Raw genomic sequence first — 49,441 nt, 5'->3', positions numbered from 1 at the left:
TAAATACAATGTCTTATAGAACCATAAAACGGAGAAGCCTCAGCCAGAGCCCACTGTAGGACGACTCTAATCAACAGTTAATTCGCAATATGCAAAGCAGAGTGATAGCGCCTTTGCGAAAGAGCTTGATAGGCTCGGCTAGCGGCATCGACGCCGCTGTTTTTACACGCACAAAAAAGGCCGTGGGCTTACACCACACGGCCAAACGGAGATCAAAAGCGTCAGGAAAAATCAGTTAACCATTGTCTGACAAGCCGTATATTCATTCAGTCCTGCAAGCCGGGCTACCGCTTGCTGGAAATCAGGTTTCTGCGTCACCGCGCTCAGATAAGCCTGGCAGGCCCCAGCCCAATCCTTTTGAGCCTCACGCAACAAACCGCTGTGATAGGCCACACGCCATCCGGAAGCGCCTAGCCGGCCAGCTATTGAGAGCGTTCGCCGTGCATCGTCATATTTGCCCTCCAGGTAATAAGCTGCAGCCAGCGTTTCGCGCAACTCAGCATAATCAGGACGAAGCAGAATTTGTTGCTTTAACAATGCTTTTGCGCGCGCGGTATTACCATCATTCATCGCCAACTGGCTGCGCAGAATAGCCGCTTCGGGATGAGCGCCTGGTCGCGCCAGCAACTGATCCAGCAGATATTGAGCCCGTTCAGTACGCCCTGCCCGAGTTTGCATTACGGCGTTCGTCATCATAATGCGTTCATGCGTCGGGAATTCTACCTGCAAGCGTTCGACTTCCCGCTGTATCCGCATGCAATCTTCTATTGAACTATAAGCTCGCTGAATTTCATGGCAGGAATCACCCTGGGTGTTTACCTCCTGGTATAGCGCCAGTAGTTGATCCAGGCGCTTGTCAGGATCGACCTGACTGGCACGATGTTCTGTCATTGACGCGCATCCAGTCATAAAAATTGCCAGGAATACAAAGGTAAATCTTTTCATTGTTAAGTTTTTCATTGGATCGCTCCTTGTACACCAGTTTTAACCGGGTATTCACGTGTCGGGGTGGAGACAGCCCAATCCAAGAGCTCAGAGCTGTGCGGGAATTGCCACAACGCCATTTCGTGGCGCGGTTTACGAATAATGGTTGGGGTGACGATGATAATGAGTTCACGGTCGCTATCGGCATCACTGGTTGATTTCGCCATATTACCGATCAGCGGGATGCTGCTAAGGCCGGGAGTATGACTATTGTTTTGAGACAAATCCCTGCTTACCAAGCCACCAATCACCAAGGCCTGTCCGTCTTCCAGACGGGCTGATGTTTTTATGGTGCGCACATTAAAAGCTGCGGAGTTAAGCGCGCTGCCCGTACTTCCCGCAATATCCTGGGTCAACTGCGTATCGGGCAGTGAAATGGTTGGCCGCATATCCAGGGTAATACTGTCGTTTTCGCCCACCATAGCCCGTACCTCAAGCTCAACACCAAAGGACTTGAATTCGGTGCCGCTGAATACACCTGATGTATTTGCACCGATACTATCGTCACCGGACAGTCCTGAGGGCGCGAATGCTTTCGGCACGGGCACTTCTCCACCGGCACGAAACACCGCAGATTCACCTGCAAGAACAGTCAGTGTTGGTCGCGAGACGGTACGGGAAATGCCTTCCTCTTCAAGCAAGGCGAACAACAGATCCAGCGCGGCATCGCCACCGCCAATTTGCAAGTTGTTCAGAAGGCTACCGCCCAGCAATTGCAAAGCATTCTCCAATTGAGACTGGCTGCCTGCCTGTTGTGAGCGACCGCTCAGTCCAAAGGTCGCGGAGTTATCATAACCATTGGTTACCAGCGTCATATCAGGGCGCCAGCTCTTCAACCGGCGTCGGCTGACTTCATGCATCTGCACAGAAACACGCACCTGGGGCAAGTCGCGCACTTCAATGGTTGAAAGAATTCGGCCACCGGCGACGGACAGCATTTTCGAGCGGCCGATATTGGTCTTGATATTATTCCCTAAACCGCTGCTGGCCCCAGACGAGATACCACCCAGGCTGCCCAGCGCGCCGGAATTCACTGAGCGGCCGCTCGAACCGATCAGGCCTCCCGCTTCATTCGCGATAACTTCGATGTTACCCCCGTCGCCAAGCTGGGCATTGCTGCCAACAAACATACGTGCGGCAATATTCAGAACCCTGATAAGCTCAACCTGGCTTTCAACTTCACCTGAGAGGAGCAGGGTGTCGCTCTGATCGTCCATAACGTCACCTCCCTGAATCCGCTGAATTGTCACCTGTTCGCCGCCAACACTTTGAATAGCCTTTTCCAGCTTTTCAGCCACCGTTTCGGGCAGCGTCTCGACCTGTATCAGGTTAATAATCGTAGCTCGCTTGGCGTTTCGGCGTGTTGGCGCTGAGGCTTGATCCAATGCTGATTTGACGCGAAAGGCGGTATCCTTCAAAACCGAGTTCATGGTAGGAGCCTGCATCACCACATCCTTGCTACCGCCGCCACTTGCCACGTCTAGGTAATTTCTAGCTGCAGTTTCCGCCGCAATGCGGAAGTTAATCGTAGGTACCTTGCCTCGCAGAACCAAAGCAGCGCGATCGGGCGCGAGCTCGATTCGAATATTGCGGTGAATATCGTTCAGGGCTTTGCGCAAGACGCTCAGATCTTCAATGACAGTAAAGAGGAAGTTTTCTGTTGTTCCATCTTCGTACCAAACCATAATGCTTGTGCGACCGACATTTTTGGCCAGCGCCAGCACCTCATTTGAGTCCAAAATCTCGACCTGAATGGTCGTATCCTGTCCCACCGCGACTCGCGTTAGACTTTTGCGGAACACCAAGCGGGTATGGGTCCACTGCACCAGCTCTCTCGTTTTCGCTGACTGTTTACCATCAGCGGTCTCTACGAGGCGAAGTCCTTTAGTGTCGTTACCTAGCGCAGGTGCTGCACCAACAGAAAGTATCCAAAGTGCAATTATGTACATAAACCATTTCATGGCTGTGCTCTCCGTATGCCTTGCTTTATCACGGCGTAGCCGATGCAGCAGGCTTGATGACAGTGCTGGACGCCAGAGGCATTGCACTGTTCTGTTCTGCGTAGCAGTTCAAGTCGTCCCGGACTTGGCTGGCAACGCTGGGTTCACAACCGTAAACAGTCACTGATCGACCAGGTTGTGTACGAGGGCAGAGATCTCCGAAGTCCATCACACCATCGCCATCGGTATCTCGATAACCGGTTGCGGGGGCACCATAGGCAGGATCAAGGGCATTGACGTAGTGCACCGTTGCCAATTCGCTACAGGCGGTCAGACAAACGATGCTCAGCGCTACGATAGTTCTCATGATCACTCCTCGGATTTCTGCTTCAGTTCGTTGATGCCAAAACATTTGGCGTCGGACTGACTACAGCAGGAACCAGACCAACCTTGAAATATAAAGAAAAATATATGTTATTCAGTTAGTTACTTGCGAGGCAGGGAATATTTGGAAACAGCCTAAAGGCATTGTGATTTGCAATATGCAAACCGTTTTACGAGGATCTCGCGTAGCTAGACGCCCCTGCGGGCAGCGGGACACTGCAATCAAAGTGGCTGATTGCCATGAGCCCGAAGTGGGCAGTGGTTAGACAGGCTGTTATAAGGAGGGAGTTAAGTGGCGCGCTGACTTTTGATTAGTGCCGCCCGAAGCCCTGCACCTGCGACTTTCGCCGCAAGTGTTCTGGGTAAAGCTTTAAGAAATCGCGTCATCAGTCTGTTCTGCCAGCCTGGCGTCCAGTAATTGCGCTTGCCAAGCTGGGCTAGCGCTTCTGTGACCACCCGCTCAGGCGTCATCAAACCAGAGAGGTCTTCATTGCGAAAACCCTGCTTCCGCGGCGCCTCTGTATCCGTGGGGCCCGGAGCGATCACCAGTACATCAACACCGCTGCCGCGACATTCATCGTGCAGTGCAATACCCAGCGAATGGACAAAGGCCTTACTGGCTGCGTAGGTAGCTGACCAGGGGAAAGGTGACTCGCCTTCCACCGAACCGGTAAAGATGACACCGCCGCGCCCCGCAGCCTTCATATCGGGCAGACAATGGTATGTCAGTAAAAGCGACGCGATACAATTGGTGTTAACCATGCCTGTATTGTCCAGTGCACTGGCCTCTTCAAAACGCCCCTTGAAACCAAAGCCCGCATTGTTTACCAGCAAAGACACGCCTCGTCCCTTCAACGACCGCGCAAATTCATCGACCGCCTGAGTGTCGGCCAGATCCAGCACAACGACCTCTACCATCGCTCCATAAGTATGTAGTAGCTCTGCCGCCAATCCCTCGAGCGCTTCAGCCCGGCGAGCTACCAATATCAAATCCATTCCTGCTGCGGCCAGAGTTACAGCAAAAGCACGCCCTATACCTGATGACGCTCCGGTCACCAGAGCAACACCCTCAAAATAACTACTTGATAAGCGCGCCATCAAATATGTCCACCCATCAATCGCGGTACCACCCCGGAGTCTATACCCTGCCGGCCGACCAAAATCCCTCTGCGAGCGTATAACTATGCAGGCACACCCCCAGCACTAGCCAACAACACTATGCTGGATAAGAAACTCCCGTCCCCCCCAAGCCACAATACCCCCCCGGATTCTTGGCTAGGTACTGCTGGTGATAATCCTCGGCAAAATAGAAATCGGGCGCCGCGATAATTTCGGTGGTGATCGGGGGCAGGCCTTTTTCCTGCAAAGCCCGCTCGTAGGCCACTTTGGAATCTTCCGCCTGCGCCTGCTGCGCATCGGAGTAGCTATAGATGCCCGACCGGTACTGCGTACCGACGTCGTTGCCCTGACGCATGCCCTGGGTCGGGTTGTGACTTTCCCAGAAGGTTTGGAGCAGGGTTTCATAACTGATGATCGAGGGATCAAACACCACCAGCACCACCTCATTGTGGCCGGTCATGCCGGTGCAGACCTCCTGATAGGTGGGGTTTGGGGTAAGGCCCGCCGCATAGCCCACTGCCGTTGTGTAGACCCCCTCCAGTTGCCAGAACTTGCGCTCGGCACCCCAGAAGCAGCCCAAACCAAACATGGCGGTTTCCAGATGCACCGCATAAGGCCCTTTCAAAGGAGCGTCCAGCACATAATGCCGCTCCGGAACGGGCATCGCCTCGCTGCGTCCGGGCAGAGCCCTTTCCGGCGAGGGTAATTCACTCGACTTGCCAAACAAACCCATCGTGCACTCCTTCTGTCGTGCTTCTTATATACCTACAATTTTCTGGCCAACAGCAGCCCGTCACCAATCGGCACCAGACTGCACTCTACCCGGTCGTCCGCCCCCACCAGCGCGTTGACCTTCTGGATGGCCTGAGTTTCTTCATCCTCACTAGGCTCGGCAACCCGGCCATCCCAAAGCGCATTGTCTATGGCGATCAGGCCACCGGGGCGGAGCAGGGTCAAGCACTGTTCGTAGTACTGGGCGTAGTTTTCCTTGTCCGCATCGATAAAGGCAAAGTCATAGTACTCGCGCTCGCCCGAGGCGATCATCGCCGCGAGTGTCTCGGCCGCAGGCCCCAGCCGCAGGTCGATCTTGTAGTCCACCCCCGCCTGCTCCCAGTAGCGTCGGGCAACATCGGTGTATTCCTTACTGGTATCGCAGGCGATGATTCGCCCCTCCGGCGGCAGCGCCAGCGCGGTGGCAAGGGTGCTGTAACCGGTAAACACGCCAATCTCAATGGTGTGGCTGGCACCCAGCATATTAATCAGCAGCTGCATAAACTGGGCCTGCTCGGGGGCGATCTGCATCCGGGCCATGGGCATGGCCATGGTTTCCTGCCGCAGCTCATTGAGCAGTGAGTGCTCCCTGACCGTAGTTTCCAGCAGATAGCGGTGCTCCGCATCCGTCAGACCATAGCTTTTGTTCGACATCGCTCTCGACTCCCAATCCACAACCAACTTCTTGTAAAACAATCAAAAATCATGCCGAAAAGCCGGCCCGAAGACCGAGATCCCACACTACCAAAAAACTTTCTAATATTGTTGCTATTTCTGACAAAACCGGTATAAATGGCGCCCTCTTTCCACCTCACTGGGGGACTTATGCTAAATGAAGAAATTGGACCTTATGCCGACAATGGAAGCCGGCTCATCAGCTGTTAACGTATACACCTCCTCCGATGAAAACCAAGATCATTTCATCGTCCGTGACGGTGTAGCATACGCCGGTACACATCTGATCATCGATCTCTGGGGAGCCTCCCATCTCGATGACATCCCCAGAATGGAAAAAGCCTTTCTAGAAGCCGTGAAAGTGTGTGGCGCTACGCTGCTGCATATTCATATGCACCACTTTACGCCCAACGGCGGCGTCTCCGGTGTAGCGGTTCTGGCAGAGTCACACATCAGTGTGCACACCTGGCCCGAACGCGACTACGCTGCGTTTGACGTATTCATGTGTGGCGATGCCCGTCCCGAACTGGCGATCCCTGTACTGCAACGCGCCTTCCATCCGAAGCGCATTGAAGTCAGCGAAAACCTGCGCGGGAGGATGGAGGATGTCTGAACAGCACCTGCAGTTTCAGGAGAAACTGCACGATGGCTGGGCACAGACCTTTGGCATCAAGAACGTTCTCTTCGAGAACAAAACAGACCACCAGCATCTCATTATTTTTGAGTCGGTAAGCTTTGGTCGCGTAATGGCCTTGGATGGCATTATCCAGACCACCGAGCGCGACGAGTTCATCTACCACGAGATGCTGGCGCACGTTCCGCTGTTTGCCCACGGCGAAGCCAGGGATGTACTGATTATTGGCGGCGGCGACGGCGGCCTCTTGCGTGAAGTACTCAAGCACGAGGGCGTGGACCACGTTACCCAGGTCGAAATTGATCAGGCGGTTATCGATATGTGTGTAGAGTACCTGCCGAACCACTCGGCCGGTGCCTACGACAATCCCCGCGCCAATATCGTGATCGACGACGGCATCAACTACGTGAAGCACTGCGACCGGCAGTTCGACGTGATCCTGTCAGACAGCACCGATCCAATCGGTCCTGGCGAAGTCCTGTTTACCAGCCCCTTTTATGAAGGCGTAAAACGCTGCCTCAAACCCGGCGGCATTTTTGCGGCTCAGAACGGGGTGTGTTTTATGCAGCAGGACGAAGTGAGCACTACGAAAAAGCGCCTGTCACCTTACCTCGCCGACACCCACTTCTTTACCGCTGCGGTACCAACCTATGTGGGCGGCATCATGACCTTTGCCTGGGGCAGTGATAATCCTGCGGCGCGCAATGTGCCACTGGAAACACTGGCAGCCCGGTATAGCGAGAGCGGGATCAAGACGCGGTTTTACAATCCGGTGATTCATGCGGGCAGTTTTGCGCTGCCGCAGTATGTGGTTGAGGCTTTAGGCTAAAGCCTGCCCTCACCCTAACCCTCTCCCAGAGGGAGAGGGGATATTAAGTGCGCCCCCTCTCCCTCTGGGAGAGGGTCGGGGTGAGGGAGAACTTAAATCAGCGACCAATTCTCGCCATTGCGCTCCACCCGTCCCTCTTTCTCAAGTTTCAGCAAATGCGCCAGCAGCGACAACTGCGCCACCGGATGCAGCGACGGATCGACGTCGTCGTATACCGGCACCACCAGCTCTTCCAGCGAGACCTGTTCAAATGCCGCCAGTTTGTCAGCCACTTTAGCTTCACGCTTCAGGCGGTGCTTGATCAGATAATCCAACTCTTGGGCCGGCTCAGCAATCAATCCCCCATGGCCCGGTGCGATATATTTCAGCGGGTAGTCCAGCATACGTCGCAGCGAATCGATGTAATCTTTCATATCGCCGGCCGGCGGTATGATCACCACGGTAGAACCCTGCATCACATGATCGCCGGTAAACAGCAGACCGCTCTGTTCGTGCAGGTAGCAGAAGTGATTGCCAACATGACCCGGCGAATAGATCGCCCGCAGCGCAGCGCCATCCGCGTCGATAATCTCATCATGAGCCGGCTCGCGATCGGGGGAAAAGCTCTCATCCTGAAAACCGTCCTGAGCGATCACCGCGCCGATGACGGCCGCGCCGGTTTTCTCCTGCAACAGGGCGGCGCAGGGTGAGTGATCCGGGTGGGTGTGGGTGGTGACAATCTGTACCAGCTTGCCGCCGCCGGCCTCGACCGCACGCAGAATCGCCGCGGCGTGCTCAGCATCGGCGGGGCCGGGGTCGAGCACGGTGACGTTTTTTGTGCCCAGCAGGTAGCTGTTGGTTCCCGGCCCGGTCATCACTCCGGGGTTGGGTGCGACCACCCGGCGCACACCGGGGGCCAACTCAACGGCCTTGCCGTGGGTAAAGTCGTCCATCAAACGACGTTTTTGATGGGCACGTTCGGGTCGACGTCGGCTTCGTAGTCCACACCGTCCACTTCAAAGCCGAACAGGCGCATGAACTCGTGCTTGTAGCCGGCAAAGTCTGTCACCTCACGCAGGTTGTCACTGGTGACCTTGGCCCATTCAGCGGCCACCGCATCCTGAATTTCCGGCCGCAGCTCCAGGTGGTCCTGACGCAGGCGGCCCTCTTTATCCAGTCGCGGTGAATCGTTGTAGAGGTTGTCGCGGAACAGCCCGTCAATCTGCTCAATACAGCCTTCGTGACTGCCGTCGGCCTTCATCTGCTTGAACAGCAGGGCCAGATAAAGGGGCATAATCGGAATGGCTGAACTGGCCTGGGTGACCACGGCCTTCAATACCGACACCCGCGCATCGCCACCTTTGGCCGCCAGCTTTTTGCGAATATCCAGCACCCGCTTGTCCAGATCCTGCTTGGCCTGCCCGATGGTGCCGTGCCAGTAAATATCCCAGGTGATCTTCTCGCCCAGATAGGTGTAAGCGGTGGTTTTGGCGCCCTCGGCCAGTACACCTGCCTGATCCAGCGCGTCGATCCACATTTGCCAGTCTTCGCCACCCATCACCGCCACGGTGTTGTCGATCTCTTCCTGATTGGCTGCTTCCAGCGTAACCTCTTCAACCAGCTCCTTGTCGGTATTCACGCCGCGCTGGGTAACGGCCTTGCCAATGGGCTTGAGGGTAGACCAATGCACTTCGCCGGTTTTGGGATGTTCACGGCGCGGCGCAGCTAGGCTGTAGACCACCAGATCGACCTGACCAAGATCGGCTTTAATCTGCTCGATGGTTTTTTCTTTCAGAGCATCGGAAAAGGCATCGCCGTTAATGCTTTTGGCATACAGACCTTCTGCCTCGGCAAATTTGTGAAAGGCCGCCGAGTTGTACCAGCCCGCCGTACCCGGCTTGCGGTCACTACCCTCTTTCTCAAAGAAAATACCCAAGGTGGAGGCGCCGCAACCAAAGGCGGCGGTAATGCGGGATGCCAGGCCATAACCAGTGGAGGCACCAATGACCAGCACCCTTTTGGGGCCATTCTCGATGGGGCCCTGGGCTTTGACGTAGTCGATCTGCTCTTTAACGTTCGCCTCACAGCCAAGCGGGTGGCTGGTGACACACATAAAACCGCGGACGCGGGGTTTGATGACCATGCAGCTTATTCCTTTTACAATAGGCCTTTTGACAGGCCGCATTCTAGCAGCCTGAATCCGCCCGGACTAATGTTCGACGTCAACATTCACAGCTAGCAGAATGTCCGGGCTCACCCTCAATTTATCCGCCGAGAATGACACTTTCCCTGTGATTACCCTGCGCTTCACCACCCCCGCCGACTGGACAGCAACCGTACTGGCCGATTTTGATCACTTTCTGCTGGATCACGCCGCCGCCGAAAAAAAGGCCGCAGGCATGGCGATCTCAATGGCCTCCCACTATCCGGACAAACCCGAGCTGGTGGAGGCGATGGCTGATCTTGCGGTAGAGGAAATGAGTCACTACCGGGAGGTGGTCAAACTGATTCATGCGCGCGGCGGGCTCACCGCCGCCGACGAGCGCGACCCCTACATCAATGAGCTGCGCAAGCATCTGCGCAAGGGCAGCGAAGCCTACTTCCTCGACCGGCTGCTGCTCGGCGGCGTCATTGAAGCGCGCGGCGCGGAACGCTTCGGGCTGATTGCCGATTCCGCCAGCGACGATGCCATCAAGCGGTTTTACACCTCCATCAGCCGCTCCGAAGAGCGCCATCGCACCCTGTTTACCGATCTGGCCTGCCGCTATTTTGCAGCGGGTACGGTCGACGCACGCCTTGGGGAATGGCTGGATATTGAAGCGGAAATAGCCGCCCGCCAGCCGCTGCGTGCGGCACTGCATTGATGCCACTGAACAGGTACCTCACCCGCTACGCCGAAGTCGAAGCTGGCCTGACACAGTCTCTGGAAGGGTGCTGGCATTACGCGGTCGTGATTCCCGCCTACAATGAAACGCCCGGCTTTCTGCAGGCACTACCCGCAGGTGACTGCCTCTATATTGTTATTGCCAACCGCCCGGAGACTGACCCGGCGACGGACTGGCTAAACGAAATCCTTGATCACCTCGAGCCACCGCGCTGGCGGAATAAACACCTCAGCCTTCACCAACGTCCGGAAAACGCTTCACACCCCGACATCCTTCTGGTCGATCGCTGCGCAGCGGGCGCCCCTCTGCCATCCAAACAGGGCGTTGGGCTGGCCCGCAAAATCGGCTGCGATATCGCCTGCCAGCTGATTGCCTCAAAGCAGGTGACGAACCCCTGGCTTGGCACCACTGATGCGGACACTCATCTGCCGGAAAATTACGGCGAGGCATTGCAGAAGCTGCCGGAGCAGGCCGGCGCCTGTGTTTTTCCCTTCAGCCACATCCCAGGCGATGCGCCGGAATGGGCAGTTCGCTGCTACGAACTGCATATGCTGCACTACGTGGCCGGGCTCCGTTACGCCCAGTCGCCCTATGCCTGGCCAACCGTGGGCAGCTGCATTGCCCTCAACAGTCGCGCCTATGCTCAGGCGCACGGTTTTCCGAAACGCGCCGGAGGCGAAGACTTTTACCTGCTGAACAAGCTGGCGAAACTCGGCGGTGTTATTCACGCCTCGAAGCCACTCGTTAGACCCAGTGGTCGATTGTCGCAACGCGTCCCCTTTGGCACAGGCCCGGCATTACAGCGCTACGCCAGCCTGCAATCTGCCGGCGATGTAACAAGCTACCACCCCGATAGTTTTCGCTTGTTGCGCGCGGTACTTAAAGCTCTGCGGCTGAGTGCTTTCGGCAGATCATTTGCTATGACCGACATAGCGCGGCAGAGCTGCGCCGACCCAGACCAGCTATACAGCCTTTGGCAGCGATTCCATTGCGACCAAGCCGTAGACAAAGCACGACGGAATAGCCGCAGTGCCGAGCAATGCGAGCGCCACCTGATGACCTGGTTTGACGCCTTCAAAACCTTGAAGTGGGTACACGCCTGCCGCGAGTATCAGCCGGACACCCCGCTCTTTGAGGCCCTTGAAAATGCAGACTGGATCACAGATTCAGGCATCGATCTTCGCCACCCCGAAAATGCAGCTATCGCGCTGCAAAGGCAGCTCGCCAATAACCAACGGCACAGCCTTTAAAAATCGCGCAATACTGACAAATCTAATTGACAATAGGGGCCAAATCCACGGCTCAATCTGTCCTATTTTTTTACAAAGCCTGTGGTAGTATTCGCGACTGGTAATTAGACCAACATCAATGCCAACGGCGCCTTTAGATTGCCAAGTTCCGCAGCAAAAACAAGGCAACGCAGCGCCAAACAATAGTAAGAAGTTTTGTTTCGGTAATACCGACCAGCTGGAAGGGATCAACTATGAAAAGATACGCACTGGGTGTTGCGTTTCTTGGCAGCGCTTTAGCATCGTCTATTGCAGCCGCTCAAGGAAATGCGCAAGCCGCACCTATCGCCTTGGAAGAGGTCATTGTAACCGCTCAGAAAAAAGCCGAGTCACTGCAGGATACCCCCATTTCCTTGACCGCCTTCGGTGCTGAGCGACTCGAAACAGATGGCATCAACAGCCTGGCCGATATCGGCTCCAAGGTTCCCAGCCTGACCATCGAGCCCTTCCCGATCAACAACACCACCCTGCGTATCTTTATCCGCGGCATCGGTATTTCCGACTCTCAGGTTACTCAGGATCCACCGGTCGGCATTTACGTTGACGGCGTCTACGTCGCCCGTGCAACCGGTACCGCCCTCGACGTGGCCGAACTTGAGCGTATGGAAATTCTGCGCGGCCCGCAGGGTACTCTGTACGGTCGAAACACCACCGGTGGTGCCGTTAACCTGATCACCAAACGCCCTTCTGTTGACGCCTTCGAATTCAAGCAGAAGTTTGTTGTGGGCAACCGCGATCTGTTCACCTCAAAAACATCGGCCAACCTGCCCATTACCGACACGCTGGCTGCCAAGGTTGCCTTCCTGACCACCAGCCAGGAAGGCTGGCTGGAAAATACCGGCCCGATCCATGATCCAAGCAGCCCCGGTTTTGTTCCGGGCGACAGCGAAGATTTCTTCGGCAGCCGTGACGTGCAGGGCTACCGCTTTGACCTGCGCTGGGACGCCACCGACTGGATGACCATCGACTACGCCTACGACTTCTCGGACATGACCACGGTAAACACCATTTACCAACCGGTCACCCCTCCCTGTGGCGGCGATCTAAACTCCTGTAACAAGGGCCAGACCGAGCAGATCAAACAGTCGACTTCTTCTCGCACCAGCTACAGCGATAAGCGCGAAGACGAACTGGCCAGCAGCTCGCCTATGCAAGACTCTACTACCGAAGTTGAAGGCCACTCTCTAACCTTCTCCATGGACTTCGACACCTGGCAGATGAAGTACATCGCAGCCTACCGCACACTGGACGACGAAGCCTACGCCGACCTGACCGGTGACGGCGACCCGGACTTCCGTCTGGATTCCAATGTGTATTGCGGACCGGCAGCCCAGGTTGCGGTTGGCGGCTGTACGCCTCTGGTTGTTCCCAAAATCAACCAGGATCAAACCTCTCACGAACTGCAGTTCACCGGTGACTTTGCCGATGGCCGTGTTGAGTACATCGTCGGTGCCTACTACTTCGAAGAAAACGCGCAGGAAGATAACTCGCCCCTGCACCACCAGCTGAGCGCGCCGATTGATTCTGATCCCAGCGGTCAAACTCGCATCGTCAACCTGCTCAGCCAGAAGTACGATATCGAGAACGAGTCCAGCGCCCTGTTTGGTCAGTTCACCTGGACACCGGCTATTCTTGAAGATCGACTGCACCTGACCTTCGGCTATCGCCACTCGGAAGACAGCCGCTACGCCCTGAAAAACCAGCAGGATTTTATCTATATCGAAAATCCCCTGATTCCCGGTGGCGCAGCTGAAGCCAGCAACCCGATCCTTGCCACCCTGTTCGGCCCCAGCCTTGGGCTTCCAAACTCCGCAGACCGTGAGTTTGTAAACGTCGAGGGTGACAAAGATTTTTCCGACGACTCGTTCACCTTTACCGTCGAATTTGACGTAACCGACGATATCAATGTCTACGCCAAGTCTGTTGAAGCTTACAAATCCGGTGGTTACAACACGCGTGACCCGCAGCGCGACGGCAACCAGGGCCCGGCTTCTGATGGCACTGACTACGGTTTCGGCTTCAAGGAAGGTTTTGACTCCGAGAAAGTGCAGTCCTATGAAGTGGGTATCAAGAGCGAACTGATGGATCGCCGCCTGCGTCTGAACGGTAACGTGTTCTACAGCGAATACACCGACATTCAGCTGAACCAGATCCTGACCGGTACCGTTGCCGACACCAAGGTAAGCAACGCCGGTGAAGCAGAAATGCAGGGTATGGAAATGGACATCACCTTCCTGGCGACCCGCGACATCCTGATGCTGTTTAACTACGCCTATCTGGATACCGAAGTCACCAAAGCGACTTCTGCAGCCACCGGTGAAGATATCTCCGACAGCTTTGTGTTCTTCTCAGCCCCTCAGCATTCCTACACCCTGGCGGTGGACTGGACTATCACCGAAGGTGAGTGGGGACGTCTGAACTTTAACATCAGCCATAATTTTATGGACGAGCGTAACGGTGGCTCGCGTTCCTTCAACGTGGCTAAAGACGGCGACAAGTCGCGCGGCACCTTCCTCGACGACTACCGCCTGACCAACATGCGCTTGAGCGCTACCGGCATGCCTCTGTGGGGCGGTATCTTCCAAGTTGCAGGCTGGGTTAAAAATGCCTTTGACGAGGAATACCACGTCACTGCCATCGACAACACGCCGCAAATTGACCGCGCCGTTATCTGGGGCGAGCCCCGCACCTACGGTCTGGATTTCATCTACGAGTACTGATTGGGTACGACTCTGACAAGGGCTGCTTCGGCGGCCCTTTTTTGTGCCCGCCTGTAAAGTGACCGCTTAGCTTTCAGCCGTCGGTCCAACATGTTGAACATACCTGAAATGGACGAGCTGACTGACCTGAAAAGCTATAGCCCTGAAGCCCATGTTACCTATAATAATACCAGTGCCTTAAATACTAACGATTCTCAACGGAGCCCCCAGCGATGAGTGACAAGACCAGCCCCTCCATACCCAAACGCGCCGCCGATATCAGCGAATGGGGTATTGAAACCGACGTCGCCGTTATAGGTTTTGGTGGCGCCGGTGCCTGCGCCGCGCTGGAGGCCGCCGACGCCGGCAGTGAGGTTCAGATTTTCGAGCTGGCCAGTGCCAGCGGCGGCTCAACTGCTCTTTCCAGCGCTGAAATCTACATGGGCGGCAACGGCGGCACCCGGGTACAGAAAGCCTGTGGTTACGACGATACCAGCGAGAACATGAAAAACTTTCTCAAGGCCGCCTTCGGCAGCAATGCCGACGACGCCAAGATCGACACCTACGTCGACAACAGTCTGGAGCATTTCAACTGGCTGGTAGAGAAAGGCGTTCCCTTCAAGGATTCGGAACTGAAAGAACGCGCCATCATGGCCCTCACCGATGACTGCCTGCTGTTTACCGGCAATGAGAAAGCCTACCCCTTTACCGAGGCTGCCTATCCCGTGCCCCGTGGTCACAACCTTGAAATCGAAGGCGACAACGGCGGCCCGCTGTTAATGAAGATTCTCACCGAGCAGGTGGAAAAGCGCAGCAACATCAGCGTGAACTACGAAACCCGCGCCCTCACATTGATCACTGACGACAGCGGCGCCGTGGTCGGCATTCTGGTGCGCATCAACCAGCAGGAAGTTGCCGTGCGCACCCGCAAAGGCGTGATTCTCTGCGCCGGCGGTTTCTGCATGAACGAAGAGATGGTGCGCAAGTACGCGCCCTTTTTTGACAAGAATCTGGAACCCATCGGCAACCCCGGCGACACCGGTTCAGGCATCCTGATGGGACAAGGCGTTGGCGCCGGCACCGTGAACATGCACGAGTGCTTCACCACCGTGCCCTTCTATCCGCCGCAGTCGCTGACCTACGGCATCTTTGTGAACGACAAAGGCCAGCGCTTTATCAATGAAGACTGCTATCACGGTCGGGTCGGCTTTAATGCCATGGTGCAGCAGCACAACCATTCCAAGCGCATCTATCTGGTCACCGACGTGGAAGGCTATGGCGACTACGAGAAAATGAGCTACCTGGGTGCTCAGGTTGCCGGCACCGGTGACACAGCCGAAGAACTGGAGCAAGAGCTGGAGCTGCCACAAGGCACATTGAGCAACACACTTGAGGTTTACAATCGCCACGCGGAGAAAGGTGAAGATCCCCTGTTCCACAAAAGCGATGCCTGGCTGCGCCCGATTGAGCCGCCTTATGTCGCTCTGGACTGCACGCTGGGTCGCGGCACCTTCTACCCCTTCTTTACTCTGGGCGGGCTGGATACACTGCCCACCGGTGAAGTCCTTACCCCCGAACGCAATGTAATACCGGGGCTGTATGCAGCGGGCAGAACCACCGCCGGCATTCCCAGAACAGCGGCTGGCTACGCCAGCGGCATGTCGGTGGGCGACGCGACCTTTTTCGGTCGCATGGCGGGCAAAACAGCTGCCTCGCGTTAAAGCCCCCTCCGCCCGCCCTCCACGTTGGGAGGGTGGGCACTTCACAGGAGCACAGCAATGACCGATGCCATTCAGCAGTTGCAGTTACTCCATCAGGACCTGAGCTCAAGCACCGACGAGCGACTGTCGCTGCTCGCCGCCCAGTCCCCGTTACCGCCTCTCACCCTGCGCTGTGCAAATAACTGCGCCTACCGCTTTAGCTACGACGGCAAGCAGCTGGCTATCGCATCGGTTGCCGCCAACGACGGTATTCTGATCGACCCGGAAGACTGGCTGGGACTCACTCAGGATATGGAAGCAGTCCCGCCACTGGTGTACGGCAACCGCCTGCAATGCGCCGCCGGCGAACTGAATAAACTGCTGGCCTGGGAACCCGCCCTGCGAGCCATCTACCGGGCCATACCTGTCTACGACCCCAATGCACCCGACCTGAAAGACGATACCGGCACCGCCCTTGATCCCACTGCCACCTACACCCTGAAAGATTCCCCTGAAGCCATGCGCAGGGTGCTTAACACCCTCGGCTATCTGGTGGTGCACGATGTTTTTGCGGGCGATGAATTGCAGCGCTTTCGCAGCTACGCCCAACAGCTTAAAGCGAGCGCCCGGGAAAACGATAAGCAGTCCTGGTGGGGCAAAAACCGTAAAGGCGAATCGGTACTCTGCCGCACCCTGAATGGCGGTGAAATCGATGAACTGGCAGGCCTCTACGACGACCCGCGCATTCGCCAACTGGCGGCCTTGATGCCAGCCGAACTGAAAGGCGCCAACCCACGCGAGCAAGACGGCGTCACGGTCATCTTTAAAAACCCGGATATGAGCGAAGGGCTGTCGGACCTGCCCTGGCACCGCGACTGCGGCATGGGTGGCCACGCCGTCATGTGCCCGACGGTAATTATCAGTATTTATCTTTATGACGCGACTGAAGAAGCCGGTGCGCTGCGCTTTTTACCGGCTTCACACAAGGCCAGCTTCGGCTTCCTGGATGCCGGCGACAGCAAGGCGCCCCGCGGGGTTCGCGCCGATGCTCGCGCCGGCTCCGTGACCCTGCATTATGGCGATGTGATGCACGCTGCACCGGAGCCCACGGGATTATGCGAGCACTACCGCCAGAGCATTCTGCTGACCTACCAGCCCGCCTATCAGCACCACCGGGGCGATCGCCACTACAACGATATCCTGTTCAACGAGCGTGAAGACGGTCAGGTGCCCAATATGAAATCGCTGGTGGACGGCGACGACTAAAACCCCTGCTTTTTGGTCCCCCGTGACGGCGTCGCGGTCAGAGGATCGTCTGGCCAGGGGTGTTTAGGATAGCGGCCTTTCATGTCTTTTTTGACTTCGTCATAACTGTTGACCCAGAAGCTGGCGAGATTCTGGGTGACTTGCAGCGGTCTGCCCGCCGGTGACAAGAGGTGCAGGGTCAGCGGCAGCCGGCCCTGCGCCACACGAGGAGTTTCCCGCTGACCAAACATTTCCTGCAACTTGACCGCCAGCACCGGTGGTGACTGGGAATAGTCGATGGCGATGCGCGAGCCCGTCGGCACCGTCAAATGCGTAGGTGCCTGTTCATCCAAGAGTCGCGGCAGGGGCCACTCCAGCAAACTTTTCAGCGCAGCCCCGAGATCAATCGACTGCAAATGCCGTAAGTGAGTAATCGCCGGCAAAAAGGGCAGCAACCACTGTTCCAGATGCCGCTGGAGCCAAGTGTCGGAAACATCGGGCCAGTCACTCTGAGTTGCCGACTGCAAATCCAGCGCGCGCAAACAAAGCACCCGCTGCTGCCAGGCACGCAGACCAGCTGACCAGGGCAATTTGTCGAGCCCCTGTTCTTCCAGCCATTGAAGCACGGCGCGCTTTATCGTGTTGTCGTCCGCCTTGGCCGCCGCTTGCCGCTCGACGATCAATTTACCAACACGCTGTTGCCGCTCCAGCAATAATTGGCCATTAGCCTGCCATTCAAGCACATCCACTGCGTGCGGTGCTGGCAGAACACCGCCAAACAGAAGCGGGTCCAACGGCGCCGCCAGAAATATCCGATCATTCGAATGCCCGGCTGCTCCTCCCAGATGCGCGACTGCCAGCCAACGCTCACGTCGCAGCCCTTCCTCCTCAGCCAATACCGCACCGCGACCGTTGGCCAACTGGTAAGCGGTTCCGCCCGTCGAATGTTGCAGGGCAATGCGATCGGGATAGGCCAGTGCAATACAGGCTCCAATACACTCCTGGTTTGAGAGAGTCGTCGCAGCGACAGCGTGATGCGCCAGCTGTTGGCGAAGCTGCTGGGCCTGCTGCAGCATGCGTTTTATGCCGTGGTTTTTACCCAGCGACGCCAGCGGCAGCCTCCGACTGATGTCCGCCCCCCTGGACGAAGCCGGGTCGCGCTCCGACAATAGCGCGGCGATCTCTGAGGCCGTTTCCAGAAAGCCCAACTCGGCCGCGCGGATCAGCATATGGGAAAGGCGGGGGTGAGCGGGCAGAGCTGCCATTGCCTCACCGTGGTCAGTAATAAGGCCGGAGTCGTCACAGGCGCCCATCTCCTGAAGCAATAAAAGCGCCTGTTGCCAGGCCGCAGGATTGGGTGCATCCAGCCAATCTAACTCTTCACGGCTTACGCCCCAGGCAAGCAACTGCAGCGCCACCGGGGCCAAATCCGTATTCAGAATTTCCGGTTCGTCAAAGGCGCGTAATTCCCGGTGTTGCTCCTGACTCCACATCCGCCAGGCAATACCCGGACCGAGACGCCCGGCACGACCCGCGCGCTGCTCAGCACTGGCCCGAGTGATACGCTTGGTCGACAAACGGCTCATGCCGAGACGCGCGTCAAACTCCGGTTGCCGCGACCAGCCGCTGTCGATAACCGTATTGATCCCTTCGATGGTCAAACTGGATTCAGCAATATCCGTGGCCAGCACGACCTTGCGTTTACCCTCAGCGGGGGGGCGTATCGCCTGCTGTTGCTGCTCCAGAGACAGGGCACCGTAGAGCGGCGCAATCAAAACATCGCCGTCAATTCCCGCCTCACGCAAGGCTCTCTCCAGACTCAGAATTTCTCCCTGTCCCGGCAAAAACACCAATATGCTGCCATCACTCTGCACCAGACAGTGCAGGATCTGCCGATGCAGACCCGCTATGAGATCACGCCGTTCCAGACGCTCAGCGTAATTCACCTCCACGGGAAAACTGCGCCCCTGACTGCGAATAACCGGGGCCGCTCCCAGATACTCCGATACGCGGTCGCTATCCAGTGTCGCCGACATCACCAGAATCTTCAGCGGCGCGTCTTCACGAAACAGCTCCCGGGCGTAGCGGCACAAGGCCAGCCCCAGGTCCGCATCGACCGAGCGCTCGTGAAACTCGTCAAAAATAACCAGCCCGTAACCTTCAAGGCTGGGGTCGTTTTGCAAAAGGCGAAGCAGCACGCCCTCGGTCACCACTTCAATCCGTGTACGCCGTGAAAGCCGACTTTCGAGACGCATACGGTAACCGACGGTTTCGCCCGGTTCTTCACCGAGCACACTGGCCATACGCTGGGCTGCAAGCTTTGCGGCAATACGTCGCGGTTCCAGCATCAGAATCCGCTTGCTTCCCAGCCACTCGCAGGACAGCAAGGCAAGCGGTATGCCGGTGGTCTTGCCCGCACCGGGTTCAGCCACCACAATGGCCTCAGTCCGCGTTTGCAAAGCGCGCTGAATGTCGGGCAAAACCTGATAAATGGGAAGTGACATGAATGCAATTTGCCGCCAAATGTGGCGCGAAATCATAGCATACCGATGACTGCTAAAGTGCTCGTCACCGGCGCCAGTGGATTTCTCGGCAGCCGTCTCGCGCGCCGACTTCTGGACGAAGGCTATCAGCTAAGCCTACTGGTCAGACCCGCTGCCGTGCTGGATGCCACCCTGAAATCCCAATGCCATATTGTCTATGGCGACCTGTCCGACCAGAACGCTCTGGCGCTTGCCGTGAGCGATTGCGAGTGGATCTTTCACTGCGCAGCCAATGTAAAAACCTGGGATTGTATCGACAACTACTACCGCACTAATGTACTGGGCGTGCAGCATCTGCTCGACGCGGTCCAGCAGAACACCCCGGCGCTGAAACGCTTCGTACATATTTCAACGGTGGACGTTTATGGTTACCCGGATGCTCCGGCAGATGAATCCTCCCCTGTGCGGAAAACAGGTTTTGGTTATGGCGACAGCAAGCTCGAAGGGGAGCAACGAGTGCTGCGTATGGCCAGCGATCACGACCTGCCTTTCACGATCATTCGCCCCGGCAACATAATCGGCCCGGGCAGTCAGTTTATCTCAGAAATAGGTACAGCCCTGAAAACAGGCAACATGCTGACCATCGAAGGCGGGCTTGCTCACGCCGGCCTGATCGATGTAGACAATCTGGTTGACCTGATTCTGTGGGCCGCAGACAGCGATATCGCACTCAATGAAATCTACAACGCAAGAGACGAAACAGAGATGAATTGGCGCGAATACCTCAGCCAGTTGCAGCGCGTGCTGGACGCGTCCAAGCCCATCCGCGATCTGTCTTTTCCAACCGCTATGCTGCTCGCGCGAACCCTCGAGTGGGTTTTCAAACTAATCAGAACCAAGCGCGAACCGCCGCTTCACCGCTTGCTGGTTTGCATGTTCGGCAAAACCTGTGGTCACAGTGCCGACAAAATTCGGCGCCACAGCGACCTGCCCAGCCGGATTGCTATCGAAAAGTCCATTCAGCGTTCAGCTCAGTGGTTCCTGGAAAACACGGTGCCGGACTAAGTGGACGCCATGCCGTATTGCATCTTAGCGCTGCGGCCTTAGCAAAGGCCGCAGCATGCCCTCCAGGCCATTGAGTTTGACCTCGTACATCAAGGCCAGCTGATCACCCAGTTTTCCCGACGGGAAGCCCTGTTGCTTGAACCAGACCAGGTAGGGCTCGGGCAGTTCCAGCAGGCGCCGCCCCTTGTATTTGCCGAAGGGCATTACCTGATTGACTGCCGCCAGCAGGGCTTCGTTGTCCTGATCCTCAAACACCCCAGACTCTCCTCCATCACAGATGGAACGCAACTTGCCCTGTTCGCTGGCAAAGATCAACCGCGTTATGCACTCAGGTAGTATCAGAATGCGCTTTTACGCTAATCCCTTCTTGGACACTCCGGCAAAGGCCTGCCTATAGTAAACAGACCCTTCCTGAAGTAAGGATTCTCAGACAAGACCAGGAGGCAAGCCATGGCTATCGCACCCCGTATACAGGCTCACTTGCAAAAAGTGGGCATTCACTACGACCTTATCGAGCACCCACACAGTAGCAGCAGCATGCAATCTGCCATCTCCGCCCAACTGCCGCCCAATCAGGTAGCCAAGGCGGTGATCGCTCACGACGGCGACACCTACTGCATGTGTGTGCTACCCGCCGATCGGCGGCTGGTACTGGATTGGCTCAACGACCATATGCACGGGCGTTTTCGCTTGGCAACGGAAGAGGAAATTGCCGCCCTGTTTGATGACTGCGAACCCGGCGCCGTTCCGGCGCTGGGTCAGGTCTACGGCATGCCCGTGGTATGGGACGACGAGCTCAGCGCCACGCCCGATGTGTATCTGGAAAGCGGCGACCACGAGCACCTGATCCACCTGCAGCACGGCGCTTTTCTCGAGCTGATGGGCTTGCAGGAGCACGACGTGATCAGCTGCATGCCTAACGAAGCGCGAGCTATGCTGCACTGAGCAAGCCGGCGAAGCGCCAGCGCGCACGGTTGAAACGCGGCGGCGCTTTTATCGTACTTCGAAATCCTGCCATTTGATGCGCCGCAAGCGGCGCATGTATTCCAGCGTGGTTCCCGCCCAGTTATTGGTGACGCGGCCGCCATCCTTGTACCAGCTGGCATCCAGCGAGTTCCAGACCATTTTGCTCAGGCGATTCTGCAATTCGCGGTTAAAAGCCTCTTCAGCTTCTGGCTTAACCAGCAAGGCGCCGGCGCCGTGCATGCGCTTTATACATTCGCTGATAAAACCGGCCTGAGCTTCAGACATGATGACAATGGAGTTGTGACCAAGATTGGTATTGGGGCCATACATCATAAAGAAATTGGGAAAGCCGCTGGTACAGACCCCGAGGTATGCCTGAGCGCCGTCACGCCAGTGCTCGCGTAGCGTCTTTCCACCCACCCCTCGAATCTCCATCGGTGCCAAAAAGGGATTGGTTCGAAAGCCTGTGCCGAAAATCAGCACGTCCACCGGGTGACGCTCACCGTCTTTGGTCACGATGGCATCGTGTTCAACCTGTGCTATGCCGTTGTCGACAACCGACACATTGTCCCTCGCCAGCGCCTCGAAATAGTCGTCGGAAAACAGAATCCGCTTGGCGCCCACCGGATAGTCGGGCACCAGTTTTTTCCGCAGCTCCGGGTCACTGATAGTGCGCTTGAGATAGTTCATATGAATCCGGCGGAATATGGCCTGAATCAAACGATTTCCAGTCAGCATCGGAAAGACCAGCCACTCATTGCGTGCCCATAAACGAAAGCGATAGAGCTTGGCAACAAAGGGAACCTTGTCTGACAACCACTGCTCCCAGGCCTTGTAAGGCCGATCAAATTTGGGCATCACCCAATTGGCCGAGCGCTGAAAGATGGTCAGATGTGCGGTTTCCGGTGCGATCTGGGGGATAAACTGCAAGGCACTGGCGGCATTGCCCACCACCGCCACCCGCTTGCCTTTGAGATTGACGTCATGGCGCCAGCGCGCTGAGTGAAAACGCGGCCCGGCAAAGTTTTCAATGCCCGGCAGTTTGGGAACAAAGGGGCGATGCAACTGCCCCACAGCTGACACCATGAAACGGCTACGAATCTGCATACCCTGAACCGTCTCAATCTGCCAGCAACGCTCCGCCTCATCAAAGTGAGCTGTACTCACTTCCTGGCCGAATTCGGTTTTTTCGTAGAGGCCGTGCTTTTTTGCCGTCTTTTTAAGGTATTCAAAAATCTGAGGCTGCTCAGACCATTTGAATTCCCAGGTGGGGTTGTGCTCAAAGGAATAGCTGTAAAGGGCTGACGGAATATCGCACTCGGCACCGGGGTAGGTATTCTCCCGCCAGGTTCCGCCAACCTCATCGGCTTTTTCCAGCAGCAGATAGCGCGATATTCCCGCCTTCTGCAAGGCGATGGCCATCGCCATACCGGAAAAACCTGTACCAATAATAACAACGTCGGTAGTAATCATAGGGCGCATTCTTTTATAAGTAGCGCCCTATGTTGACGATTTAAACACGCAACGCAACCCCTTTTGCGGGAGAAATGCGCCAGCCTATGACGCGCTCGCCAAATCTCCCTTCTCGAGCTGGCGCTTGATCCAGGCACTGGCATTACCGCCCTCGCAGTTCCCGGCCAGCTCAGCGACCAGATCGGCCGCTGCCGCCAGCTTGCCCAGATCTATTCCGGTATCAAATCCCATCTGGTTGAGCATCAACACGGCATCCTCAGTAGCAACGTTGCCCGAGGCACCGGGCGCGAAGCCCCCCTACCACCGGACCACCCATACTGGGAGCTCATTGCTACTAGCAGCCCGCACAGCACAGTGGTACAAATGCTGGCTGATTACTACAAGCTTAAGCCTTTGGCATCAGATATATCTCCCATCAAATATATTTAATTTTCTTCGAAAGGAAGTCTGCTAGTCTAGCTCCTGCTTAATACTGTTAACTGCGGAGAAAATCCTATGCATGAATGCAAGGTCGTGGACCTAGCGTTTCTGGAAAACGCCAGAAACCGCTACCAGGCCGAAGTAGAAATCGACGCGACGCCTGAGCAGATTTTCGACTCCTTCGAGAATGCCGATGACTGGCCCCGCTGGGCAACCCCTATCCAGAACGTGGAATGGACTTCACCCAAACCTTTTGGCCTTGGCACCACCCGCACCGTCAGCATGTCAGGTGACATGGTCGGCGATGAGGTGTTTATCGCCTGGGAATACCCAAAGCGGATGGCCTTCTGCTTTACCGCCTGCTCGAAATCAATGACCGAGAGTTTCGCGGAAGACTACCTAGTCACACCGCTGCAAAATGGCAAAACTAGAGTAACCTGGACGATGGCCATGGAAGTTAGAGGAGTTGGACGAATTACGCTACCCATCTTCTCGCCGATTATGAGGATCGCCAATCAGTGGATGCTCGGACGCTTTAAGAAATTAGTGGAAGCCAACGTAAAGCAGTCTACGCAGCAGGCATCATAAACACACAAGAAATAACGATCTGCTTTGATTCAACAGACGTTCGATATGCAGACCGGACCGCTCCACTTTTACGGATTCATTTTAAATCCTGGATAAGTTCCAGCTGGAAATCATAACTTTAAACTGGCTTCCTGCCCCCCCTGCCTTGCGGGGGGCTTACTTACAAACATATCTGTAAAGCTCAAGGTCCGTCGCGAGGGTCGATATTCTCGTAGCTGAGGTAATCGTTCTTCATCGCTTTAATCTTCCACTCACCGTCAATCTTCTCATAACGCTCAAAGTACTGAACATTGATACGACTACCCACCTTTTCGCTGTGCCTGAGCATGACCACCTGCACCAGCCAGCGGCCATCCGCTGTGGTCTCCGAGGAAAGATCGATAATGCCATTGGCGCCACGGGGCATCTGCAAGGCCAGATCCTCGCTCAGCAGGATCATGTCAAAAAATTCCTTAATCTTGTCCGTGCCACTCAGTTCGATTCCCATGCCATATTCCAGAAAGGCATCTGGGGTAAAGCATTTCACCAGCGCATCGACATTCTTGTCCAGAATGGCAAACCAGTAGCGGTAGCGGAGCTTCTGAATATCACTTTCGGCTTCCAGCCGTGCGATGCGGCTTTCGAGTGTTGCCTGGCTCATTTTTTATTCTCCAGATTTATTCCAGCCCGGGTCCAGCCCGGGCCGAAGTGCTTGTACTTTACGCTTGATACTACCACAATACATTTGCAATGAAATGTTTTGTGCGTATGGGCCGAACCTTATCATACGGGTGGGCCTGTGCGATATTTACAATCCAGCAACCGTCACGATCCGGTTGCCCGAATAATGACAACGCTTCCGGGCCAGCCTGAAGCGAGAACCTCTCTTCAGGTCGCTATTACAATGAAACTACTCGAGCCAGCCAGCATTGGAACCATGCAATTGAAAAACCGCATGGTAATGGCACCGATGACCACCAACTACGGCAACGAGGACCAGACACCTTCTGACAGACTTATTGCCTTTCTTGAGGAACGTGCCAAAGGGGGCATAGGGCTTATCACCGTCGAAGTCTGTACGATCGACGTTAAACAGAAATATCAGCCGCAATCGCTAACTCTCGGCAGCGACGATTTTATCGCCTCTCACCGCAAATTGACGGATGCGCTGCACCAATATGATGTAAAAGTTCAGCCCCAGATTACCCACCCCGGCCCGGAGTCGATGAGTGGTTTTTACTTTGGCGAGATGCCGGTGGCACCCAGCGCTACCACTGGTGCTTGCACCGGTCTGCCGGCGCGGGAGTTGGCTATCGACGAACTCGACGACATCATTGAGGCCTATGCGCAAACGGCGCGGCGTGCCCGGGAAGCTGGCTACGATGGCATAGAACTGCATGCCGCCCACTGTTACATGCTGCTCGGCACCTTTTTATCCCCTCTGAAAAACAAACGTATGGACGAATACGGCGCAGATAGCCCTGAGAACCGTACCCGGCTGCTGGTCCGAGTACTGCGCCGGATTAAGGAAGTCGCCGGTCCGGATTTCCCTATCACCCTGCGCATCTCGGGTTTCGAGCGTATTCCCGGCGGTCGCGATGCCGCCGACACCGCGGCGATTGCACCGCTGTTGGTAAACGCCGGTGTCGATGCCTTTCACGTCAGCGGCGGTGTCAGTGACCCGATGGTGTCGCAGATGATCTGCGGGCCGGAGTACCCCGACGGCTATAACCTCCCGGCGGCCGAAGCCATCAAACGTGTAGTCGATGTTCCGGTCATGGTCGTCGGCCGATTTCTCGACCCGGAATTTGCGGAACAGGCGCTGCGCGACGAGCGGGCCGACTTGATTGTAATGGGGCGCCCCTTGCTGGCCGACCCGCATCTGCCCAACAAGGTTGCCGCAGGCCAGTTCGACCAGATCCGGCGCTGCATATCCTGTCAGAACTGTATTGACTCCATGTTCATGTGGCCGATGGATGCGCGCATGAACTGCGCGGTCAACCCTGCCACAGGTCGAGAGCAAACACTCAACTATTCCCCTGCTGCGATAAAAAAGCATGTAGTCATTGTCGGGGCCGGCCCGGGAGGTATGGAAGCGGCGCGCGTTGCAGCAGAGCGCGGCCACCGGGTGACCCTAGTGGATCGGCGGCGAAGACTCGGTGGTTCATTGTTGCTGGCCTCGACCGTACACCGTGATAACGAGCGACTGCTGGACTACCTTAAGCGGGAAATGCAGCGCCTGCCTATTGAATTGCAGCTCGGAATCAATGCGACTCCGGAGCGAATCGCAGCCCTTGCCCCAGACGAAGTAATCGTCGCAACAGGTGCGCGGCTGCACTACACCCCCATACCGGGTATGGATGGCACCAATGTCATTACCGGCAGTCAATTGCGGGAGCTGGTGGCTGGTGAGCTGACTCAGCCGGCAAAAGCGCTCCCCCTGCTGGTTCGCGCTGGCGTCGGTCTGTTTGGCCCACTGATCGACCGCTACCTGACACCCGGCCGCCTGCGCCGAGCAGCCAATACCGGCCTGCCTTTCGGTCGGCGAGTGGCCATTATCGGCGGCGATCTGGCCGCGATTGAAGTAGCCGAGTTTCTGGCCAAGCGCGGCCGGGACGTTATGGTGCTGGAAGCGGGTGAGATCATTGCCCCTGAAATTGGCCCCAAGCGACGCCTGGAGCACGAAAAACGCATGGAAAAACTGCGGATTTCCATCAATGTCAGAACAAAGGTCAGCGAGATTACCGAACGCGGCGTGGTGCTTGCTCTTGATAACGGCGGAAGGCGTGAGGTACAGGCAGATACGGTCTTAATAGCCGGCGAGCCGGTGGCCAGTACATCGCTATACGACGAGTTGCAGGCTGCGAGCATAAAGAGCTACTTGATTGGAGATGCGTCCGGCCTTGGCCTGATTGTCAAGGCGACCTATGAGGGGAACAGCGTTGCCAGCAAGTTGTAAACGGTGCCCCTCGGGTGTCCATTAAGCTCCCACACCCAATCGCGCTGACTGTTCTCGCAGACGACTTTCGCAGCATCATTTTTTTCGCGATAACACTACCCTTCCGCCCACCTTCCATCGGGCTGATGAGCAGTCAGGCAAGTTTACTTTAAAGCGAAGTGTAGACCGATAATTAAGGCAACTGCTCTCACCACAATTATCGAACGACTGTTGGCAATTAAAATTTCAGCTTCAATTGCTAAAGTCATCTTCGGAGGCCTTCATCATTTCTTCCAGAAACCATTGTGGAAACTGCCCCACAAACTTGTTCATATCCCAGAAATCACTCCAGCGCCAGACTAGCCCATCCTTGATTTCGTGCATGGTACAGAAGCGGTGCTCGGCGGTTTCATCGGTCTTGAAGGTCCACTTTTCGGTGTGATCCATAAAGACCAGATTGCCATCACAGGCAAGTCGATGGGTCGTTTGCTCCTGCTTAGCCAAGTGATTAAAGGCTATCTGCAAACGCTTCACACAGTTTTCAGGCCCGGTAGCGCCCACATCACTGGTGGGCACGTCTTCATAGAAAATTTCGGGATGCATACAGCTTTTCATGGTTTCCCAGTCCATATCGGACAGGGCCTGCCACATCTTTTTGACGATAGCTTTATTGTCTTCGCTCGACATTAAACGTTCCTTTTTATAGCTGTATTCAAATTACATTTGCGGTACGGAAGCCAGATCAATAGGCAGTTCAAAACGCTCGTAGCGATCAGCACGATCACGCAGGGTAGCCACACTCTCTTCGCTATTCAGCATAATAATCACACGTTGCTCTTTCACGCCCTGCAGGGTAAAACGCGCCAGCTCATCCAGATCCTGAAAGTTCAGCTCCATACCGGCAGCGTTTGCCGCTTCCTTGAATTCTTCGACAGATGGGACATGGACTGGCTCACGGTCTACTTTCAAGTCCTTAGGACGGTTGCGCTCAGTGGTCCAGATACCCGTAGCCAGCACACCGCCTGAAGGATAAAAGATGGACGCACGCAATTTCGTATTCTCGGTCACCAGCTGGGCTGCAAGACACTCGGTGATACAGGAAACAGCAGCTTTGCTAGAGGCGTAGACCGACTGGTAGGGCAGCGGTGAAATACCGCCATCACCAGATGAAGTGTTAATGACGTGGCCTTCCTTCCCGGACGCAATCATGCGCGGCACAAAAGACTGAATGCCGTGTACCACGCCCATCACATTCACGCCATGCACCCACTTCCAGTCGTTGGGTTTGGTTTCCCAGATATTCAGCGAAGGCGCAGCGACGCCCGCGTTGTTAAACAGCAGGTTACACTCACCGTACTGGGCAAAAACCTGCTCGGCCAGAGCTTCTACAGACTCGGGACTGGAAACATCGGTCACTACACCGCTGACTTCACCGCGCCCCTTGAGCTCGGCCATCACGCCATCCAGCGCCGACTGTTCCACATCGCCGATAACCACCCGGGCCCCTTCGTCGAGCAGAGCTGTTACCAAGGCCTTACCAATGCCACTGGCGCCACCGGTGACGACCGCGACTTTTCCGTTGAAATCCTGCATACGCTACCTCTTATTATTGATTGGATAGATGACAGCCGTCGCTGTCGGAGCCCTTACGATCATAGGAGGTTACGCCAAGACTTGAGATTACAACTCGGTCAGACTTAAAACCCCTCTACAATCGGAACAACCTGCACGAATTTGCTAAAATCTTCAGCCATTTCCGAAATACCCCAATTATTGACATGCAGTTGCGCAATATCTCTCTATCGCTTGGCGGCAAAATCGTCCTGCAGCCCATAGACTGGAAGCTGACCCAGGGAGAGTGCTGGGCGATACTCGGCGCCAATGCTTCCGGTAAAAGTTCCCTGGCACGAGTGTTGAGCGGCGCGCTGCAGGCACACGGTGCAATTGAAGACCGACCAGAACGAGTGCAATGGGTTTCCCTTGAATCGCAGCAGGCCCTGTATGAAGAGGAGTTATACCGGGATGAAAGCGATTTGCTCAATGAAATTGACGAGGGGCGCAGCGTTCGGCAGCTGCTGGTTGAAACAGCGCCCTGGTCAGCTCTTCACGACGAGCTGTGCACCTCTCTCAAGCTGACTCACCTGCTTGATCGCGGCTATCGGCGCTTGAGCAGCGGCGAAGGACGCCGCACCCTGCTGGCCTGCGCCCTGCTGCAAAAGCCTGATCTACTGATCCTGGACGAACCTTTTGAAGGCCTGGATCACGACAGTTACGAACAGCTTCATCAGGCGCTAAACACACTGGTTATGCAGGGCCAATGGCTGGTATTGGTGGTTAATCAGACAGCGCATATCATTGATCAATGTCAGCGCATTGCCCTGATGGACGAGGGCAGGCTGATCTATCAGGGACCACGTCCGCCCGATCTGGACGCCGTGTGGCAACAACTGGATCGCCACCAACAGGAACTGCCAGAGCTGCCTCCAAGGTCCCCGGAATTTCAATTACCGGCCTGGCCCAAAGACAAGCCTTTGCTACGCTTTGTCGACGCCTTTGTGCAGTACGGCGACACATTTCAGTTTCGCGACTTCAACTGGCAATTCAAACCCGGGGAACACACCCGCATACAGGGCCCTAACGGTAGCGGCAAGTCGACGCTACTGGGACTGATTACCGGAGACCACCCGCAGTGCTATCGCAATAATCTGGAAATTCTCGGCTTCCGGCGCGGCTCCGGCGAAAGCATCTGGGACATCAAGAAGCACATCGGCTATGTATCAGGCAGCCTGCACCGTGACTACCGGGCATCGGCCAGTGCCTTGACTGTGGTGATTTCCGGTTTGACCGATTCCATTGGTATTTATACAGAAATCGGCGAACAGGAAAAGTCACTGGGCCTTGCCTGGCTGGATATTCTGGGCATGGTCGAGCAGGCCAATACTCCTTTCCGTAGCCTGTCGATGGGACAACAGCAATTACTGCTGGTGGCGCGCGCACTGATCAAACAGCCACCCCTGATCATCATGGACGAACCTACCGAAGGTCTGGATGATTTCAACCGCTTTTACGTCCTAAAGCTGGTCGAAAAACTGATCACAGTAAGCGGCACTACACTACTGTTGGTGTCCCACCGCCAGGATGAAACCCTTAGCTGTATCTCACGGAGCCTAAGCTTTGTTCCGGACGAACGCGATGATGTGCGCTACAGCATCAAGCAGATCGTTCACTGACTAGCTCCCGCGCCATCATCAGCCGCCTAGAATCGTCTTTCCTCCCACCTCAGGAAGAAAAGCGCTCAATAAAAGCGAACACGGATTCCCAATGCGCTTTGGCCACATTGGTATCGGGGAAGAAGGACTCATAGGCGTGGGGGCCGCCCTCGCAAACGTACAGTTCGCAGTCGACACCATCGGCTCTCAAACGCTCGGCGTAGGCGATATCTTCGTCGGCAAATAGATCGATACTGCCCACACCAATCCAGGCGGGCGGCAGACCAGCAAGGGATTCACGCCGCGCCGGCACGGCGTGCTCCGGAGCATTCGGTAAACCCGGCTCCTGGCCCAGATAACACTGCCACCCCGTGTGGTTGCTTTTGTTGTTCCAGATAAAGTGATTGTCTTCCGTCAGCTCTGTGCGCAATACCGTGCGGTCGTCCAGCATCGGACAGAACAGCAGTTGCGCCATGGGCTGGACACCCCCTTCGTCGAGCAATCGCTGCGCAAGTGACGCCGTCAAACCACCGCCAGCACTCTGCCCACCAATCAGGATCTTGTGCGGGTCTACCCCAAGGTCTGCGGCGTTGGCGCGCAGCCATTGCCAGCTGGTGGCGCAATCATCGAGCGCCGCAGGAAAGGGATGCGCTGGCGCCATGCGGTAATGTACGGAAACCACCGTAATTCCCAGACGTTTGATAACGCTCTGAACCAGCTTGTCGTCCTGATTGGCGTGACCAAACAGGTAGCCTCCGCCGTGAATCCACAATAGGGCCATATCGGATTGCACGTTGCGGGGCTGGTAGACTTTGCTTTGGGAGTGGCTATGCTCAATCCACTCAACCTCGATTTCATCATCGCCTTTAAATCCAGGCATCAGGTTGGCCAGCTTGCTGATCAGCCAGCGTACCGGCGCGTGATGAACGGGAATTGTGGGGATTCTGCGCAGACGTTTCTGCAGCTCAGGATGGGCTTTATCCAGATTCATTATTATAGGCTCTCGCGGCAAAACCCCATTATCGCGAGCGAAGGGCGGTGTGCAATAGTTCACACCGCCTATTTTCTGGACTAATCGGACAGATCGGAAGCCGCGAGAGCCTCTTCAAACTGCTGCATACTCGCAAGCAAATCATCAGTCGTTGCGCAGGTAAAAGCCACATGCCCCACCTTGCGGCCGGGACGAGGCGCTTTGTTGTACCAGCTCAGGCGCCCATTATCGGGTAGAAGCGCATGCGGCGCCGCCTTGGTTCCCAGAAGATTCACCATGCCGGACGCGCCAATCGGCTGGGTTGTACCGAGAGACAGCCCGGTTATCGCGCGCAGGTGATTTTCAAACTGATCGACGCAGCCACTGCCCATGGTCCAGTGACCGCTGTTGTGAACCCGCGGCGCGATCTCGTTGACGATGACCTGATCACCCACAAGAAAAAATTCAATCGCCAGTACACCAACGTAGTCCATGCCAGCGGCGATACGCTCAGCGTAATCGGTCAGGGTCTGCTCAATTTTGTCGGACAACGGCTCCAGCGGCACATAGCAGCTCGCCAACACCCCTTTTTTCATGGTGTTGCGTACGGTGGGGTAGCATTTGATTTCGCCGTCCTGGCCGCGCACCACGACTTTGGAGACTTCACTGTCAAAATTTACGGCGCTCTCAATCAACCAGCCGCGCAGATCCCCTTGCGCTGCCAATGCATCCCGATCGGCAAAGCTGTTCAAACGCCCCTGCGCTTTGCCGTCATAACCTTCGCTGACAGATTTTGCAAAGCAGGGAAAATCTGACTCTTCAACTTCCGCCAGCGTTTCACAATAGCGAAAAGGCGCCACAGGAATACCAAGGCCCTCTAACAACAGACGCTCTTTGTGGCGATGACTGCATTGGGCAAAGCCCTCTACCGGCGGGTATACCTTGGTGCACTTGGCGAGGCCTTCAAGCAGCGACACATCCAGCTGCTCGCTTTCCATGGTAACCACGTGCGGCTCACCGAGCCGTCGGTAAACCGCCTCGGGGGTATCATGCTGATCCCGATAGACAATCTGGCCGAGATGCTCAACACAGGCCGCATTAGCGCCGCTGTCGAGCAGAAAACTGAAACGAAAACCCAGTGGAATGCCCGCCAGCGCCGTCATGCGCGCGAGCTGACCACCTCCGACAATCGCAACGTGCATTACTCTACCTCTACCGGAACCGAATCTGTCTGACGATCTTTCCAGGCCTGCAGCGCTTTGGCTAGTTCAGGGTCGGACAGCGCCAGAATCTGCACGGCCATGAGACCCGCATTAAAAGCACCCGGCTCACCAATAGCCTGAGTTGCTACGGCAACACCTTTGGGCATCTGCACAATGGACAACAGACTGTCGACACCATTGAGGGCTTTTGACATCACGGGCACCGCCACCACCGGCAGTGTCGTCATGGAGGCAACCATGCCTGGCAAGTGTGCTGCACCCCCGGCGCCGGCAATAATCACCTGCACACCCTGCTCCTTTGCCTGAGTGGCGAACTCGCACAACCGCTCTGGAGTGCGGTGTGCTGACACCACCTTAGCCTCAACGGAAACGCCGAATTCTTCGATCAGCTCCACCGCGAGTTTCATGGTTGGCCAGTCTGAGCGCGAGCCCATCACCACGGCAACCTTGGCTTTAGTCATGTGTATCCCTCCTGAAATAGGTCGACAGCGCAGCGGCAAGGCCGACACGCCGTACTAAAATTCTGCCCCCTGCAAGGGGCGGGGCTTGACACCGAATAACGCTCTGAATGGGGTAGCCCGATTAAACAGGCGGGAGATTATAGACCAGCTGAGCGCTGGAGGCAGCGCTTTGTGGGCATTCTTTGAGCAATTGAGTGGGGAATGGGGGTGGATTTCGGCATTTTAGGGTGTGATTGGCTGTTTAATGGTCGATTTGAGCGCCGGTTTCGCCCAGCTGGCGAAACCGGCGCAAAAATCAGGCACCATAAAACCATTCAACTCAAGCGCTCAACAATCTACCCCTCAATCTCCACAAGCACCTCCCCTGGAGTAACCCGATCGCCTTTAGCCACATGAATCGCCGTCACCGTGCCATCAATGGTCGCCTGCACCTCGGCCTCCATCTTCATGGCCTCTGTCACCAATACCGGCTGCCCGGCTTTGATCACATCCCCGACACTCACCAATACCTCAACGATATTGCCGGGCATACCGGTCGTAACATGCCCCGGTTTGCTGGCCTGCAAGCGGCCGCTGGAACCTTCCGCCTGGTATTCGTTCAGAGATTCAAATACCACTTCCTGCGGCACACCATCGAGGGTCATATAGAAGTGGCGCTTGCTCTGCCCCTTCACACCAACGCCGGTAATTTCAACCTGATAACTTTCACCGTGAACGTCAATGATGAATTCGGTGGGAGTACCGCCAACCGCAGCGGCCTGACCGCCCGCCTGCTCAGGTGGCAATAGCACTTCCGGCTCCAGGGTGCCCGCCGCGCGCTGCTCGAGGAAGGTTTTGCCGAGATCCGGGAACATTGCGTAGGTGAGGACGTCTTCTTCGCTTTTAGCCAATTCACCAATGTCGGTGCGCAATTTGTCCAGCTCGGGCGGCAACAGATCTGCGGGACGGACATCAATCAGATCTTCACTGCCAACCGCCTTGCGGCGCAGTTCTTCATTCACTGCCGCCGGCGCTTTACCGTAATGCCCCATGAGATAGCGTTTCACTTCATTGGTGATGGTTTTGTAGCGCGCGCCCGCCAGAACATTCATCACCGCCTGGGTGCCGACAATTTGTGAGGTGGGAGTGACCAGCGGCGGGAAGCCGAGGTCTTCACGTACCCGGGGAATTTCCGCAAAAACCTCGTCAATGCGATTCAGGGCGCCCTGCTCTTTGAGCTGGTTGGCGAGATTCGACATCATGCCGCCCGGCACCTGATTGATCTGGACTGACACGTCCTCGCGGGTAAACTCACTTTCGAACTGGTGGTATTTTTTTCGCACCTCCCAGAAGTGACGCGCGATCTCGTTGAGCAATTGCAAATCGAGCCCGGTGTCATACTCGGTGCCTTTTAAGGCGGCTACCATGGATTCGGTGGCCGGATGGCTGGTGCCGTTGGCAAATGCGGAAATCGAGGTGTCGATATGATCGACACCGTTTTCAATGGCCTTGAGCTGGCACAAAGGCGCCAGTCCTGAGGTGTTATGGCTGTGCAGAAAGATCGGTAAATCCAGCTCTGCCTTCAGCGCGCGGATCAGATCACCTGTGGCAAAGGGTGTCAGCAGACCTGCCATATCCTTGATCGCAATGGAGTCACAGCCCATCGCTGCCATGGCTTTGGCCTGCTCGACAAAAGCTTCAACCGTATGCACCGGACTGGTGGTGTAACAGAGAGTGCCCTGGGCGTGCTTGCCGCTTTTCTTTACCGCCTTGATCGCGGTTTCCACATTGCGGACATCGTTCATTGCGTCAAATACGCGGAACACATCAATGCCGTTTTCGGCAGACTTCGCAACGAAGGCCTCAACCACATCATCCGCATAGTGGCGATAGCCCAGCAGGTTCTGGCCGCGCAGCAACATCTGCAGGCGCGTATTGGGCAGGGCTTCGCGCAGCTGGCGCAGGCGCTCCCAGGGGTCTTCTTTCAGAAAGCGCACGCAGGCATCAAAGGTTGCGCCGCCCCATACCTCCAGCGACCAGAAACCCACCTTATCCAGTTTGTCACAGACCGGCAGCATGTCTTCGGTGCGAAGACGGGTGGCGATCAGTGACTGGTGACCGTCGCGCAGAACCACATCGGTGATTTGTACGGGCTTACTCATAGCTCTCTCCAAAAGGCTCTTTCTAGGTTACAGGCCAGCGTGGGCGGCGATGGCGGTGGCAATAGCCAGGGCAATATCTTCCGGCCGGCTCTTTTCCGAATACTGCAACAGCTCCGGGTGCTCATCGACAAAACTGGTATCGAAGGTGGCGGAGCGGAAGTCTGGGTGCTGCAATATCTGCTGATAGTAAGGCGCTGTGGTTTTAATCCCCTGCAGGCGCATATCGTTCAGCGCGCGCACCGCACGATCCAGCGCATCCTCCCACTGCAGACTCCATACAATGAGCTTCAGACACATGGAATCAAAGTACGGCGGAATGTCGTAGCCGGTGTATATCGCGGTATCCACCCGCACGCCCGGGCCGCCCGGTGCGTAGTAACGACTCACTTTGCCAAAGCTCGGCAGGAAATTGTTTTTCGGGTCTTCGGCATTGATGCGCAGCTGCAGGGCGTAGCCGCGATAGCTGATATCCTGCTGGCGAAAGCCCAAGGGCAAACCGCTGGCGATGCGAATCTGCTCGCGCACAATATCGATACCGGTAATTTGCTCGGTGATAGTGTGCTCCACCTGCACCCGGGTATTCATCTCCATGAAATACACCTGGTTGTCGGCGAGCAGAAACTCGACCGTGCCCGCATTTTCATAACCGACCGCTTCCGCCGCCGTGACGGCTAACTCACCCACGTAGGCGCGCTGCTCCGGGGTCAATTGCGGCGAGGGCGCAATTTCAATCAATTTCTGGTTGCGGCGCTGGATCGAGCAATCCCGCTCAAAAAGATGCACCACATTGCCATGACTGTCGGCCAGTATCTGAACCTCAATATGCCGGGGGTTGACGATGCATTTCTCCAGAAAGACATCGGCATTGCCAAAGGCCTTGGTAGCCTCCGAGATCACCCGCTCGTAATTGCGCTCCAGCTCCGCCTCGTTATCGCAGCGGCGAATACCCCGGCCACCCCCGCCGGAGGTAGCCTTGAGCATGACCGGGTAGCCAATGCGCTCGGCCTGTTGTTTGGCCTCGTCGATATCGGCCAGATTATCTTCACTGCCGGGAGTCACCGGAACCCCGGCCGCAACCATCGCCTGCCGGGCCTGGGTTTTGTCGCCCATGCGGTTAATGACTTCTGCCGAAGGGCCGATGAAAAGCACACCGCGCTGTTTGCAGATCCGTGCAAGCTCGGCGTTCTCCGACAAAAAGCCGTAACCCGGGTGAATGGCATCACAGCCGGTTTCCACCGCCAGGTTCACAATATGGTGGGGGTTAAGGTAGCCCGCCAGCGGATCGCTGCCGAGGCTGTGGGCTTCATCGGCACGTTTTACATGCAGGGCGTAGCGGTCCGGCTCAGTGTAGACAGCGACCGAGCAAATCCCCATCTCGGCGCAGGCCCGGACAATGCGCACCGCGATCTCGCCCCGGTTGGCTATCAGAATTTTTTTGATCATAGGTTCTGCCCTCTCGCGGGGACGTCAGCGTCAGACGGTTACACTAGCGGATCAGTGGTCTAAGGCAAAATTGATAATAATATGATTTACTATAAGCATTACCTTATAGTTCTTGAGCATAAACATCGTGCGTCCCTCTTTTCTTCATCGCCTGACCTTGCGTCAGATCGAGATTTTTCTGGCGGTCTGCCGCCTGCGCAACTACTCCCGGGCCGCTGACGAGCTGGCGCTCACTCAACCCGCCGTCAGCGCGCAGATCCGCCAGGTAGAGCAGGTGGTGGGCGAAGCCCTGTTCGACTACATCGGCAAGCAGCTCAATATCACCCCGGCCGGCCAACTGCTGGAGCGGGCCGCTCGCGATCTGCAGCAACGCCTGGTCAGTCTGGAGATGGAACTGGCGGAATTGAAGGGAGAGGTGCAGGGCACCCTGAATATTGCCGCAGAAAGCAGCGCCCAATACTTCCTGCCGAAACTGCTGGCAACCTTCAGTGAGCGCAACCCGGCCATCGATATCCAACTCGATGTGGGCAACCGCGCCACTATCCTTAAACGACTGAACGAGGGCCGCAACGAGCTGGTGATTACCGGCGCACCACCCCCGGATCGCAATCTGCAATTCACCCCCTTTCGCGACAACCCCTTGCTCGCCGTTGCAAACCCGAACCACCCCCTCGCCCAGAGACCAAACCTGACTTTCTTCGAATTCAGTCAGGCACGCCTGTTACTGCGGGAGCCCGGCTCCGGCACCCGACTGGCCACAGAAGAGTTTGCTCAGGAGCAAGCGGTGAAACTCTCCCAAACCGCCAGACTAGGGTCGTTGGAAGCCATCAAGGCCGGCGTCATCAGCGGGCTCGGTGTCAGTATTCTTCCCCTGGATACCTGCAGGCGGGAACTGGAGCAGAAGCTGCTGCGCTCACTGCCCGTCAGCGGTTTTCCGCTGAAACGCTCCTGGTGCGTGGTGCATTTCCGCAAGCGCCAGCTCACTCCTGTGAGTCAGCGCTTCGTGCAGCATCTGACCGAAACCGGATAATCCGCCCGCAAGCGGAGCACACAAACCGCCCAACCCAAGCCTAAATACAAATGATAACCTTTATCATTTGTATTACAATCCACCCACTTAGCCGCCCCAACAGAAGGCGGCGCCCGCCAGATTGACAGCTTTAATGGGGTAGTACAGCCATGATCATCCGCACTTCGCACCGCCGGTATGCAAGCCTGGCTGGACTTTTACTGGGTATAGGCGCAGCCCATGCCGAAACCACAGCGCCGGAAAAACCACTGGAAGAAGTGATCGTCAGTGGCGGCCTGCTGCAACGCTCGACGCTGGATACCGTGGCCAGCATTTCCATCGTGCCGGCGGAGCAACTGCAGGCTCAGAACATTCGCGACCTCTACGACCTACTGCTGCGCCAGCCCAATCTGAACGCCGCCAAGGAAGACAAATTCTCGGTGCGCGGCATCTCCAACGAAGGCGTCGGTCCCGGCGGCACCGGCCGTCCGACTGTCAGCATTTTCATCGACGGCGTTCGCCAGGCGGGGCGCGGCGTCGCCAACACCTGGGATGTGCGGCAGGTCGAGTTTTACCGCGGCCCCCAATCCACAGCGTTTGGCCCCGGCTCGCTGGCCGGCGCCGTGGTCATTCAGACGCATGAACCGAATTACGAATCCGCCGACGGTGAGTTGAAACTGGGCGGCGGAAATTATGGCGGCCGCGAAGCCGGTATCGCCTTCGGCGCGCCACTGGGGGCCGGCTTTGCTTTCCGCTATGCCGGCGAGACCAACCAGACCGACGGCGAAGTCACCAATATCACACTGGACGACGATGAGTGGCAGGCCCGCAAACGCTACATGCAGCGCCTGAAGCTGGGCTGGACCAACGACAGCTGGTACAGCGCCACCCTGACCGGCCAGGTCAGCAAATTACGCGAAGGCATTGAATACCTGCCGCCCGAGCGCGCGGAGAACAGAGAATCGACCGATAATGTCGACGGCTACTACCGGGACGACACCACCCTGCTCGCCCTGACCCAGAGAGCCTCAATCGGCAACCACTGGCAACTCAGCCTGACCCTCAGCCACTCCGACACCGACAACGAAAAGCTCGGCGACTACGACGTGTCTGCCGAGGACAACGGCTCCTTCCTGAATGCCACAACTATCAAAAACACTGCCGGCGATCTGCGCCTGCGCTACACCGCGCCGCGCTGGACGGCCGTGGCAGGTTATTACCGCTCCCGGGACGATCTGAGCGGTACCTCTTACACCCGGGGCCTCACGCTGAGTGCCGGTGGCGCACTGGTAGAAGTCGACGGCCTGCTCGGCGCCGGGCGCATTGCAGATGTCGAGGCACTGTATATGGAAAGCGATATCGACCTTTTTTCCCGCTGGATGCTGACCGTCGGGATGCGCTACGAGGAAAACGAAGCCGAGAATTCCAGCCTGTTCCGGCTGGACCGGGCTCAGGCCGTTGACCCAATCACCGGCACTACCCTGCCCGGCAACCTCAGCCCGGTTTTAAAGGCCACAGTGTTCCCGGATAGCGACAATAGCTTCCCAAGCGCAGACAGCGTGTTCCTGCCCAAGCTGGGGGTAACCTATGAGGCCAGCGAACACCTGAAACTGTTCCTGACCCACAGTCAGGGCTACCGCGCGGGCTCTGTGGATTTTGTCACCAGCGGCGAGGCACCTGCCTACGGTCCCGAATACACTGAAAACTTCGATCTGGGCTTTCGCTTTCATCGCGGCAGCTGGCGGGTTCAGGGCTCGCTGTTTCATGTCGACTACGAAGACATGCAGGTGGGCGTTCGCATCGATGCCACCAACTTCCGCACAGATAACGCCGGCGAAGCGCGAGCACGCGGCGTGGAGCTCGAGTTCAGCGGCGATCTGGGTGCAGGGTTTTCTGTGTTTGGCGGGCTTGGCTATGTCGACTCCCAGTTCGTAACGTACGAGGACGACGGTGTGGATTTCGCCGGCAACGAATTTCCCAATGCACCGCGCCATACCCGCAACCTGGGAGTTGAGTATCACCACCCACAGGGCTGGTATGCCAGCGTTACCTGGTCACGATCCAGCGAAAGTTACACCGACCGGGAAAACACCGAAAGCCTGCAGGCCGACGCTCGCGACCTGTTTGGCGCTCGCCTTGGCTATGAAGCCGAATCCTTCAGAGTGGAACTCTACGGACAGAACCTGACGGATAAATTTTATATCACCGATCAGTTCAGCAGCCCCTCACTGGGTATTGAGGGGGTATGGGCCGGTGATCCAAAGGAGTACGGCGCGAGGCTCAGCTACCGTTTCTAGCAGCGCTTAGACCGGCTAGCAGTTAAACGTAACCGCTAGCGAGACTTTACAACCCAGTCGAGCAGGCTCGCAGGCTTTGAGTCTGCTGGTGCTGCTTTATTCAAGCGATCAAGCACCCCTTTGGCGAGCTGTTTGCCCAGCTCCACACCCCACTGATCAAAGGAGTTGATGCCCCAGATCACGCCCTGACAGAAAACCTTGTGCTCATAGAGGGCAATCAGGCTGCCGAGGGCTTTGGGGGACAGCCGTTTGAACACAAGACTGTTGCTGGGTTTGTTGCCGGGAAAATTGCGGTGAGCTGACAGCAGGGTCAGTTGCTCGCCCTCGACACCGGCTGCAACCAGTTCCTCGCGCAGCTGCTCTGTTGTTTTACCGAGCATCAAAGCCTCACCCTGCGCAATGGCATTGGCTATCAGGATGCGATGTTCGGCGGTGCAGTCGGCATCCCCTTTAAGGGCAAACAGAATATCGCAGGGAATAAGATCGGTACCCTGATGCAGCAGCTGGTAAAATGCGTGCTGGCCGTTTGTACCCGGCTCACCCCAGATAACCGGGCCGGTGGCGCAGGCAACCGGTCGCCCATCCATGCGCACCTGCTTACCATTGCTCTCCATGTCCAGCTGTTGCAGAAAAGCCGGCAGGCGACTCAAACGCTGGCTGTAGGGCAACACCGCATGACTACCCGCCGACCAGAAATTGCGGTACCAGACACCCAGCATTGCCAGAATCACCGGCATATTATTTGCGAGCGGCGCTTCGCGAAAATGTTTATCCATCTCGCGGGCACCAGACAGCAAGGCGCGAAAATTATCCATACCCAGCGCCAGGGCAATCGATAAACCAACGCTAGACCACAGCGAGTAGCGACCGCCCACCCAATCCCAAAACAGAAAAGTCTGCTCCGGAGCAAAGCCTTGCGCTTGTGCCGCCTGCGGATTGCTGGTCACCGCCACACAGTGTTGCAGCACCTGCTCTTGAGAACCAAAGGCTGTCAGCAACCACTGCTTTGCCAAGCCGGCGTTAGCCATGGTTTCCTGAGTAGTAAAGGTCTTGGACACAATGATAAACAGTGTGGTGGAGGGGTTCAGCCCCGCCAGCGTGTCGGTCATTTGAACCGGGTCTACGTTCGACACGAAATGCAGTGTCGGCCCGTCACCGCGATAAGGGCGCAGGGCCTCACTCACCATCGCCGGCCCCAGGTCAGACCCGCCAATACCGATATTCACCACGTCGGTAAACGCCTGACCGCTCGCTCCCTTTAATGTCCCAGCGCGCACCGTGGCCACAAAGTGTTCAATTCTTTGCAGTTCAGCATGCACCTCGGAAACGACATTACGACCATCGACTTCGACGCGAGCCTCGGGCTCGGCGCGCAAGGCTGTGTGCAATACCGCGCGGCCCTCAGTTTGGTTTATCTTCGCGCCGGCAAACATCGCGTCGCGACGCTCGGCTAGACCGCTGGCCTCCGCCAGCTCGATCAACAGCGCAAGTGTTTCATCGTCGATGCGGTTTTTTGAATAATCGAGAAACAGCTCGCCCGCCTGCAGGGAATACCGGGAAAAACGCTCATCGTCTGCCGCGCACTGATCGCGCATATGCACGTTGTGCAACTGTTTCTGCTTAGCCTGCAAACGCTGCCAAAGCGCGTCGATATCCCTCATCCTTTTAACCTTATTGCTTTTCCCTCAGGGGAATAATCTTTTAACACGGCGCTGAATTCTATCAGCCCACTGTGCGCTCTGCCGATGAATTTCAGCGCAGGGCCGGTTATTTCCGCGGCAGCGCCTGAGCACAACCCACCAGCCCCGGATGCTCAGCCAACACTATTGCCAATGGCACTTGTGCGCAGACGGGCTGGAATCGGCCCTTGTTTTCAAAACTCTTGCGGATAGCGGCAACATCAATCACGTCCAGCATCTGCGGCAGTATTCCCCCCGACAGGTAGACGCCCCGATAGGCGCCCAGGGCCAAAGCGAAATCCCCCGCGACCGCGCCCAGTATCTCTGAAAAGTCTGTCACCGCCTGCCGGCACAGATCATCCCCAGCCCGGGCACCGGCGGTCACACCCGGTGCGGGCAGTTCCCTTTCCTGCCCCTGCAATCTGGCATTCGCCCAATACAGATTGGCAAGCCCCATCCCCGAAAGCACCCGCTCGACCGACACCCGCTCATAGCGCCGCCAAAGCTGCTCCAGTAACTGGCTCTGATGAGCGCTTGTGGGCGCAAAACCGACATGACCTCCTTCTGAGGGAATAATGTCCCCACCCGGCATCATGGCGGCTACCCCGAGCCCGGTTCCCGGTCCCAATACAGCGGTAATGCCGCCCGGTTCGCGCGGCGGGCGCGGTTCACCAATCCACTGAAACTCCTCATCAGGCAAGGCCGCAATACTCAACACCTGGGCACTGAAATCATTAATCACCGTCACCGGAAGCGACAAATCCTGCTCCAACTCTCGGCGACTGAATGCCCAGTGGTTATTCGGCAGATCTATCCAATCCTGTTCCACCGGTCCAGCAACCGCGAGACAGATTCCATCGACAGGAACCGTCAGACTGCGCATATAGGCCTGCACCGCATCAATGAACAAGGGGAAATCGGCGCAGGGAAACTTTTCTATCGCGTGCAAATTCTGCTGCCCCACATGAACGCAAGCGAAACGGGCATTGGTGCCACCAATATCCGCGACAATATGACAGGAGGTTTCGATACTGCTATTCATAGTCGTTTAACACGCTCACCGAAAAACGGGCCTTTTCGCATAATACCATTCAGAGAAAGCAATCAGACGCCGTTGCGTAATATAATTAAATTTTCCACGCAGCTATGACGGAAGCACCATGAGCATTCTCAGTCTTCTAAAATCACGATACGACACGCTGAGCAAAGCAGAGACCAAAATCGCCAATGTAATTTTAGCGGCCCCGGAAAGCGCAACCGGTATGGCCACGGCGACACTGGCAGGCAAGGCTGGTGTCAGTGACCCAATGGTATCGCGCTTTTGCCGCACCCTTGGCTGCAGCAGCTTTCCCGAATTTAAAGTAAAGCTTGCGCGAGACCTGGCTCAGAAATCCAGCTTTATTACCGAAGCGGTCTCGACCGGCGACAGCGCCAACACCATTATCGAAAAACGCATCAATGCCAATCAGGCCGCCCTCGAATACCTGCGCTCACATATCGATGCCAAGGCTGTCGAAGCAGCCGTAAACCTGCTGTGTAATGCCCGCCAGATCGTTGTCGCCGGCATGGGTGGTGCTGCGGCCATAGCCCAGGATGCGCAGCACAAACTTTTTCGACTGGGCATTCCCACTGTGGCCTATGACGACCACCTTATGTTGCGCATGGCGGCAGCCGGCGCCAAAAAAGATGACTGCTTTCTGATGTTTTCCTTTACCGGGCGCACCCAGGCATCGGTTGACGTCGCTGAACTGGCCAGCGCGAGTGGCGCCAGCCTGATTGCGATAACCAACCCCGCGTCGCCGCTGGCCCGACTGGCTGACGTCACCATCACCTCCGGTGATGAGCTGGAAGACACCACCGTTTACGTCCCGATGACGACCCGCATCGTCATACTCACCATCATCGATATTCTGGCCACAGGCATGACCCTCTCGCAGGGGCCGGACATTGAACCCCACCTGAAAAAAATCAAAAGCAGCCTGGAAGCCACCAAAACCAAACCTCGCAGCAAAACACGAAAGCAGTAAAAACTAGCGCGACAAACCGGCGGCTTCTCGTGACAGTCGCTCTACCGTGTCCCAATCCCCCGCTGCGATCGCCCGCTTGTCCAGCATCCAGGTACCGCCGACACAGGCCACATTAGGCAGGTCAAGATAGCTCGCGGCATTTTGCGGATTGATACCGCCAGTGGGACAGAAGCGCAATTGTGGCAAAGGTCCGGCGATGGATTTCAGCATCGCCACGCCCCCGGCCGCCTCCGCCGGAAAAAACTTCAAGTGTCGCAAACCCTGCTCCAACAGCAGCATGGCCTCGCTGGGTGTATTCACACCGGGCAAAAGCGCAATATCCTCAGCCTGAGCGCTGGCAAGCAGCCTTGGGGTGCAACCGGGGCTAACCAGAAAACGCGCGCCCGCCTGCCGGGCATTTTTGACATCATCCGGCGTAATCACAGTGCCGGCCCCGACCACCGCATCAGGCAGGGCCTGCCCAATATCCGCGATGGCCTGCAGCCCATATTCAGTTCGCAAGGTGACCTCTAACACCTTGAGTCCGCCGCGATACAACGCCGTCGCGAGCGGCACCGCCTGATCGGGATCGTCAATGACGATGACCGGTATAACCGGGCTCAAACCCATAATTCGACCAAGACATTCCATTATTGTTCTTCCTGTTCAGTCGCTCTCAGGCTGCCCAAAAAACATCTGTGGTTTGCGCTGCTTTCAGTATCGCTCGCACCGGCATGGCCTGAATATCATCACCGGCCAAAGCCTCGTGCAGAACAGACCGTTTTTCTTCGCCCGCGAGCAGTAATAGGCGCTGCCTTGCAGACAGAATGTAGCGCGCTGTCAGTGTCATGCGCGCCGTATAATTTCCCGTTACATCACTTTGCTTAGCCGTAATGGCGGCACAACGCTGTGAGCCTGCCAGCGCCTGATCCAGCCCCTCAGCATAAGGAAACAGGGATGCGGTATGCCCGTCACTTCCCATACCAAGTAAACAGACATCTGCCCTTTCTGGCAGAGCGTCGTAGCGCGATTCACATTCTGCCAGTCCCGCCTGCGGCGTTTCTGCCGAGGTTTTCATACCGATAAACTCCGCGTCTGCAGCGGGCCCGGTCAGTAAATGGCGTTGAATAAAGCCCTCATTACTAGCACTGTGGTCAGGTTCGACCCAACGCTCATCAACCAATGCCACACCGACCGACGACCAGGGCAGGTCTTTTTGAGCAAGTGCCCTGTAGACCGGTTCCGGGCTGCTGCCACCGGAGACCAGCATTAAGGCTCTGCCTCGTTCGTTAATGGCCTGTGTCAGCGCCTCAACAATTCGCTCGACGGCCGCCGCGACCAGCGCTTCGCGATCGTCAAAAACATGGTACTCCTGCATCAGGCATGTTCCCCGGCGTTAAACCAGGCGGAGCCGTCCTCAGCCAGCAGCTCATCGGATTCGGGTGGGCCCCAGGTACCGGAGCGATACAGGTGCGGCGCCTCATCGGTTTTCTGCCAAGCTTCAATAATCGGATCGATCCAGGCCCAGGCGTGACCGACCTCGTCGCGATGGATAAACAGGCTCGGGTTAGCCGCTACCGCGTCGAGAATCAAACGCTTGTAGGCATCGCTCTTGAAGCGCTTGTAGGTATCAGAAAAATTCAGGTTGAGTGTCGCCGGCTGCAGCCGCATATCCAGCGTGTCCAGATCCTTCGCCATCATGGTTAGCTGAATACTTTCCTCAGGCTGCAGGCGAATGATCAGGCGATTGGGAGTAAGGGGCCCCGCCTCCTTCGGATAAACACGGTGCGATACTTCCTTATACTGAATCACAATTTCCGCACAGCGCTGTTTCATGCGCTTGCCGGTGCGCAGGTAAAAGGGCACGCGCGCCCAGCGCCAGTTATCAATATGGGCACGCAGGGCGACAAAGGTTTCGGTATTGCTGCCGGCTTCACCCAGCTCTTCCAGATAGCCCGGCACTAGTTTGCCGTTGTGATTGCCGGCGACATACTGACCACGAACGGTGTTGCGCAGCACGTCTTCACCGCGCAGGGGGCGCAGCGCTTCCAGCACTTTTACCTTTTCCGCCCGAATACTGCTGGCCTTCATTTTGTGAGGTGATTCCATCGCCACCAGACACAGCAGTTGCAGCAGATGGTTTTGCACCATATCGCGCAGGGCACCGGCTTCGTTGTAAAAACCCGCTCGCCCCTCCAGACCCACAGTTTCCGAGATACTGATCTGAACGTGATCAATACTTTTTGCGTCCCACAGGTGCTCAAAAATCACATTGGTAAAGCGCAAGGCCATCAGGTTCTGGACAGTTTCCTTGCCGAGGTAGTGGTCTATCCGGTAGATCGACGATTCCGGAAAGTAGCGGGCAATTTCTTCATTGATCGCATTGGCGGAGCTCGCGTTGTAACCCAGTGGTTTTTCAACCACCACGCGGCTGTTGCGGTTAATCAGTTTGAAGGTATGCAAATGATGGCAGCATTCACCAAACAGGGTCGGCGGAATGGCGAGGTAATAAACCCGAACCCGGTCAGCCTCGCTGTCCAGCAACTCAGCCATCGCCTGCCAACAGTGATTGGCTTCGGTGATATTCAGCTCAAACGGCTGGAGGTGTTGCTGAAACTGTTCGGCACAATCGGCCCGGTACTCGCCCTCCGATAAATGTTCGCGCAAAGCCTCATCCGCTCGCTCGTAATAGTCCGCGACATCCGCGGGATTGCGACAGCAGGCGATCAGGCGAGAACCTGCCGGCAACTTGCCTTCGGCCACCGTCCGATAAAGCGCCGGAAGCAACTTACGATGGGTCAAATCACCCGCACCACCGAATATCACGATATCAAAAGGGTCAGACATGGAACTTCCTGTATTCATGATTTGAGCTTATACCTCCAGCACGGAAGCGCCAGCCTCGGCATCGCTTACCAGCCTGCGAAAACCGGCGAAAAGCTCACGCCCCATACCCTGCTGATGACCGCCTTGATAGTCGGCCGGTGCCCTATCGATGGCCGCCTCGTCCAGCACCCGCAGGATGCCCTGCTCGGCGTCGAGTTCCAGCATGTCACCGTCGCGCAGGCGGGCGATAGGCCCGCCGTCCAGAGCCTCGGGAATCAGGTGTATGGCCGCCGGCACTTTTCCCGAGGCACCCGACATCCGCCCGTCAGTAACCAGTGCCACCTTATAGCCACGGTCTTGCAACACTCCCAGCACCGGGGTCAGCTTGTGCAGCTCAGGCATACCGTTGGCCTTGGGCCCCTGAAAACGCACCACGGCAATAAAATCGCGATCCAGATCGCCGGCATCAAAACGGGCCTTCACCTCGTTTTGATCTTCGAAAATTACTGCAGGCGCCTTCACCACACGGTGCTCCGGTTTCACCGCCGACAATTTAATCACCGAACGGCCCAGATTCCCCTTCAATAAGCGCAAGCCACCTTCCTTGCTGAAGGGCTTCCGGCAATCCGCAATAATATTGCTGTCCAGACTCTTGCTCGGCCCCGGACGCCACTCAACAACACCGTCTGCCGTCAAGAAGGGCTCATCACAATAGCGGCGCAGGCCGCCTTCGCCCGCCACCGTTGCAACATCCTCGTGCAGCAGGCCGTTATCCAGCAGCTCACGAATCAGCAGCGCCATGCCGCCGGCCGCCTGAAAGTGATTCACGTCGGCCAGACCGTTGGGATAGATGCGGCACAGCAGCGGAACCGCTGCGGAGAGATCAGCCATATCCTGCCAGTCGATCAGCACCCCGGCAGCGCGCGCAATGGCAACCAGATGAATAGTGTGATTGGTAGACCCGCCTGTAGCCAGCAAGCCGACAATGCCATTGATAATACTCTTTTCATTGATCATCTCACCGAGAGGCAGGAAATCCGGCGACAAGGGCGAGATGACATTGAGGCGAGCAACCGCGGCCCTGGTCAGAGCCTCGCGCAGCGGCATACCCGGATTCACAAAGGAGCTGCCGGGCAACTGCATGCCCATGATCTCCATCAGCATCTGGTTGCTGTTGGCGGTGCCGTAAAAGGTGCAGGTACCGGCGCTGTGATAAGACTCACTTTCCGCTTTCAGCAATTCATCCCGCCCGACTTTGCCTTCCGCATAGAGCTGCCGAATCCTGCCTTTCTCGGCATTGGGCAGCCCGGACTCCATGGGGCCGGCGGGAACAAACACGGCGGGCAGATGCCCGAAGGCCAGCGCGCCAATCGCCAGCCCCGGCACAATCTTGTCACACACCCCCAGCGCCAGAACGCCGTCAAACATATCGTGAGACAGGGCCACAGCGGTCGCCATGGCAATGGTATCGCGACTGAATAGGGACAATTCCATACCCTCCCGCCCCTGCGTAACACCGTCACACATGGCCGGCACACCACCGGCAAACTGGGCAACCGCCCCCAGTTCACGGGCAGCCTGTTTTATCTGATCTGGATAGGTTTTGAAGGGTTGGTGGGCAGAGAGCATGTCGTTGTAGGCAGAGACGATAGCAAAGTTTGCAGCCCGGTCGACCGCCAGCGCAGATTTGTCGTGGACGTCTGAGGCGGCGAAGCCGTGGGCAAGATTGCCGCAAGAGAGGTGACTGCGAGACACGCCCGGTCGGTGTGCCCCGCGAATCTTGTCCAGATAGGCCTGGCGCGCATCCGCGCTGCGAGCAATTACCCGGCGCGTCACCCGTTCAATGTCTTTGTGCATCACAGCTATCTCGCAAATCTACCAACGCAGCATGTAATAAAGCTACCTCAAAACCGAATTAAAATCCATTTATTAACCACAACAATTAACTAAATTACAATTTAGAGTGAGCAATAAAGCTACCTCCAAGCGATAACAGCGAACGATTAGACGCCCGCTAAGCCGATAAGTGCGCTACAGATGATTCTCTGACAACCAGTTCGTGGGGCAGAACAACACGAGGACTCGCCGGCAGGTTGCCTGCCAGCATCGACAGCATCAATGTCATCACCTGCTCACCGATACGGTTGCGCGGCTGGTGCACACTGCTAAGTCTGGGGTGGGTGTATTCTGCGAAGGCAATATCGTCAAAGCCCACAATCGACATATCCTGCGGCAGGCTCAAACCAGCGTCTCGACAAGCGCGCATTGCACCGATCGCCATTTCGTCGTTGGCACAAAACACAGCGCTTATCGACCGCTTTCCCTGCAAAAACTGCTGCATGCAATAATAACCAGAGGCCAGCGAGAAATCGCCGTGTAATACCCACTGCGCATTCGACTTCACTCCTGCGTTCTTCATTGCTTGCCGATAGCCCAGTAGGCGGTCTTCACACAGCGGCGAATCCGCTGGACCGTTGATAAAACCAATCTCGCGATGGCCGAGCTCAGTCAGGTGAGTGACCGCATCGCAGGCAGCTGCGACGTTGTCGATACACACCGTCGGCACGGGAATATCACCGTGGTATTCACAGGCCATCGCAAAGGGCGGCCAGTCCGGGTCGACCGTTTTCCGCCCCTTGCGATAGGGAAAGGGAATATTGCGGCCAAGGCAGATCACACCGTCAGCCTGGCGCTGGGAAACAAGATCTGCGTAGGCCCGTTCTGTGGCTTCATCGCCCTGGGTATCGCCCAGCAGGATACGGTACTGGTGACGACTCGCGACCTTCTCGATGCCTTGAATAATATTGGAGAAAAAAGGATTCGCGATATCCGGTACCAACACTACCACCGTATTGCTGCGACGGCGGCGAAAGTTTCGAGCCAGTGTATTGGTCACGTAGCCGCTGCTGTTAACGGCCTTCATCACCTTTTCCCGGGTTTTTTCGGAGACCTTCTCTGGCTCTGCCAGCGTGCGCGATACCGTCGCTATCGACACCCCCGCCATTTTTGCGACATCTTTTATCGTAACCATAAAGCCCCCGGAAGCAATCGCCCAGTTTACTGCGCTGCCACCTGTGCGGATACACCCCGGCGATCACGCCACCAGATAAAGCCGAATATCGGCAGCAACAG

Annotated in this window: 42 protein-coding genes; 15 read left to right on the top strand and 27 right to left on the bottom strand. The window is 56.6% G+C overall.

From position 1 onward, the window contains the following. Positions 1-231: 231 nt before the first annotated feature. The 6 genes from ABY734_RS14960 to ABY734_RS14935 all read right to left on the bottom strand — a co-directional run bounded on the left by ABY734_RS14960 (position 232) and on the right by ABY734_RS14935 (position 5,852). Positions 232-960 (bottom strand): tetratricopeptide repeat protein, encoded by a 729-nt coding sequence (locus ABY734_RS14960; protein ID WP_372780122.1) that lies wholly within the window; start codon positions 958-960, stop codon positions 232-234. Next, complete coding sequence (locus ABY734_RS14955) at positions 957-2,945, bottom strand: pilus assembly protein N-terminal domain-containing protein (RefSeq protein WP_372780121.1); 1,989 nt, start codon at positions 2,943-2,945, stop codon at positions 957-959. The genes ABY734_RS14960 and ABY734_RS14955 overlap by 4 nt, the downstream gene beginning before the upstream one ends. 28 nt (positions 2,946-2,973) lie before the next feature. Next, positions 2,974-3,291 carry a hypothetical protein gene (locus tag ABY734_RS14950; protein ID WP_372780120.1) on the bottom strand — a complete coding sequence of 106 codons (318 nt, stop codon included), beginning with the start codon at positions 3,289-3,291 and terminating at the stop codon, positions 2,974-2,976. A 305-nt stretch (positions 3,292-3,596) separates the two neighbouring features. Beyond that, complete coding sequence (locus tag ABY734_RS14945) at positions 3,597-4,406, bottom strand: SDR family NAD(P)-dependent oxidoreductase (protein WP_372780119.1); 810 nt, start codon at positions 4,404-4,406, stop codon at positions 3,597-3,599. Positions 4,407-4,524: 118 nt separating this feature from the next. Next, entirely contained in the window at positions 4,525-5,160 is a 636-nt protein-coding gene (gene msrA / locus ABY734_RS14940; RefSeq protein WP_372780118.1) for a peptide-methionine (S)-S-oxide reductase MsrA, read from the bottom strand. Positions 5,161-5,192: 32 nt separating this feature from the next. Further along, positions 5,193-5,852 (bottom strand): class I SAM-dependent methyltransferase, encoded by a 660-nt coding sequence (locus ABY734_RS14935; protein ID WP_372780117.1) that lies wholly within the window; start codon positions 5,850-5,852, stop codon positions 5,193-5,195. A gap of 205 nt (positions 5,853-6,057) precedes the next feature. Between ABY734_RS14935 and speD the strand changes: the two genes are divergently transcribed. Together speD and speE are read left to right on the top strand one after the other, a co-directional pair. Next, positions 6,058-6,486 (top strand): adenosylmethionine decarboxylase, encoded by a 429-nt coding sequence (gene speD / locus ABY734_RS14930; protein WP_372780123.1) that lies wholly within the window; start codon positions 6,058-6,060, stop codon positions 6,484-6,486. After that, on the top strand, positions 6,479-7,336 hold the full coding sequence (gene speE / locus ABY734_RS14925) for a polyamine aminopropyltransferase (protein ID WP_372780115.1): 858 nt from the start codon (positions 6,479-6,481) through the stop codon (positions 7,334-7,336). Before speD ends, speE begins: the two co-directional genes overlap by 8 nt. Before the next feature lie 92 nt (positions 7,337-7,428). On the opposite strand, the gene ABY734_RS14920 is transcribed toward speE, so the two are convergent. Together ABY734_RS14920 and fabV are read right to left on the bottom strand one after the other, a co-directional pair. Further along, on the bottom strand, positions 7,429-8,268 hold the full coding sequence (locus ABY734_RS14920; protein WP_372780114.1) for an MBL fold metallo-hydrolase: 840 nt from the start codon (positions 8,266-8,268) through the stop codon (positions 7,429-7,431). Beyond that, entirely contained in the window at positions 8,268-9,458 is a 1,191-nt protein-coding gene (fabV, locus tag ABY734_RS14915; protein ID WP_372780113.1) for an enoyl-ACP reductase FabV, read from the bottom strand. The genes ABY734_RS14920 and fabV overlap by 1 nt, the downstream gene beginning before the upstream one ends. A 100-nt stretch (positions 9,459-9,558) precedes the next feature. Between fabV and ABY734_RS14910 the strand changes: the two genes are divergently transcribed. The 5 genes from ABY734_RS14910 (at position 9,559) to ABY734_RS14890 (ending at position 17,154) form a co-directional block, all read left to right on the top strand. Next, a complete protein-coding gene (locus ABY734_RS14910) occupies positions 9,559-10,179 on the top strand; it encodes a tRNA-(ms[2]io[6]A)-hydroxylase (protein WP_372780112.1) in 621 nt (206 codons plus the stop codon). Beyond that, positions 10,179-11,450 (top strand): glycosyltransferase family 2 protein, encoded by a 1,272-nt coding sequence (locus ABY734_RS14905; protein ID WP_372780111.1) that lies wholly within the window; start codon positions 10,179-10,181, stop codon positions 11,448-11,450. The genes ABY734_RS14910 and ABY734_RS14905 overlap by 1 nt, the downstream gene beginning before the upstream one ends. Before the next feature lie 233 nt (positions 11,451-11,683). Continuing rightward, complete coding sequence (locus tag ABY734_RS14900; protein ID WP_372780110.1) at positions 11,684-14,209, top strand: TonB-dependent receptor; 2,526 nt, start codon at positions 11,684-11,686, stop codon at positions 14,207-14,209. Between the two features lie 212 nt (positions 14,210-14,421). After that, positions 14,422-15,909, top strand: coding sequence for an FAD-dependent oxidoreductase (locus ABY734_RS14895; RefSeq protein ID WP_372780108.1), 1,488 nt, complete (start codon positions 14,422-14,424; stop codon positions 15,907-15,909). A gap of 57 nt (positions 15,910-15,966) precedes the next feature. After that, the gene (locus tag ABY734_RS14890) at positions 15,967-17,154 is read left to right on the top strand and encodes a phytanoyl-CoA dioxygenase family protein (RefSeq protein WP_372780107.1); all 1,188 of its coding nucleotides are present in this window, start codon (positions 15,967-15,969) and stop codon (positions 17,152-17,154) included. Here ABY734_RS14890 and hrpB read toward each other — a convergent pair. Next, entirely contained in the window at positions 17,151-19,637 is a 2,487-nt protein-coding gene (hrpB, locus tag ABY734_RS14885) for an ATP-dependent helicase HrpB (protein WP_372780106.1), read from the bottom strand. The genes ABY734_RS14890 and hrpB overlap by 4 nt on opposite strands. 45 nt (positions 19,638-19,682) lie before the next feature. On the opposite strand from hrpB, the gene ABY734_RS14880 reads away from it, so the two are divergent. Beyond that, positions 19,683-20,681: an NAD-dependent epimerase/dehydratase family protein gene (locus ABY734_RS14880; RefSeq protein ID WP_372780105.1), complete on the top strand. Its 999-nt coding sequence runs from the start codon at positions 19,683-19,685 to the stop codon at positions 20,679-20,681. 24 nt (positions 20,682-20,705) lie between these two features. Here the strand turns inward: ABY734_RS14880 and ABY734_RS14875 are convergent, their stop codons facing one another. After that, positions 20,706-20,936 (bottom strand): DUF3820 family protein, encoded by a 231-nt coding sequence (locus ABY734_RS14875; protein WP_372780104.1) that lies wholly within the window; start codon positions 20,934-20,936, stop codon positions 20,706-20,708. A 195-nt stretch (positions 20,937-21,131) separates the two neighbouring features. On the opposite strand from ABY734_RS14875, the gene ABY734_RS14870 reads away from it, so the two are divergent. After that, a complete protein-coding gene (locus tag ABY734_RS14870; protein WP_372780103.1) occupies positions 21,132-21,626 on the top strand; it encodes an aminoacyl-tRNA deacylase in 495 nt (164 codons plus the stop codon). Between the two features lie 48 nt (positions 21,627-21,674). On the opposite strand, the gene ABY734_RS14865 is transcribed toward ABY734_RS14870, so the two are convergent. Together ABY734_RS14865 and ABY734_RS14860 are read right to left on the bottom strand one after the other, a co-directional pair. Continuing rightward, entirely contained in the window at positions 21,675-23,120 is a 1,446-nt protein-coding gene (locus ABY734_RS14865) for a flavin-containing monooxygenase (RefSeq protein ID WP_372780102.1), read from the bottom strand. Positions 23,121-23,204: 84 nt separating this feature from the next. Then, positions 23,205-23,363: a hypothetical protein gene (locus ABY734_RS14860; RefSeq protein WP_372780101.1), complete on the bottom strand. Its 159-nt coding sequence runs from the start codon at positions 23,361-23,363 to the stop codon at positions 23,205-23,207. Positions 23,364-23,633: 270 nt separating this feature from the next. Here ABY734_RS14860 and ABY734_RS14855 point away from each other — a divergent pair, with 270 nt between their 5' ends. Next, positions 23,634-24,128, top strand: coding sequence for an SRPBCC family protein (locus ABY734_RS14855; protein ID WP_372780100.1), 495 nt, complete (start codon positions 23,634-23,636; stop codon positions 24,126-24,128). 181 nt (positions 24,129-24,309) lie between these two features. Here ABY734_RS14855 and ABY734_RS14850 read toward each other — a convergent pair whose 3' ends face one another. After that, a complete protein-coding gene (locus ABY734_RS14850) occupies positions 24,310-24,768 on the bottom strand; it encodes a nuclear transport factor 2 family protein (RefSeq protein WP_372780099.1) in 459 nt (152 codons plus the stop codon). Between the two features lie 243 nt (positions 24,769-25,011). Here ABY734_RS14850 and ABY734_RS14845 point away from each other — a divergent pair, with 243 nt between their 5' ends. After that, positions 25,012-27,066 (top strand): FAD-dependent oxidoreductase, encoded by a 2,055-nt coding sequence (locus ABY734_RS14845; RefSeq protein ID WP_372780098.1) that lies wholly within the window; start codon positions 25,012-25,014, stop codon positions 27,064-27,066. Positions 27,067-27,297: 231 nt separating this feature from the next. Here ABY734_RS14845 and ABY734_RS14840 read toward each other — a convergent pair whose 3' ends face one another. Both ABY734_RS14840 and ABY734_RS14835 read right to left on the bottom strand, forming a co-directional pair. After that, on the bottom strand, positions 27,298-27,732 hold the full coding sequence (locus tag ABY734_RS14840; RefSeq protein WP_372780097.1) for a nuclear transport factor 2 family protein: 435 nt from the start codon (positions 27,730-27,732) through the stop codon (positions 27,298-27,300). A 30-nt stretch (positions 27,733-27,762) separates the two neighbouring features. Further along, positions 27,763-28,638, bottom strand: coding sequence for an SDR family NAD(P)-dependent oxidoreductase (locus ABY734_RS14835; protein ID WP_372780096.1), 876 nt, complete (start codon positions 28,636-28,638; stop codon positions 27,763-27,765). Between the two features lie 185 nt (positions 28,639-28,823). Here ABY734_RS14835 and modF point away from each other — a divergent pair, with 185 nt between their 5' ends. After that, a complete protein-coding gene (modF, locus tag ABY734_RS14830) occupies positions 28,824-30,275 on the top strand; it encodes a molybdate ABC transporter ATP-binding protein ModF (RefSeq protein ID WP_372780094.1) in 1,452 nt (483 codons plus the stop codon). Between the two features lie 49 nt (positions 30,276-30,324). On the opposite strand, the gene ABY734_RS14825 is transcribed toward modF, so the two are convergent. The 5 genes from ABY734_RS14825 to ABY734_RS14805 all read right to left on the bottom strand — a co-directional run bounded on the left by ABY734_RS14825 (position 30,325) and on the right by ABY734_RS14805 (position 36,492). Next, on the bottom strand, positions 30,325-31,245 hold the full coding sequence (locus tag ABY734_RS14825) for an alpha/beta hydrolase (protein WP_372780093.1): 921 nt from the start codon (positions 31,243-31,245) through the stop codon (positions 30,325-30,327). 80 nt (positions 31,246-31,325) lie between these two features. Beyond that, complete coding sequence (locus tag ABY734_RS14820; RefSeq protein WP_372780092.1) at positions 31,326-32,426, bottom strand: 5-(carboxyamino)imidazole ribonucleotide synthase; 1,101 nt, start codon at positions 32,424-32,426, stop codon at positions 31,326-31,328. Continuing rightward, positions 32,426-32,908 (bottom strand): 5-(carboxyamino)imidazole ribonucleotide mutase, encoded by a 483-nt coding sequence (gene purE, locus ABY734_RS14815; protein ID WP_372780091.1) that lies wholly within the window; start codon positions 32,906-32,908, stop codon positions 32,426-32,428. The genes ABY734_RS14820 and purE overlap by 1 nt, the downstream gene beginning before the upstream one ends. Positions 32,909-33,243: 335 nt before the next feature. After that, complete coding sequence (gene oadA / locus ABY734_RS14810; RefSeq protein WP_372780090.1) at positions 33,244-35,049, bottom strand: sodium-extruding oxaloacetate decarboxylase subunit alpha; 1,806 nt, start codon at positions 35,047-35,049, stop codon at positions 33,244-33,246. 27 nt (positions 35,050-35,076) lie between these two features. Beyond that, the gene (locus tag ABY734_RS14805) at positions 35,077-36,492 is read right to left on the bottom strand and encodes an acetyl-CoA carboxylase biotin carboxylase subunit (protein WP_372780089.1); all 1,416 of its coding nucleotides are present in this window, start codon (positions 36,490-36,492) and stop codon (positions 35,077-35,079) included. 127 nt (positions 36,493-36,619) lie between these two features. Between ABY734_RS14805 and ABY734_RS14800 the strand changes: the two genes are divergently transcribed. Beyond that, positions 36,620-37,522 (top strand): LysR substrate-binding domain-containing protein, encoded by a 903-nt coding sequence (locus ABY734_RS14800; RefSeq protein WP_372780088.1) that lies wholly within the window; start codon positions 36,620-36,622, stop codon positions 37,520-37,522. A gap of 149 nt (positions 37,523-37,671) precedes the next feature. Further along, a complete protein-coding gene (locus tag ABY734_RS14795) occupies positions 37,672-39,798 on the top strand; it encodes a TonB-dependent receptor (protein ID WP_372780087.1) in 2,127 nt (708 codons plus the stop codon). Between the two features lie 35 nt (positions 39,799-39,833). Here the strand turns inward: ABY734_RS14795 and pgi are convergent, their stop codons facing one another. Together pgi and glk are read right to left on the bottom strand one after the other, a co-directional pair. Then, complete coding sequence (gene pgi / locus ABY734_RS14790) at positions 39,834-41,459, bottom strand: glucose-6-phosphate isomerase (protein ID WP_372780086.1); 1,626 nt, start codon at positions 41,457-41,459, stop codon at positions 39,834-39,836. 106 nt (positions 41,460-41,565) lie between these two features. Continuing rightward, positions 41,566-42,519, bottom strand: coding sequence for a glucokinase (gene glk, locus ABY734_RS14785; RefSeq protein WP_372780085.1), 954 nt, complete (start codon positions 42,517-42,519; stop codon positions 41,566-41,568). A 118-nt stretch (positions 42,520-42,637) separates the two neighbouring features. On the opposite strand from glk, the gene ABY734_RS14780 reads away from it, so the two are divergent. Next, positions 42,638-43,504, top strand: a complete 867-nt coding sequence (locus ABY734_RS14780) for an SIS domain-containing protein (protein WP_372780084.1) — start codon at positions 42,638-42,640, stop codon at positions 43,502-43,504. A 3-nt stretch (positions 43,505-43,507) separates the two neighbouring features. Here ABY734_RS14780 and ABY734_RS14775 read toward each other — a convergent pair whose 3' ends face one another. The 5 genes from ABY734_RS14775 to ABY734_RS14755 all read right to left on the bottom strand — a co-directional run bounded on the left by ABY734_RS14775 (position 43,508) and on the right by ABY734_RS14755 (position 49,340). Next, on the bottom strand, positions 43,508-44,134 hold the full coding sequence (locus ABY734_RS14775) for a bifunctional 4-hydroxy-2-oxoglutarate aldolase/2-dehydro-3-deoxy-phosphogluconate aldolase (RefSeq protein ID WP_372780083.1): 627 nt from the start codon (positions 44,132-44,134) through the stop codon (positions 43,508-43,510). 25 nt (positions 44,135-44,159) lie between these two features. Continuing rightward, complete coding sequence (pgl, locus tag ABY734_RS14770; RefSeq protein WP_372780081.1) at positions 44,160-44,861, bottom strand: 6-phosphogluconolactonase; 702 nt, start codon at positions 44,859-44,861, stop codon at positions 44,160-44,162. Then, a complete protein-coding gene (zwf, locus tag ABY734_RS14765) occupies positions 44,861-46,330 on the bottom strand; it encodes a glucose-6-phosphate dehydrogenase (protein WP_372780080.1) in 1,470 nt (489 codons plus the stop codon). The genes pgl and zwf overlap by 1 nt, the downstream gene beginning before the upstream one ends. 27 nt (positions 46,331-46,357) lie before the next feature. Further along, complete coding sequence (edd, locus tag ABY734_RS14760) at positions 46,358-48,166, bottom strand: phosphogluconate dehydratase (RefSeq protein ID WP_372780079.1); 1,809 nt, start codon at positions 48,164-48,166, stop codon at positions 46,358-46,360. A 157-nt stretch (positions 48,167-48,323) separates the two neighbouring features. Continuing rightward, a complete protein-coding gene (locus ABY734_RS14755; protein ID WP_372780078.1) occupies positions 48,324-49,340 on the bottom strand; it encodes a LacI family DNA-binding transcriptional regulator in 1,017 nt (338 codons plus the stop codon). Positions 49,341-49,441 lie beyond the last annotated feature (101 nt).

Source organism: Litorivivens sp. (assembly GCF_041624475.1).
Classification (GTDB): Bacteria; Pseudomonadota; Gammaproteobacteria; order Pseudomonadales; family Spongiibacteraceae; genus Litorivivens.
This window is presented reverse-complemented; position numbering and strand designations above follow the sequence as displayed.

What these genes read in the sequence shown, in the direction of transcription:
- ABY734_RS14960 (WP_372780122.1), bottom strand. Translation starts at nt 960, where the DNA reads ATGAAAAACTTAACAATGAAAAGATTTACCTTTGTATTCCTGGCAATT.
- ABY734_RS14955 (WP_372780121.1), bottom strand. Translation starts at nt 2,945, where the DNA reads ATGAAATGGTTTATGTACATAATTGCACTTTGGATACTTTCTGTTGGT.
- ABY734_RS14950 (WP_372780120.1), bottom strand. Translation starts at nt 3,291, where the DNA reads ATGAGAACTATCGTAGCGCTGAGCATCGTTTGTCTGACCGCCTGTAGC.
- ABY734_RS14945 (WP_372780119.1), bottom strand. Translation starts at nt 4,406, where the DNA reads ATGGCGCGCTTATCAAGTAGTTATTTTGAGGGTGTTGCTCTGGTGACC.
- msrA (WP_372780118.1), bottom strand. Translation starts at nt 5,160, where the DNA reads ATGGGTTTGTTTGGCAAGTCGAGTGAATTACCCTCGCCGGAAAGGGCT.
- ABY734_RS14935 (WP_372780117.1), bottom strand. Translation starts at nt 5,852, where the DNA reads ATGTCGAACAAAAGCTATGGTCTGACGGATGCGGAGCACCGCTATCTG.
- speD (WP_372780123.1), top strand. Translation starts at nt 6,058, where the DNA reads ATGGAAGCCGGCTCATCAGCTGTTAACGTATACACCTCCTCCGATGAA.
- speE (WP_372780115.1), top strand. Translation starts at nt 6,479, where the DNA reads ATGTCTGAACAGCACCTGCAGTTTCAGGAGAAACTGCACGATGGCTGG.
- ABY734_RS14920 (WP_372780114.1), bottom strand. Translation starts at nt 8,268, where the DNA reads ATGGACGACTTTACCCACGGCAAGGCCGTTGAGTTGGCCCCCGGTGTG.
- fabV (WP_372780113.1), bottom strand. Translation starts at nt 9,458, where the DNA reads ATGGTCATCAAACCCCGCGTCCGCGGTTTTATGTGTGTCACCAGCCAC.
- ABY734_RS14910 (WP_372780112.1), top strand. Translation starts at nt 9,559, where the DNA reads ATGTCCGGGCTCACCCTCAATTTATCCGCCGAGAATGACACTTTCCCT.
- ABY734_RS14905 (WP_372780111.1), top strand. Translation starts at nt 10,179, where the DNA reads ATGCCACTGAACAGGTACCTCACCCGCTACGCCGAAGTCGAAGCTGGC.
- ABY734_RS14900 (WP_372780110.1), top strand. Translation starts at nt 11,684, where the DNA reads ATGAAAAGATACGCACTGGGTGTTGCGTTTCTTGGCAGCGCTTTAGCA.
- ABY734_RS14895 (WP_372780108.1), top strand. Translation starts at nt 14,422, where the DNA reads ATGAGTGACAAGACCAGCCCCTCCATACCCAAACGCGCCGCCGATATC.
- ABY734_RS14890 (WP_372780107.1), top strand. Translation starts at nt 15,967, where the DNA reads ATGACCGATGCCATTCAGCAGTTGCAGTTACTCCATCAGGACCTGAGC.
- hrpB (WP_372780106.1), bottom strand. Translation starts at nt 19,637, where the DNA reads ATGTCACTTCCCATTTATCAGGTTTTGCCCGACATTCAGCGCGCTTTG.
- ABY734_RS14880 (WP_372780105.1), top strand. Translation starts at nt 19,683, where the DNA reads ATGACTGCTAAAGTGCTCGTCACCGGCGCCAGTGGATTTCTCGGCAGC.
- ABY734_RS14870 (WP_372780103.1), top strand. Translation starts at nt 21,132, where the DNA reads ATGGCTATCGCACCCCGTATACAGGCTCACTTGCAAAAAGTGGGCATT.
- ABY734_RS14865 (WP_372780102.1), bottom strand. Translation starts at nt 23,120, where the DNA reads ATGATTACTACCGACGTTGTTATTATTGGTACAGGTTTTTCCGGTATG.
- ABY734_RS14860 (WP_372780101.1), bottom strand. Translation starts at nt 23,363, where the DNA reads ATGCTCAACCAGATGGGATTTGATACCGGAATAGATCTGGGCAAGCTG.
- ABY734_RS14850 (WP_372780099.1), bottom strand. Translation starts at nt 24,768, where the DNA reads ATGAGCCAGGCAACACTCGAAAGCCGCATCGCACGGCTGGAAGCCGAA.
- ABY734_RS14845 (WP_372780098.1), top strand. Translation starts at nt 25,012, where the DNA reads ATGAAACTACTCGAGCCAGCCAGCATTGGAACCATGCAATTGAAAAAC.
- ABY734_RS14840 (WP_372780097.1), bottom strand. Translation starts at nt 27,732, where the DNA reads ATGTCGAGCGAAGACAATAAAGCTATCGTCAAAAAGATGTGGCAGGCC.
- ABY734_RS14835 (WP_372780096.1), bottom strand. Translation starts at nt 28,638, where the DNA reads ATGCAGGATTTCAACGGAAAAGTCGCGGTCGTCACCGGTGGCGCCAGT.
- modF (WP_372780094.1), top strand. Translation starts at nt 28,824, where the DNA reads ATGCAGTTGCGCAATATCTCTCTATCGCTTGGCGGCAAAATCGTCCTG.
- ABY734_RS14825 (WP_372780093.1), bottom strand. Translation starts at nt 31,245, where the DNA reads ATGAATCTGGATAAAGCCCATCCTGAGCTGCAGAAACGTCTGCGCAGA.
- ABY734_RS14820 (WP_372780092.1), bottom strand. Translation starts at nt 32,426, where the DNA reads ATGCACGTTGCGATTGTCGGAGGTGGTCAGCTCGCGCGCATGACGGCG.
- purE (WP_372780091.1), bottom strand. Translation starts at nt 32,908, where the DNA reads ATGACTAAAGCCAAGGTTGCCGTGGTGATGGGCTCGCGCTCAGACTGG.
- oadA (WP_372780090.1), bottom strand. Translation starts at nt 35,049, where the DNA reads ATGAGTAAGCCCGTACAAATCACCGATGTGGTTCTGCGCGACGGTCAC.
- ABY734_RS14805 (WP_372780089.1), bottom strand. Translation starts at nt 36,492, where the DNA reads ATGATCAAAAAAATTCTGATAGCCAACCGGGGCGAGATCGCGGTGCGC.
- ABY734_RS14795 (WP_372780087.1), top strand. Translation starts at nt 37,672, where the DNA reads ATGATCATCCGCACTTCGCACCGCCGGTATGCAAGCCTGGCTGGACTT.
- pgi (WP_372780086.1), bottom strand. Translation starts at nt 41,459, where the DNA reads ATGAGGGATATCGACGCGCTTTGGCAGCGTTTGCAGGCTAAGCAGAAA.
- glk (WP_372780085.1), bottom strand. Translation starts at nt 42,519, where the DNA reads ATGAATAGCAGTATCGAAACCTCCTGTCATATTGTCGCGGATATTGGT.
- ABY734_RS14780 (WP_372780084.1), top strand. Translation starts at nt 42,638, where the DNA reads ATGAGCATTCTCAGTCTTCTAAAATCACGATACGACACGCTGAGCAAA.
- ABY734_RS14775 (WP_372780083.1), bottom strand. Translation starts at nt 44,134, where the DNA reads ATGGAATGTCTTGGTCGAATTATGGGTTTGAGCCCGGTTATACCGGTC.
- pgl (WP_372780081.1), bottom strand. Translation starts at nt 44,861, where the DNA reads ATGCAGGAGTACCATGTTTTTGACGATCGCGAAGCGCTGGTCGCGGCG.
- zwf (WP_372780080.1), bottom strand. Translation starts at nt 46,330, where the DNA reads ATGTCTGACCCTTTTGATATCGTGATATTCGGTGGTGCGGGTGATTTG.
- edd (WP_372780079.1), bottom strand. Translation starts at nt 48,166, where the DNA reads ATGCACAAAGACATTGAACGGGTGACGCGCCGGGTAATTGCTCGCAGC.
- ABY734_RS14755 (WP_372780078.1), bottom strand. Translation starts at nt 49,340, where the DNA reads ATGGTTACGATAAAAGATGTCGCAAAAATGGCGGGGGTGTCGATAGCG.